The sequence below is a fragment of the Xanthomonas sp. DAR33341 genome, assembly GCF_003992815.1.
In the GTDB taxonomy this organism is placed as follows: domain Bacteria; phylum Pseudomonadota; class Gammaproteobacteria; order Xanthomonadales; family Xanthomonadaceae; genus Xanthomonas; species Xanthomonas cissicola.
Map to the genome: position 1 here is coordinate 57,672 of NZ_QEYV01000029.1, position 57,671 is coordinate 115,342.

The following is a 57,671-nucleotide window of genomic DNA, read 5'->3' on the forward strand; positions in this document are numbered from 1 at the left end:
CCACATGCGTGCGCGTCACGTACGCCTTGCGGCCTTCCCAGTCCAGCCGCTCCACCTGGTACGGCGTGCTCTGCACCATGTGGATGGCGCCTTCGTACAAGGTGAGCGCAGCGGCCGAATAATCCACCTCGGCGATGATCTGCTGCTTGCCGTCGCTCTTGTCCACCACCACGAAATTGCCGTCGGCCACCGAGCGCAGGCTCACCGCATTGGCCGGGTAGCTGTCGGCGATCCATTCCCAGCGGTCGCCTTCCTGGTGGATCACCTCGCTTTCGGCCAGCGCTTCCAGGAACACCAGCGGGTCGATCGGGCCGAATGGCTCGTCGGCGATGAACGGCAGCTCGAAGGCCGCGCAACGGATGTGATCGAACAGGATCAGCGGTTGGTCCGGCGCGGTACGCGCATGTTCGGGCGAGGCATCGGCGAAGAAATCCGGGTGCCGCACCACGTATTGGTCCAGCGGTTGCGAGCTGGCCACCAGCACGCCCAGTGCCGGTTGCTGGCGGCGCCCTGCGCGGCCGAAGCGCTGCCAGGTGGCGGCCACGCTGCCGGGGTAGCCGTTGAGGATCACAACGTCCAGTGCGCCGATATCCACGCCCAGCTCCAGCGCGGAGGTGGAAATGATGCCGTCGATATTGCCCGCACGCATCGCACGCTCTACCTCGCGACGCTCGGTGGGCAGATAGCCGCCGCGGTAGGCGCGAATGCGTGCCGGCTTGCGCGGGTCGTGGTCGAAGATGTCCTTCAGATACTTGGTCAGCACTTCCACCATCAGGCGCGTCTGCGCGAACACCAGCGTCTTCAGGCCGCTCTTGATGGCGATACGCGCGATGCGGTTGCTCTGCGAACGCGCCGAGGCACGCAGGCCCAGATCCGCATTGACCACCGGCGGGTTCCACAACAGCACATGCTTGTCGCCGGTGGGCGCGCCCGATTCGGTGATGCCATGCACCTGCTCTTCGATCAAGGCCTGCGCGTGCGCATGCGGGTTGCCGATGGTGGCCGAGCACAGGATGAATTGCGGGGTGGCGCCATAGAACGCGCAGATGCGCTTGAGCCGGCGCAGCACGTTGGTGACGTGGCTGCCGAACACGCCGCGGTAGGTGTGGATCTCGTCGATCACCACATAGCGCAGGTTTTCGAAGAACTGCGCCCACTTGGTGTGATGCGGCAGGATCGCCTGGTGCAGCATGTCCGGGTTGCTCACCACGATGTCGCCATGCAGCCGAATCGCCTGGCGCGCATCGCCGGGCGTGTCGCCATCGAAGGTGAAGGCTTTCACGCCCAGCTCGCCGGCGCGGTTCAACTCCAGCAGCTCGGCCACCTGGTCCTGCGCCAGCGCCTTGGTCGGGAACAGGTACAAGGCCTTGGCGCCGCTGGTCATCGCCGCGCTCACCACCGGCAGCGTGTAGCACAGCGATTTACCCGAGGCGGTGGGCGTCACGATCGCCACATGCTCGCCGCGCTGGGTCGCCGCCCAGGCATCGGCCTGGTGGCTGTAGAGCTGGCTGATGCCGCGCGCCTGCAGCGCATCGGCCAGCGCGCCGGGCACATCGCCGGGGATCGGCGCATAGCGGCCTGTGCGCCCGGGAATGGTGAAGCTGCCGGTGATGCGGTCGTGGTAACGCCGTTCCAGGCGCTCGGTGAGCAAGGCGCCATCGCGGCTGGGCCGGCCGTCGGTGGTGGCCAGCGCGCGTTCGGCGGTTTCGGTGCGGGGAGCGAGGGCAAACGGCGGCATACGGCAAGGGCTCCCAAAGAGGGAGATCAAACGAAAAGGATGTCTCAGGGTATGAGACCGGGGCGCCCGCGCCCAGCCTGCCTCACTGAGCGGATTCAGCAAGCCGGGTATCCTGTCGCCCCCACAGCGTCACGGCTGCCTTGCACGCTGGGGGATCCCCCACACCGAAGAAACGCCGTGCCCGTGCCTGCCAACGTCACTGCTCCGCATTACAAGTCCGTCTCTGCCCGCCGCGCCGATATCGCGGTACATGCCGCCGGCCTGTTGCTGGCCATCGTCGGCGGCGCCTGGATGGTGGTGCGCGCGCACGCCAACCAGACCATGCTGCTGGCCACCTGCATCTATGCGCTGGGGCTGCTGGTGATGTTCGCCTGTTCGGCGGCCTACAACTTCGCCCCGCCGCAGCGCCAACCGATGCTGCGCAAGTTCGATCACGCCGGCATCTTCGTCATGATTGCCGGTTCCTACACGCCGTTTTTCCTGGTGGCGCTGGACGGCAGCTGGCGCTGGGTGATGATCCTCAGCGTCTGGTGCGTGGCCTTGTTCGGCGTATTCGCCAAGCTGTGCCTGCCCGGCATCGCCAAGGGCTTCTGGGTGGCGATCTATCTGCTGCTGGGCTGGGCCGGCATCGTGGTGATCAACCAGATGATCGCCGGGCTGGACAGCGCGGTGCTGTGGCTCATCGTTGCCGGCGGCGCCTTTTACACGGTGGGCGTCGCGTTCTACGTGCGCAAATCCATGGTCTACAACCGCGCCATCTGGCACGCCCATGTGCTGGGCGGCGCATTGTCGCACTGGTGCGCCATCTGGCTGTGCCTGAGGCCGTTGGGCGAGGGGTGACCACGCAGTGTGGCGTCCTCGGGCCGGCCGCTTGCCTGGCCCGAAGTGATACTTTAATGTCACTAGCATGCGCACCGAACTTGTCACCACGCTCAAGCGTCAGGCGACCGAACTCCTTGCAGCTGCAGAGCGCGACAAGGAGCCAATCCTGATCACACAGCACGGTTTACCCAGTGCCTATCTGGTGGATGTTGCCAGCTATGAGCGCATGCAGCAGCGCATTGCGCTCCTCGAAGGAATCGCCCGTGGAGAAATGGCAGTCGCGGAAGGCCGTACGCTGAGCCATGAACAGGCACGGCAACGCATGGCGCGATGGCTGAAATAATCTGGTCGGTGCCGGCATTGGCTGATCTGGACGCAATTGCCGACTACATCGCAATCGATAACGCACCCGCTGCAGCGGCGCTGGTGAAACGGGTGTTCGCGCACGTTGAGCAATTGATCGAACACCCGGACAGCGGAAGCCGACCACAGGAACTCAAGCGCTCGCGCTATCGCCAGATTGTCGAACCACCTTGCCGCGTGTTCTACCGCGTGGATGGGCAGCGCATCGTGGTGGTGCACATCATGCGGTCGGAGCGCGCGCTTCGCGGGAACCGTCTTTCACGCTAAGAGCGGCCAACAAGACCGCGGCACAGCCGCCAGGCAGGCGCGGCCGGTGCTTGGTGCGGCATGCACCACGCCGACACTGCGGTTGTGAGTGCGCCGTCCACATCCAGCGGACGACTGCTCGCCACGGTCTGTTCGCCGCTCTATGGCCGGCAGGCGCTCCAAGCGCCTGCCGCATCCCATCATTCCATCATTCCACCACGCGCGGTGCCAACAGGTCGTCCAATCCCACACGGTGCAGCATCTCTGCACGCAGACGATCGAGGACCGCGAAGCCCACGTCTGCGCCATCGCCCGCCGGGTCGATATGCACCCGGAACGGCCGCTTGCCGAACGGTGCGTTCACCACCTGCACGATCGCCTGCGCCACCTCGGCCACGTCGGCGTCTTCGGGCACCAGGCGCGCAAACGCCTGCTGCACCTGTTCGCCAAAGCCCGCATACGGGCCGGCCTCGTACGCAGCGGCGCGCGCGGCATCGTCCGGCGTCCCGGCATGGGCGAAGTGGTTGGTGCCCTTGGTGAAGGCGCCGGGCACGATGATCGAGGTCTCGATGCCCCAGCGCGTCAACTCGCGTGCGTACTGCACCGCCAAGGCATCCATCGCCGCCTTGGCCGCGAAGTAAGGGCCCAGATACGGGGGGTGCCGCCTGCCGAGCTGCTGCTGGACACCCACACCAACAGGCCCTGCTGCTGTGCCCGCAATTGCGGCAATGCCGCGCGGTTGACCCGCTGCGTGCCCAGCACGTTGATGTCGTAGACGTGCGCCAGCTGTTCGGCGGTGAACGCTTCGGCCGGGCCGAACACCATGTGCCCGGCGTTGTGCACCACCACGTCCAGCCCACCGGCCTGCGCCACGATGGATGCCACCGCCGCGTCGGCCGAGGCCTGCGATTGCACGTCTAGCTCTAGCGCGTGCAAGGCTAGCTGCTGCTTGCCCGCCAAGTCGGCCATCTCCTGCGCCACGCCGGCATTGCGGCCGGCGGTATCGCGCATGGAGGCGTAGACGGTGTGGCCGGCGGCGGCCAGCGCTTGCGCGGCCAATCGGCCAAAGCCGCTGGACGCGCCAGTCACCAGAATGCGTTTGCTCATGTCATTGCTCCTCGAGGGGGAAACCAGCAGCGTGCGCACTGCCGCGCGCCGCAGCGGGTCAGACCATGCCGCCGTTGGCGCGCAGGACCTGGCCGTTGATCCAGCCGCCATCCGGGCCGACCAGGAACGCCACCGCCGCCGCGATGTCCTCCGGGCAGCCAAGACGTTCCAGCGGGTTGGCCTTGGACAAGCGTTCGATCAACTCCGGCGACTTGCCGTCCAGGAACAGCGCCGTGCCGGTCGGGCCAGGCGCCACCGCGTTGACGGTGATGGCACGCCCGCGCAATTCCTTGGACAGGATCGCCGTCAGCGTTTCCACCGCCGCCTTGGTGGCCGCATACACCCCGTAGGTTTCCAGCTTCAGGCCGACCACGCTGGTGGACAGGTTGACGATGCGGCCCCCGTCGCGCAGCCGTCGTGCGGCCTGGCGCAGCGTGTTGAAGGTGCCTTTCAGATTGATCGCGATGTGTTTGTCGAACAAGGCATCGTCGCTGTCGGCCAGCGTGGCCAGCTGCATGATGCCGGCGTTGTTGACCAGCACATCCACGCCGCCGAACGCAGTCTCGGCCGCGGCAAACAGGCGCGCGACGGCGGCCGGGTCGCTGACATCGGCCTGCACGCTGATCGCGCGGCCACCGTCCGCTTCGATGCTGCGCACCAGTCGATCGGCCTCATCCGCATGGCCGGCGTAATTGAGCACCACGGCAAAGCCATCGCCGGCCAATCGCTGCGCGATGGCAGCGCCAATACCGCGCGAGGCGCCGGTCACCAATGCAACTTTATGCTGCTGAGTCATGCAAGTTCTTCCGTCATGCCGCGGGCTGCGGCGTTGCGGAAACTATCCAATGCAATGACACGACGATCATCACACTAAACTGCACAGCACTGTTTCCAGCGCCCGAACAGTGGGCAGGGAGTGTCATGGATCGGTTCGACGCCATGCGGTTGTTCGTGCGGATCGTGGAGCGGCGCAGCTTCACTGCAGCGGCCAACGACATGGAAATTCCGCGCTCCACCGCCACCAAGGTCATCGCCGAGATGGAAGCGCGCCTGGGCGTGCGCCTGCTACAGCGCACCACGCGCGTGGTGCGGCCCACGCTCGATGGCGAGCTCTTCCATCAACGCTGCATGCGCATCCTGGACGACGTGGACGATGCCGAAGGCGGCTTCCGCGGCGTGGCGCCCAAGGGGCTGTTGCGGGTGGAAGTGCAGGGCACGCTGGCGCGGCACTTCTTGCTGCCCGGGTTGCCCGCGTTCTTTGCGCACTACCCGCAGATCCAGCTGGTGATGAGCGAGAGCGACCGCTGGGTGGACTTGGTGGAAGAAGGCATCGACTGCGTGCTGCGCTATGGCCCGCTGCGCGACAGCGAACTGGTTGCACGCCGCGTGGCCATGCTCGAACGCCTCACCTGCGCCACGCCGCAATACCTGCAACGTTTCGGCATGCCTACGCAGCTGGAAGCGCTGGACCAACACCGCATGGTTGGCTTGCGTTCGATCACCACCGGCGTGGTCACGCCGCTGGAGTTCCAGACCGCCCAGGGGCTGCGTACCTTCGCATTGCCCAGCCCGCTCAGCGTCACCGGGACCGAAAGCTATCTGGCCGGCATCCGGCTTGGTCTGGGCATCGCGCAGGTGCCGCGCTTCCATGTGGCGCACGACCTGCAGCAAGGCACGCTGGTGGAAATCCTGCGCGACACCCCGCCGCCGTCCAACCCGGTGTCGCTGCTGTATTCCCGCGCCCGCCAGCTGTCGCCACGGGTGCGCGTGTTTCTGGACTGGGCCGCTGGCGAATTTGCCAAACAGGCCGGCGTGGCGCAGCCAATCGGCTAATCGCACCGGCGGGCCTTGTATTGCAGGTGGTTGGTGGCATCCGCAACACGGCGCGCGGCGGCAATCTGCACCATCCGCGCATCGCTGTCAGCCATCATCGGCCGCCGTGCACCGCGTGCCGGAGCGCTGCAGGTATCGGCCGATGCGCTGGCGCGCTGCATCGGCGTCGCATGGGCACTGCACCTGCGTTGACGCCTCACCGCTGTGGCACGTGCACACCCACACCAAACCCTTGCATCGGCAGACACGGTTCCCCAGGCGCGCGTCGCTGCACCCACATATCGCCCATTATCCGGTCCAGCCCACGGTCCAATCCGGTTACCAACCCGGCGCCCGGGGTAAAGGTGAGTTCGCCGAAATACACCTGCCCGTGCTGGATATACCAATCCACTCGCACATAGTCGAAGTCGCTGGCCAGCAACTTGCTCAGTTCCAGCGCCTGCTCGAGAAGTTCCGGCGCACACGGCGGCGCGCGACCGTCGTCGCGGATGCGGTGAAACGCATCGTGCAAGTTGCCGACGAAGAACGTCATCGACAATTTCGGGGTGTCGAAGCGGCCGTAAATCACTTGCAGCACGTACTTGAAGGTGCCATCGGCCTGCCGAAACATATGGAACTTGTAGTCCACCGGCACTTGCTGCGCATCGCCGATGTATTTTTCCACCAGAATGCGTGGCGGAATATCGCGGTAATGGATCTCGCGCACCATGTCGGAAAAATCCGTGCGCATCCATTGGCCGCAACGCGCGATGATGCGGCGTTTCTGCTGCGCATCCGGCTCTTCGCGCACCACTTCCACCATGGCCGCGCCGTGGTTGGCCTTGATCACCGTCTGCTGCCATTGCGGCAAGCGCAGCAAATCTTGCGGATCGGTGGTGTCCAGTAATAGCGGGATCAGATGCGCCTGGCCGATCTTGGCCGCCACATACGGCCGCACCGCAAACTTGTCGGCCAACCGCTGGTATTGCAGGTAATCACCATGCACACACTTGCGGTAGAGGATCTTCTCGTTGAAGCATTTCGGCGCGTACAGATCCGGCAGGCGTCCAAACGTATGCAGGAAGTACAGCCGGTCCTGATGCCGCCAAGGCAGCGTACGCACCAGGCTGCGCGCGCCCTTGCGCAGCAGGCGCTTGAGGGTGGCCGCATCTGCCGCGGTGCGCGGTAATGCGGCCGGGCGGGCAATGCCCACGGCCAACGCTGGCAGCAACGCGGCCCATGGTTGCCCGGCGGCCCCATGCGCACCCATCGGCTGCGTCTGCAGCCCCATCCTGTTCTCGGCCATATCCAGATCCTTCTTCCGCTATAAAGTGAGATATCAATCACATTTCGTGTGATGTCTGTCACGATATACGGAAAAAATGAGACGAGGGTTGCGAAACGTCTCAAGCGACCTGATTACGCAAACATCGCATTGCTTATGGCCTAAAACAGCCGAATTTCGTGTCTTGTTGCGTCTGCTTTGACGCGTTGCAGGAGCCAGCGCGAGCGTCCGCGCCGGTTGAGTGCTTATGGACGTAAACACATGGGAAAAACCGGACTGAGTCGTATGGTGAGTGCTCGCCAATACCCGAGGATGTCAGTGCGCGCCCGCATTTAAAGCAGCACGTTGTCGCGTGCTGATGCGCCTGCGTTAGTCGACGTCGAAGCTAGTAGGCGCTGTTGTACAGATCGGCGTGCATTGCTTGCGCGGTGCGCGGTCGACAGCCTGGCTTACACACCCGGCTGCATCTCGCGCAGCTGTCTTGACCGTGTCATCGCCGACACGCAAGGTGCAGGCTCCAAGGAGCAACGCAGATGCGGCGATGTGCAACCCGGCATATCCCGCACGCCAACAGGACAGCCTCATGAAATTCGCCAGCATCGCACTGACCGCACTCACTGCAATGGCAGTCAGTAGCTGCACAAATGCGCCAACGCCAACGCCAACGCCAACGCCAACGCCTGCACATGCAGCGTCAGTCGCCGCGCCGACAGTCCACGCACGCACCACCAACGACAGCGCCGCCTCGAATAACACGCCGCAGCCATCGATTACACGCGCAGCGCCGACCCATGCCGACCCATGCCGACACCACGCCGTATCTCTGCCAGCCCGGCGCCTATGCCTGCATCGCTGGCGGCCCGCTGCTGGCCAGCTCGCAGGCAGAAGCGCACTGGCTGATTGCCCACGGCTACCCATCGCCGGCCGAGCACGCACGCTTGAGCAAGCTGGATCTGGCCCAGTTGCAGGCCGAGTCGCAGGCGGGCAATCCCGCGGCCACTGTGCTCTACGGCAGCAGGACCGCACGCAGCAGCCGCTTCGAGAGCGGTGTGGCGATCTTGCGCAAGGCCGCAGCCACCGGAAATATCTACGCATACTATGGGCTGTCCGAGGTCTACAACGGCGACACCCCGCAAAAGAACCTGGTCGAGAGCGCAGCGTATCTGCGGCTCGCCTATCTGCTCGGCGATCGCAAGGCATCGGTGGCCATCGCTCGAAGAGGCTTGAGCGACATCGAGAACATCGCCGCAGACGAGCGCGCTGCAGTGCTGTACCAGATCTTTGCCAACTCCCCGCGCCCGTCTCCACGGCCGTTTGAGTGATGTGCGATGGTGGGCGACAGGCTGCTGCACGACCCTGGACGCGCGGCCGCGTAGATTGCATGCGCTACTAGCAACGGTGATGCGGTTGCACGTCATGACTAGCGCGGCATCATGCAAGCGAGGTCATGACGCGGGAGCATCATTGGCACGCAGGCATGCAGGCACGGACGCAGCTGGGCAGACCTGCCAGTCACCACGACGCAGCAGCTGTACCCTGGAGTAAGCTGGGTGCGCTATCAGCAGATGCTCTTGCGGCAAACAACCGCGCACCAATCGCGCGCGCCGTGTCCAAGTGCGATTGCGGAAAGCCCGCATCCGGCACCGTCAGCAGCTCCGAGGTGCGCACCGGCGCACCGCAGAAATCGAAGATGCCGTGGTTGATCTGCGTTTTCATCGCACCGAAGTAGCCGTGCCGCGCATAGGTGCGCTCGTCCGCACCGCCGATGGCCAGCATGTGCACATCAAGGTGCTGCAGCTTCTTCACGATCTTGCCCTCGGCGCCTTCATCAAACGCCCAGCCCAACGTAAACACCCGGTCGATCCAACCTTTCAGCAGCGCCGGAAACGACCACCAGTAAATCGGGAACACCAGCACCAGCGCATCGGCGCGATCCAGCCGCGCGTGTTCGGCCGCTACATCTGGCGCAGGTGCCGCTCGCCGCTGAAAGAGCGCGATGTCGGACTGGTTGAAGCGCGGGTCGAAACCTTCCTGCGCCAGGTCGGCGACCTCAACCGTATGCGCCGCATCGGACGCCAACACGGCATGGCGCACCTGCGCAGCCACTGCGTGCGTGTGCGAGCGTGATTCCGGGTGCGCAACAACAATCAAGGCATGCATTACACGAGTCTCCAGTCGAATAGCGTCATCGCGTATCTGCGCCGGCGGACCGTCGTACACGCGTGCTGAGCTGATGCATAGGCCGTCGCCCATGCATCCGACTACGCAAACGTTGCGGCATAGTCCTACCATTAAAGCGAAGCGGTAGCGCAGCCCAGTGCGTCCGCGGATCACCGGCTAGTCGCCGGTGATGTCACTACCGGCTGCCTGCGCCATAGGGTCACCAGCGCAAGCAAGCCATGCAGCGGGCCAGGCGACAATACCCACGCGATGTGCAGCCCAACCCCAGCGTCTCCACCAGGCGAGTGGTGATTCCAATTACTACCACGGTGATCGCAAACCGATCGCCTTCTGCATCGACAGCGCACTGCCGATGATGGCCGTCGAGCATGCACGTGCGGCTAGCGCGGAAAATTTTGGCGAATCCGCTTCCCCCTGGCGCCCCAGACCACCATCAGCGAGCGCAATGCGTGCATCCTGCGCTGCCAGCAGTGGGAACATCGGACATGCGATATCGGCACGCAAGCTAACGCGACAACATTTGTACGCTTACTACCCTTGCACCTCTCACCAACGCCAACGCCCCGAACACGTGGGGGCGCATTGGCAATCGTCCGCTGTTCGCGCTGCATCACCGAGTGCGTTGCACGCGATGCATGGTTTACAGCCCTGTGGCTGTCAGCCTACGTTGATACACCCAACCTACTTGGTCGATTTGACAGCGTCGCGCACGTCATCGGCGACTTCGCCGGCCTTGCGCTGCACCTTTCCCACGTTCTTTTCAGCAGCGCCTTCCAGTTCGGTGCTCTTGTCGCCAGTGACACGGCCGATGGCTTCCTTGACCGAGCCCTTGACCTGCTTGGCGGCGCCGTCGATACGGTTCTTATCCATGGGATGTCTCTCGTCGTTTGGGGAACCCGGCCAGTCTGTGCGTGACGGCGTGAGCATGATGTGCGCTTGCGCCCGGATGCCCCGGTTGCGAATGCACTAGTTGTGCTAGTGCATTCGCGCCAGCCGCATGCAACCAGCAGGGCCTGGCTAAGCCGAATCTTCAAGCGCACGCAGTGGACATGGTCATCGGCTGCTTGACGCTGAATGCTGTGGTAAGCAATGGCCGTTGCCTCAGCGCAACTCACTCCACGCTTGCAGCCACCAGTCGTTGCCTCAGCGCAACTCACTCCACGCTCGCGGCCACCAGCCGCTGCCACAGTGCGGCGTTTGCCTCGCTGTCCGGCTCCAGGGTGGCCAGGATGCCGAGGGCGTGGTCTTCGTGCTCGGCGCCATGGCGGGCGAGCATGGCCAGGGCGGCGGCGAGGCGGCCGTAGCGCAATGCCAGGCCGAGCGGGGTGGCGAGCAAGCTGGTGTCGTGTTCGGGGCGCTGTTCGTCCAGCGCGGTGCCGAGCGGTGGCGGCAGTTCCCAGGCGTTGGCAATGGTTTTGGCCACGGTGGCGGTGTGGCGTTCGACCAGGGCGGCGGCCACTTCCAGGTTGTATGGCACGGCGGGACGTTCGGCATAGGTGTCGCGCAATACGCGCAGGATCACCACCGCACCCAGGCCCTGCAACAGGCCGGCGAGTTGACCGGACAAGGTGTCGCCGCCGCGTTCGCGCAGATAGGCGGCAGCGGCGGCGGCGGTGCGCAAGGCGTAATCCCACACGGCGGCGGGCAGCCGCGAATACAGCCCGCCATCCAGGCTCAGCACCGGCTGCATGACGGCCGCGGCGACGATCTGGCGCACGCCTTCGGTGCCGATATGCACCACCGCGCGCTCCAGGCTTTCCAGCGGGCCGCCTTGCGGGCGGTACAGTGCGCTGTTGGCGATGCGCAGCAGGTTGGCCGCCAATGCGGGGTCCTGCGCGATGATTGCGGCGATGCCGCGGCCGGAGGCATCGGGGTCGTTCACCGCACGCATCAGCTGCGGCAACAGGTGCGGGCGACGCGGCAGCAATTGCGGGCGCAGGTCGACATGTTCGAGCGCGGCGGCGACGGCGGCCAGCACCTCGGCCTGGGCGGGGTCGGCGGGCAGCGTGCCCTCGGCCAGCGATGGGGTGGCCATCACGGCCGCATACATGCGCCGCAACAGCGGGCGCATCGGCGGCGGTTCGATCTGCAACGTCTGCGCAGCGGGCGGCGGGACAGGTTGCTGCAGCGGCGCGGCGGGCGATGGTGCCGGTGCGATCGGCGGGTGCGCTGTGGGCGCAGTGCCGGCCGACGTCGGCGCGATGTCATCGGCCTTGGCATCGCGGCGTCGCGCCAGCAACCACCAAAGACCTCCGGCGAGCACAACGGCACCTAGCAGTCCGGCGGCGAGCAGCAACACAGTCACGAGCATCATGGAAAAATCGTCTGATCAGTGCGACGACTATCCGCGAAGCCGGTCGCGGCGGCAATGCGAGCGTTGTTGCTAGGCACTGCGACGGCTTGACGGGCAAGCCCGTACGCGCACGCAGCAAAACCAACGTCGCGTCGTCGCGGGTTCACGCAATGGGTTGCGTACAGCAGGCACCAACCAGACATCCCTCGCCGAAGCCGCCGCCGCCCGGACATGACCGTGCGCACGCGGGCCATGGCATGTCGATGATGTGCAATGGCGGGTTGGTCGCTAGCATGTAGAGACGTTCTCTGCCCAAGCGAGTGCCCATGTCCACCGTCACGCTCCACCGCGTCATACGTGCCAGCCCCGAGCGGATCTATCGCGCCTTCCTCCAGGCCGATGCGGTGGCAAAGTGGCTGCCGCCCAATGGCTTCACCTGCACCGTGGAGCATTTGCATGCGCATGTTGGCGGCACCTTCCGCATGGCGTTCACCAATTTCGCCAATGGCGAGCGGCACGCGTTCGGCGGCATCTACCGCGAGCTGCAACCCAACGTGCTGTTGCGCTACGACGATGCGTTCGACGACCCCTCGCTGCCTGGCACCATGGTCACCACGGTGCAGTTGCATACGCTGCCGTGCGGTGCCGATCTGCACGTGGTGCAGGAAGGCATTCCCGAACAGATTCCGCTGCATGCCTGCTACCTGGGTTGGCAGGATTCGTTGATGCTGTTGGCGCATCTGGTGGAAGCCAATCCGGAGCACTAGGCGCGCCGTGCCATGCGCCGGTGGCGGTGCGCTGCAGCAATGAGGGGCGTGTCTTCAGACTGACCGCTGCGCTGCACGTGGCGCTAACGCGGTGCACGCCACCATGCGTCACCAGCTGTGCAGCCTTAGAGCATCTAGGCAGCTTAAAGGGTGCAGGCATCCGCAGTTGGACCATCTTCGCTGACCGACAGGCACCGCGCATTGCGCGGTGTCTTCGTTTGCGCGACTGGGCGCCTGCCGTGCGTTGCGCGCGAGTCAGCGCAGCACAATGCCTGCATGCGCAGCGGTGGCGGCCTGCGCTACAGCGTGCCCTGCTTCCACAGCTGCACGATTTCCGCAGGTGCATGTTCTTCGGGGATGCGCAGCGGCTCGCTGGCGCCATCCCAGACGATGCTGAAATAGCGGCGATCGCCACCGCCGGCCTGCGGCGCCGGCAGCGCGTGCGCCATGCACTGATCCAGCACGCTGCGCAGCCGCACCCGCTGCGCATCGTCCAGGGCATCCATCGCCAACTGGCGCTCGCGGCGCATGGCCGGAAACGCCGCCACCCCGCCTTCGCGCGCCAGCCGCAAGGTCACGCCCGTTTCCACTGGTGGCCGTTGTGGGCTCATGCGAGCACGCCCACGTCGCGCCAGGCTTGCCGGAGGGCCACAGCTTCGCTGCTGTTGGCGCCGTAGTCGGCGCTGGCCACGCTGGCGGTCAGGTCGGCGAACGTGGCGAAGTCCGCGCTGGCGGCCAGCTCGCCACCGGTGAGCGCGCGATACCAGATGCGCCCGGTCTTCTCCCACGCCGCCCCACCGATCGCGACGGCGGCGCGATAGAACGCGTGGTTGGGAATGCCGGAGTTGTAGTGCACGCCGCCATCGTCCTCTTGCGTGTCGACATAGCCGGCCATGGTCGCCGGCTGCGGATCCTTGCCCAGGGCCGGGTCATCGTACGCGCTGCCGGGTGCCTGCATCGAGCGCAGGCCCACGCCCTGGATGCCGGGCATCAGCAAGCCGGCGCCGATGATCCAGTCGGCCTGGTCGGCGCTCTGGCCCAGCGTGTATTGCTTGATCAGCACGCCGAACACGTCCGAAATCGATTCATTCAAGGCCCCGGACTGGCCTTGATAGATCAGGTTGGCGGTGCGCTCGGTGACGCCGTGGGTGAGCTCGTGCCCGACCACATCGATGGCGATGGTGAAGCGGTTGAACACCTCGCCGTCGCCATCGCCGAACACCATCTGCTCGCCGTTCCAGAACGCGTTGTCGTAGCCGCGCTCGTAATGCACGGTGCCGATCAGCGGCATGCCCGCCGCGTCGATCGAATCGCGCCCGTACACGGTCTGGAAGAAATCGTGGGTGGCGCCCAGGTAGTCGTAGGCTTCGGTCACCGCCACGTCCTGGGTCGCGGGGGCACCTTCGTCACGCGCCAGGGTGCCAGGCAGGGTGGTGCCTTGCTGGGCATCGTAGATGCGCCGCTGCACCGCCTGGGCGCTCTGTTGCGCCTTGGCGTCTGCCGCTGGCGCATCTGCGCGTGCCAGCAAGCCCAGCGCGCGCTGCTGCCGTAGCTGCGCGGTGATCTGCCGCGACAGCAGCGCGCACTGGCGCGCGTGTGCGGGCGCGGCCTGCGCCACGTGTTCGAGCAGATACGGCGGCAGGATCCCGGCGCGGCGCGGGCTGACGAACGTGGACATAAGCGACCTCCACAATGGGCTGCGCTGGCGACTATGCGGGCGCCGGCTTTAGGAATTCGTTAGCCGGAGCCAATTGCCGCGTGCAGTGCGGATCGCGCGGGGTGTTGCGTTCATTCCAGCTGCGACAGCGCCTGCGCAATGGGAGTCTGTCCGTCGATGAAGCCCATCGTTTTGCCGATGCTGCCCGGCGTTGCCAGTGCGGCGGCGATCACCCGCGCCACGTTGGCACGCGAGACGCCGCCGTCGGCATCGCTGCCCGGGTCGCGGGTGATGCGGCCCGAGGGCGGGTCCAGCGTGAGCCGGCCAGGGCCGAGCACGGTCCAGTCCAGCGTGGTACTGCGCAGGTGCGCATCGGCAGCGGCCTTGGCCTGCGCATAGGCGAAGAACGCATCGTCTGGCCCGATACCGTGTTCCAGCCCGGCGCCGAGATAGGACACCATCACATAGCGACGCACGCGTGCCTGCTCGGCTGCGTGCATGGCGCGAATGGCCGCATCGCGATCCACCGCATAGGTGCGCGCCGCATCGCCGCCGCCCGCCCCGGCCGACCACACCACCGCATCGTGACCGGCCAGTTGCGCGGCGATGGCGTCGGTCTGCGCGCGTTCGATGTCCAATACCACCGGCGTGGCGCCATCGGCGATCACATCGTCTTCGTGTGCGGGGTTACGGAACAACGCAGTGACCTGATGCCCGCCCTGCACCAACAGCGGCGTGAGCAGGCGCGCCACCTTGCCGTGGCCGCCGATGACGAGAACTCGCGACATGGACCTCTCCAACAGCCGCGCGCCAGCATGGCGCGTAAGGCGGCCATCCTCGCCAATGCGGTGATAAGGCGGTGTCATCGGGCACCAGCGCTGCCATAACGCGATAGGGCGCATGCCTTCCGTCTCTGCGCGCCGCAGCCGGTGCTTCCTGGGTGGCGCTCCTCAGTGCCCAGGCGCGCGGCGATCGAACATGCCGGCCAGCATTCCCCGCAGCCGCCACATCTAGGACACTGATGCGCCAGAGTCTGCGAGAGTTGCTGATGCCGATGTCTTCCGAGTTACGCCCGCGCGTTGGCTGTGGCGCCTTCCTCCAGCGGGCCGACGGCCGCTTGCTGCTGGTGCTGCGCGGGCGGGCGCCCGAGCAAGGCCATTGGGGGCTGCCCGGCGGCAAGGTGGACTGGATGGAAACCGTGGAAGCCACGGTGGTGCGCGAAGTGCTCGAAGAAACCGGCCTGCAGGTGCATCCGCAGCGCGTGCTCTGCGTGGTCAGCCACTTCGAGCCGGACATGGACCCGCCGCAGCATTGGGTGGCGCCGGTGTATCTGGCCAGCATCCAGGGCCCGGAACAGGCGGTGCTGCGCGAACCGCAGGTGCTGCTGGACATGGGCTGGTTCGCACTCGATGCCTTGCCCGCGCCATTGACCCGCTCGGCCATGCAGGCGGTGCAGCAGGTACAGGCCGAGCGCGCCGCCACGCGGGCATGACTGCGTTACAGCAGCGCTGAGGCTCTCGTGCGGCGGGCATGTGCCGCGCCGCGGGCACATGGATTTTGTCGCCCCGCTCGGCTATTTTCTGCGCTGCCGGGGCGAGGGGACAGCGCGCCCGGCGGATCGAATCGCACGGCCGGGATGCCGAACGACTGCGTGGCGCCCGGCCACTCATCAGGGGACACGAATGGAATCGCTCTATCCGCAAGGCCCGGCCGTGGTGCCGGAACAGCTCACTGCGCCCAGCAGCAACTATCGTCGCAACGCCTGGCTGGCCATGTTCGGCCTGGGCGGTTTCATCGCCGTGTACCTGGGCTTGCTGGTGTGGTTCGGCTGGACTGCCTACCGGCTGGTCGCCGGCTTGCTGCAGGGTTCCGGCGGCGAGCAAGCGTTCTGGCTTTGGGTGGTGGCCGCCGGCGCGGCGTTTCTGGCGGTGTTCATGGCCAAGGCGCTGGTGTTCAACAAGCGCGCCGAACGCGACACCCGCGCGCTGGAACTTACCCCCGCCGAGCAGCGGGCGCTGTTCGCCTTCCTGTACCGGCTGGCCGACGATGCCGGGGCACCGCGCCCGCACAAGGTCTATCTGTCTGCGCAGGTCAACGCCGGGGTGTTCTACGACCTGTCGCTGATCAATCTGCTGCTGCCCTCGCGCAAGAATCTGGATATCGGGCTGGGCCTGGTCAATGTGCTCAATCTGGGCGAATTGAAGGCGGTGCTGGCCCACGAATTCGGGCATTTCGCCCAGCGCACCATGGCGGTTGGCCGTTGGGTGTATATCGCCCAGCAGATCGCCGCGCACATCGTGGGCAAGCGCGATGCACTGGATCGCGTGTTGGCCACGCTGTCGCGCATCGACCTGCGCGTGGCGTGGATCGGCTGGGGGCTGTCGTTGATCGTGTGGTCGATCCGCTCGCTGGTCGAAATCGCCTTCCGCGGCGTGGTGCTGGCGCAACGCGCACTCTCGCGCGAGATGGAGTATCAGGCCGACCTGGTGGCCGCATCGCTCACCGGCAGCGATGCGCTGGTGCATGCACTACACAAGCTGGAAGCGGCCGATGATGGCTTCCAGCGCGCGCTGCGCTTTGCCGCGCGCGAATTCGCTCAGGACCGCCCGGTCAAGGATCTGTTCGCCATCCAGTCGCGCATCATCGAACACATGCGCGTGGTGTTGAACGACCCCGGCCATGGGGCAGTGCCGGCGGTACCGACCGAGGCAGCGCCGATGCACCGGCTGTTTCATAGCGAAATCGCCCAGCCCTCGCAGATGTGGGCCACGCATCCGCCCAGTGCCGCGCGCGAAGAGAATCTCAAACCCCGCTACATCGCCTGCGCCATCGATGCGCGCCCGGTGATGGAGTTGCTGCATGACGCGCAGGCCCTGCGCGAGCGCGTGTCGCTGGGCATGTTCAACGGCGAAGCGCCCACCTGTGTGGACACTGCCGTTTCGCTGGAGCAGTTGGAACGCGAATTCGCCGCCCTGTCGTTGTCGCGGCGCTACCAAGGGCTGTACCTCGGGCGTTCGTGTACGCGCACGGCGCGCACCCTGGACGAGCTGTATGCCACACCGCTGCCGTCGGGCGATCTGCTGCAGGCATTGGACGGCCTGTACCTGCCCGACGATGGCCAGGCGATCGAACAGCTGCGCGAGCGCGAGCGCCAACGCGCCACCTTGCAAGGCTTGTTGGATGGCGGGCTGCGCGCCGCTGGCGGGGTGGTGACCTGGAAGGGCACCACGTTGTCGCGCACGCAGCTGCCGGCGGTGATCGCCGACCTGGACGACGAGCTGCGGGTGCTGCGTGCGCGCGTCAGCGGCCACGATCAGCGTTGCCGCAGCGTGCATCTGGCGGCTGCCAACCGCATCGGCGGCGGCTGGCCGGCGCTGCTGCGCGGCTACCTGGCGGTGCTGCATTACACCGACCACACCATCGCCGATCTGGAAGACGCCAACCTGCTGTACCTGCAGACCTTCCACGCCGTGATTGCCGATGGCCGCGTCTCGGCCAAGGAATTGCGCCAGCTGGTGGCGGCCTGCAATCAGGTGCAACGCGCGCTGCGTCAGGTGTACGCGCAGGCCGGGCAGGTGCAGTTGAACGCGCCGTTGGCGCACGCCCTGGGCAAGCCGCAGTGGTCGCAGTGCCTGCCGGAATTCGGTCTGGTCGAGGCCGACGACAACAACATCAACGCCTGGATGAAGGCGGCCGGTAGCTGGGTGCAGGTCACCCTGGACGCATTGGGCACGCTGCGCGATGCCAGCCTGGAAGAGTTGCTGCGTGCAGAAAACGCCGTGGCCGAGCGCCTGCGCAACGGCGACACCTTGCCAACCGACGACACGCCCCCGGCAGCGCCAGCCGATTACCCAATCCGCCTGCCGGGCGAGGTGCGCCAGCGCGATCTGCGGCAGAACCTGTGGCAGCGCTTTCTGGCCGCCGATGGCGTGTTTCCGTCGGTGGCGCGGGTGGCGGTGGCCGCATCGATCGTGGCTGGCGTGTTGTGGGCCGGCGGTGCGGTGGGCATGGCCGAAGTGGTCGCCTACAACGGTTTGCAGCAGACCGTGACGGTGGCCATCGACGGGCAGGCCGCCACCATCCCCGCCAACGGCCGGCATGTGTTTCGTCTGTCGGAGCGCTCGACCCACCATGTCGAAACTCGCACGGCCAACGGCGCGGCGATCGAACGTTTCGATGCGCCCAGTGGCGGCCACGGCGGCCAGTTCGCCTACAACGTGGCCGGTGCCGCGCTGCTGCTGAACTGGCGCGCCAGCTACGGCTCGGCCAGCGAAGACACCACGCGCAGCCTGAGCACTACACGCTGGGAACGCACCCAGGCGCAGGACATCTTCAGCGAGCCGCCGCAGAAGGTCAGCGGCAAGGGCGGCCAGTACCGCGACGTGCTGACGGCCGTGTCCGGGCGTTCGCCTCACGAGCTGTTGGGCGAGCTGGGCCCGGAGCGCGATCTGGCGCTGGCCACCGCGCACGCACGCTGGGACGATGCGGGCTCGGCGTATCTGGAGCAGTGGATGGAACAATTGCGCCGCGCCGCGCCACACACCGTGCCTGCGCTTCTGGCCGAGCGCCTGCAGCGCAACCCGCAAGATGTGGCGGCGCTGCGCATGCAGCAGGACATCGCCACGCCCGAGCAACGGGCGCAGGTGTGCGGCCAGCAGACCGCCGCTGCGCAGGCGCATCCGGATGCGCCTGCGTTGCAGTACGCGGCGATCCGCTGCCGCAGCGATACGCCCGAGCGCGACCAGGCGTTTGTCGCCGCACAGGCGCGCTGGCCGAACGACCCTTGGCTACAGCGCGCTGCAGCGGCCGTGCAGGTCGGTCAGCTGCATCTGCCGCAAGCCCAGGCGCTGTACGAACAGGCAGCGCGCGCGCCGGCACTGGCCGATGACGTGCTGCCGCTGCTGGCCCGTGTACAGCGCCACCGCGGCCTGGCGACGGACCTGCCGGGCATGGCGCAGCGGTCGCCATCGCTGGCATCGATCGTGGCACTGGAGGGCGGCGAGCGCACCCAGGGCACGCCTTACCACAGCTATTACGCCCTGGCCCACGGGCAACTGGACACGGCAGTGACAGAGGCGGCCGCCGATGCCGACGTGCAGGCGCGCATCGTCCGGCTCGCGGCCGCGTCCCGTGGCGCCAGCGCCGCATTGCTGCAGCAGGCACGCGTGCTACCCGAGCGCGCCGGGCTCGACGCCATCACTGCACCAAGCGCCTGGGCACTGGCCGCGCGCGAGGGCTGGCAAACGGATGCGTTGCGCGCGGCAACCCTGCAAGGCACCGGCGAAGATGGCGCCTACATCGCGCGGTTCTTCGACGCGGTACAGGCCGGCAGCAGCCAACAGCAGGCCGAAGCGGCATTGGGCGGCGTGAGCCTGGTCGGCCGCGGCCTGGCGTACACCATGGCGGCGGTACTGCTGGGCCAGCGCTGCCCGGATGCATGGCGGCGTGGCGCGCAGCAGTTGTTGTTTGCCAGCGAGCGCCCCTATCTGGGCTGATGCAGTGCCCGGTGTACGGCGATGCACTGGCTCAGGCGAGGGCGTGACGTCCCTCGCTCGGACACTGCCGGACGTAGCGCACGGGATGACGCCGCGTTGCCGACAGGACGCCAAGCAAAAAAACAACACCTGCGCTCGCCGTCGCGCGGGTGCGGACCGGCTGCGGCATGCCTTCCATTTCCGACACGCTTCCGGAAAGCCAGCAGGCGCTACGCGTCATCGCGCGTTTTTTCAGCGAGCATCTGGAGCTGCCGTCGCCGCAGTTTCGACGCGCAGCACTAACGCGCTGCTGACACCGGCTAGGCGCAATCCTTACATCTTCTCACCTAGGTTGAGGCCGACTGGCGCTGCACTTGCAGCGTCGACATCGACCAGGAGAAACCGGATGAGTCTGCAAATTCCTCAGGGCGCCTTGGTAGTGGTGGCCGACGGCGGCGAAGCCCGCTGGTTCACCAATACCGGCAACGAAGCCAAGGTCGTGCTGCGCCAGCACGCGCGCACCGACGTGCAGAACGTCGATGACGACGGCCCGGCCGGCAAGGCGCCGCAAGATCTCACCGAAACAGACCTGGACGAAATGACATTCGCCAAGCAACTCTCGCACGCCTTGAACGATGGCGCCTTGAAGCACGAATACACGCATCTGGTGCTGGTGGCCGACCCCACCACGCTGGGCCGCGTGCGCCCGCTGCTGCACAAGGAAACCCAGCAGCGCCTGGTGGGCGACCTGGCCAAGGATCTAACCAACCTGCCGCTGGAAGATATCCAGCGCGCCTTGTCGTAATCAAGCGGAGCATCCAGACGATGGGGTTCGTTCGCGAGTACGCCGCCCAGGCACCGGAACGCAGCGCGGTGGAGGCACAGGCCGGTTTGCAGGTCCTGGAATTCGGTACCGACTGGTGCGGCCATTGCATTGCCGCGCAGCCGCTGTTGCAAAAGCTGTTGGGCGGATACGACGCGATCGATTACCGCAAGATCGAAGATGGAAAAGGGCGGCCGCTAGGCCGCTCCTTTCGCGTCAAATTATGGCCCACCATCATCCTGCTGCGCGATGGGCAGGAATTGGCGCGTGCAGTCAGACCGCAAACGCGTGAGGATCTGCAAGACCTGTTATCGGTGCTGGATGCAGCCTGATTGCGCAACATCGTATCGCCCCGAGATGCGCTTGCACTGCGCTGAGAATGGCTCACGACAGTTGGGCCTGACGCAGGCGCAGCAGTTTTCCTATTCGCTGTAACAAGCGAGCATCCGATACGTCGTGCTGCTTCAGGTGCTACGCAGTGCAGAGCGTGCGCGACACCGTCGCAGCGGATGCGTAGAGTGAACGGGCACGTGCGCATCGCGCACCAGTACAGACGAATCGGCCAGAAACAAGGCGTTTTCCGCGCCTGGCGCCGTCGCGCCTGCATCAATCGACCGGCTGTAGTACCATAGCGCGCTGATCAAGCCCTTGGGCAATGCCCATCCCTTGGTCGTCTGTCCCGCAGCGCCGTTGAATCCACGCGGCCGTCCGGGAATGCCTCCGGTGTCATCCAGTGCAATGCGCTTGCGTGATGTGCCGTGTCCTGTGCGTTGCCAGGGCGAGCGGGTAGCGACGGCCTGCGCCCGGCGAGATATCCCGGGGGCAATTTACGGAGACCATAGATGCACGATGCCCGCGCGATGCGTTCGCACTTTGGCTGGTTCAAACGCCGCCGCCAGCTGCAACTGGATGAGGTCACCGTGGTGGACCGCAGCATGCTGCGCAGGGCCGTCGGCGCTGCGGCGCTCGGCAATGCGATGGAGTGGTTCGACTTCGGCGTGTACGGCTATCTGGCGGTGACGCTGGGCCAGGTGTTCTTCCCGGCAAGCGACCCCACCGCACAATTGATCGCGACCTTCGCCACCTTCACCGTGGCCTTTCTGGTGCGGCCGATCGGCGGCATGGTCTTCGGACCGCTCGGCGACCGCTACGGGCGCCAGAAAGTCCTGGCCGCCACGATGATCCTGATGGCGCTGGGCACCTTCAGTATCGGACTAATTCCGGCCTACGAGCGCATTGGCCTGTGGGCGCCTGCACTGCTGTTGCTGGCGCGCGTGCTGCAGGGATTTTCCACCGGCGGCGAATACGGTGGCGCGGCCACCTTCATTGCCGAATACGCCACCGACCGCAATCGCGGCCTGATGGGCAGCTGGCTGGAGTTCGGCACGCTGGGTGGCTACATCGCCGGCGCCGCCACCGTGACCGCCTTGCACATGAGCGTGACTCCGGCGCAGATGCTCGATTGGGGCTGGCGCGTGCCGTTCCTGATCGCCGGGCCGTTGGGGCTGCTGGGCCTGTACATGCGCATGAAGCTGGAGGAGACCCCGGCATTTCGCGCCCATACCGAACAATCCGAACAGCGCGAGCGGCAGACCGCCGCGCAGGGCCTGACCACGCTGCTGCGCCTGCATTGGCCGCAACTGCTCAAGTGCGTGGGCCTGGTACTGGTGTTCAACGTCACCGACTACATGCTGCTGACCTACATGCCCAGCTACCTCAGCGTCACGATGGGTTACGCCGAGAGCAAGGGCTTGTTGCTGATCATCCTGGTGATGTTGGTGATGATGCCGCTCAACATCGTCGGCGGCATGTTCAGCGACAAACTGGGCCGGCGGCCGATGATCATCGGTGCCTGCATCGCACTGTTTGCGTTGGCGATCCCGTGCCTGTTGCTGGTCGGCAGCGGCAACGATGGGCTGATCTTCGCCGGACTGATGCTGCTTGGCCTGGCCCTGGTGTGCTTCACCAGCTCGATGCCGTCCACCTTGCCGGCGCTGTTCTACACGCCGGTGCGCTACAGCGCGTTGTCGATTGCCTTCAACGTTTCGGTGTCGTTGTTTGGCGGCACCACGCCGTTGGTCACTGCCTGGCTGGTGGAGCGCACCGGCGACCCGCTGGTGCCGGCCTACTACCTGATGGGCGCAGCGGCGATCGGCTTGTTGACCATGCTGTTCGTGCGCGAAACCGCAGGATTGCCGCTACGCGGCTCGCCGCCGGCGGTGGCCAGCGATGCCGAAGCGCGCGCCCTGCTGCAGGCCGACAGCCCGGTGACGGTGGATGCGCAGTTGCCGGTTACCACCGCAGCCTCGATGGGCCAACCGCGCACGGCGTGAGTTGTCAGCTTTTCCGCACGACATGCGTCTGCGCCACAGGCGCATATCGTGCTGTTGCAGCAACCGGTGACATAACGCAAGACGCGATGCCGGCGACGGCGCTGCGCATCGCTGCCAACTTGAAGGCGGGGCGAAGGCCGAAATGGGCGAAGATGACGCGATGAGGGCTAACACACCGTCGCCAGCGACCGTTGGCAATCTGCGCAGCAGCTTTGTTGGCTGTTCTTGTTCGACACGCACAGGATGGATTGAAACTTCGCCAAGTTTCAGGTCGGCACGCTGTTGCACGTGATCGAGGTAGCGCGTTGACCGATGCTGCGGCTCGCCGCTGCCGCCTTTAGCGCGGGGTGTGCGGGTTCTGCGCTGGCAACTCGGGCATGTGCATATCGGCCGACGGCGCGCCTTCGCCGGTTTCCACATAGCGTTTGAGGCTGCTGCCGAGAAAGAAACGCCAGCCCCGCGCGCAGGCCTCCTTGCACGGCGAATCGCGGTAGCCGGACTGCACGAAATCCACCTGCGTGCCCTGGCTGATGGAGCGCAGTTCAAAGCGCATCACCGTGCCTTTCCAGGCATCGGTGTCGAGCATGTTGGAGTCGTGGCAGCGCCAGCACACCAGTTGGTGATCGGCGCCTTCATCGATACTCAGTTCCACGCGCCAGCCCTGCCGGCTCCAGTCCAGGCGCACCAGATCGTCGGCCAGGCTCACTTCGCGGGTCCACCAACGCGCAAGCTGCCTGGGCTCGGACAACGCAGCGGAGACCACTTCCGGCGCGGCGGCAATGACGATGCTGTGGCGGATCTCGCAATTCATCTGGTGAGCATTCGCTGCTTGGACGCCGATGATTTCCGCATTTTAACAGCCAATTGCGCTGCGGGCCCAACAGGGTCCAGTTCGCTTGTGCGGCACTCACATCGCGCTGGGTACCATCGGCTAGGTCCCAACCATGATGAGCAGGCATGACAACGCTTCCGATACCGGTGATGGACGCTGCCGCGCAGCGCGATCTGGCCACGGCCCACGCATTGCTGGAAAACCCCGGCGTGGCAGCGCAACTGGCCAATGCGCTGGGCGCGCCGATCGAGAGCCTGATCACCAAACGGCTTCCCAAGGTGGTGACCCGCAGCATCGACGGCGTGACCCGTCGCGCGCTGCAGGTGGCGATGAAATCGGCGTTGCTGAGCCTGCGCGGCAAGACCGATGCGCAGCAACCGGCATCCACGACGCGGCATGCGTTGGCGGTGGCGGTTTCCGGCGGCGCAGGCGGGTTCTTCGGCCTGCCGGGCTTGATGGTGGAGCTGCCGGTGACCACGACGGTGATGCTGCGCTCCATCGCCGATATCGCCCGTGCCGAAGGCGAATCGCTGCACGACCCGGAAACCGCGCTGGCGTGCCTGGAAGTGCTGGCGCATGGCGGCCGCAGTGCCAGCGACGACGGCGCCGAATCCGGCTACTTCGCAGTGCGTGCGGCGATGGCGCAGCAATTGAGCGCCGCGGCCAGCTACGTGGCCGCGCACGGCTTCGCCAGCAAGGGTGCACCGGCGCTGGTCTCGCTGGTCTCGCGCATCGCGGCGAAGTTTTCGGTCAACGTGGGCGAAAAACTCGCCGTACAGGCGGTGCCGCTGGTCGGCGCGGTCAGCGGCGCCACGCTCAATACCGTGTTCATGCGCCACTTCCAGGCGATGGCGCGCGGACATTTCATCGTGCGTCGGCTGGAGCGTCGCTTCGGCGAAGAAGCGGTGCGGCGTGCGTATGAGGCCTTGCCGCCGCGGTGATGCGTACCGCTGCATGCGAAGGTCAGGATAGCTGCGAGGTCATTGTGCAGTGGGTGCGCAGCCATGGATGACGCTCGCAACGCAATGCGGGCGAAGGGCAGCGGCATCCTGTCCACCGAACGGTTGCCGCCGAGCGATTCCTGCGCGCGACAATCGCCACAACCACGACAGATGCCGATGATGTCCAAACCGTTTTCGCCAGCGTCCGCGCGCAACCGCGACCCGATTCTCGAGGTACTGCGCACGCATTTTGCCGACCGGCAGCAGGTGCTGGAAATCGGTGCGGGCACCGGACAACACGCAGTGCATTTCGCTGCGGCGATGCCGTGGTTGCAGTGGCAGGCCAGCGATCATCTCGAGCATCTTGCCGGCATGCGGCAATGGCTGGACGAGGCGGCACTGCCGAACACGCCGCCACCGATTGCACTACAGGCCGTGTCCACGCCCACGCCCGGGCTCGCACCGCCGCCCAGCCTGCCGGTGCTGGGTGGCGGCCAGCACGGCTTCGATGCGATCTACAGCGCCAATACCTTGCACATCATGGGCTGGCCGCAGGTGCAGGCCTTGTTCGCCGGATTGCCGGCGGTGATGGCGCCCGGTGCGGTGCTGGCGATCTACGGGCCGTTCAACCGCAATGGGCAATTCACCAGCGACAGCAATCGCGCCTTCGACGCCATGCTGCGCGAGCGCGACCCTGCCTCGGGTATTCGCGATGCCGAAGCGGTGGATGCCTTGGCGGCATCGGTGGGGTTGCAGTTGATCGACGATGTCGCGTTGCCGGCCAACAACCATTGCCGGGTATGGCGGCGCGTGACGGTGGTGAGTTGAATCGCCGGCACTGCTGAGCGTAGTGGATGGGCATGTTGTTGGGTCGGCGCAACGTCTCACCGTGTAGCCTGCGCATCTGCCTGCGGAGGCCAACGCGCGTGCGTAATACGATGCGCAAATGACGCACCCGCAAGCCGTCTGCTTTGAATCGCATCGCGAGATTCGAGACCACGCGTGTCTCCGTGCAGTAGGCTATTGCGCCCTTGGCAACGTCAATCTGCAACGCTGCCTTTCATACGTTCAAGCGCTTGTTACGGCACCCGTTGCGAAGCTCGCCTTCGCTCAAACCACCACAGCGCTGCGGCCACGCTGAGCCAGGCCAGCAGCCACGGCCAGCGCGCGCCGGGTCGTGTGGCAGGTGTGGCGATGGGGGCGAAGGGAGTGCCGCCTGTCAGCGCACTGGTCGCTGCGCGCAGTTGCTGGGCGTACATGGCTTGCGCGTCGTTGGGCGCGCGCACATAGAGCCAGCGTTGCGTGCTGCTGCTCTCCAGGCGATGCCAGCCGGGGGTTGCCGGCCAGTAGCCGGCACAACGCGGCCCATTGCCATTGCGCTCCGGCAGTAATGGGTGGCGCGCCCGGTCAGGGTCGGTCGCCAAGGCGTCGGCGCGCAGGTCGCACAGCGTGATGCGTTGTTGCGACCAGCCTTCCTGCACCGGGGTGGGTAGCGCACCGCCCGGGCGGGCGACCGCGGCAGATAACTGCGCCCAGAGCGCGGCGTGCAGATCGCTGCGGCCGGCCAGCACCAGCGCGAAGCTGTCTTCGACCAGGCCGATGCCGATGCGGCCGCGGCCTTGGGCGCGCCACCAGCCCAGGGCGCTGCCATCGTCGGCGCGGGCGGCGATCAGGGCGTCGGTGGCTTGCGGTTGCAGGTCGCGACGTTGCAGCGGCGCCAGCGTCGGGGCGTCGCCGGGGCTGCCGGCAGGGTCGGCAGGTGCGGCCGGCGGCGAGAGTCGCTGCGGTGCGGGCACCGGGCGGCTGGTGCTGCCGCCGCTGACGCCGAGGCCGAGCTCGGCCAGGGCGGTGCGTGTGCCGGCGTCCAGCGGCCCGTCGGTGCGCACCAATACACCCAGGCCGCGCTGGATCGCGGCGCGCATGGTCTGGCGCTGCGCAGTGCCCAGTGCGACCAGGCGGCGCGGGTCGACGATCAGCAGGTCCAGCCGGTCCAGGCTGGCCGCATCCAGCGCGGCGCCTTCGCCGAGCTGCACCCCGGGGCCGACCGCGATCTGGCTACGCACGTCCAGCCCGGCATCGCTGGCCCAGCGGCGCAGGTACTTCAGTTCCGGCTGCGGCGCGCCGGCCAGGAGCAGCACGCGCATAGGCGGCACGGCAGCGATCAGCACCGGCACCTCCACGCGGCTACGTTCGACACCATTGGCATCGCGTGCACGCACGGCGAACAGCACCTGGCCCGGCGCGCGCGCCAGGCCGCGCAGGCGCACGCGGCCGGCGCGGTCGGCCACGGCGCTGTCCACCACCTGCCCGGCCGGATCGAGCAGTTCCACGCGCGCGTCGGGTAGGCCTTGCACCTGCGCGGCCACCGCAATGGTGTCGCCCGGGGTCACTGGCGGCGGTGGCGACACCGCGACCACGCCGCGTGGGGCGGGATCGAGCTTCAGCCGCAGCGGGATGTTCAGGCCCTCACGGTCGCGGGCGGGCAGGCCGCTGCCATGCACGACCAGCGCCGTGGTGCCGGGTGCGCGCCGCAGTGCGGTGGCCAGGTCCGGCACACGCATCACGCCCGGTAATGCAGGTGCCTCGGGCAAGGCGACCCAGCGCGCCAGGTCGCCAGTGGAAACCTGCCCGGCGGCGGTGCCGGCGGTGGCGACATGCAGTTCCCCATCGGTACCGGCGCGTGGCGGGGGCAGCAGCACCGGATAGAGCAATGCAGCGAGCAACGGTTGGGCGGCGAGCAGCAGCCAGAGCCGGGTGCGTAAATACGGTTGCCGTTGGTGCGCCCGCACCAGGCGTATGCAGCCGATGACGGCGATCAGCAGCAATGCCGCGCCGAGCAACCAGGGCAAGGAGAGCGTCATGGTTGGTGCTCCCGGCGCAATGCGTCCAGAGAGCGTCCGTCGTGCAGCGTTGGCGATGCGGTCCTTGCGCACGACAGCGGACCGCTTGCTGCCAGGTCTACAGACACCGTCGGTCCGAACGACCGCTGCACCGGAAGAAGGCGGATCGGGGTGGGACTCACGGCTGCATCTCCTGCCGCAGCGCATCCAGGTAGCGCTGGCCGCGCGGGTCGGGCGCGGCGCGGCGGTGTGGTGCTGCCGGCGGGGCGAGCAGGGTGCGCCAGACCTGGGCGCGCAGCTGGGCGCGGCAACGGGCGCAATCGGGTTCGGCGCGCAGGGTTTCCACGGCGGCGGCCAGGCCCAGCGGGTCGTGCAGGCGGTCTTGCTGGGTCTGCAGCCACTGCGCGTAACGGGCCAGGGTGGCGTCGGACACGGGGGCTGCCTCGCCCAACGCATCCCAGAGCTGCAGCGCGGACGGGTCCGGGTCCGGGCGGGTGTCCAGCCCGGCGGCGCGGTCGCCCAGGCCGGTGCGATCGCCGCTCAGGCGGCGGCTGGGGTCGATCGGCGGCAATTGCGTGCCCACGCGCGCCAGGTAGATGCGTTCGGCCTGCTGCACCTGCTTGATGAAGCCCAGCGCCTTGTTGGCGTACGGCAGCGCGCGCTCGGGGTGGCCCTGGCGCAGCTCGCCTTCGGATTGCCACATCTGGTCCAGCGCGGCGCGCAGCAGGGCGCGGGTCTGCGGGTCGAGCAGGGTGGCGGCTTCGGCGTGGTCGTGGGTATGGCCGAATTCGGCCAGTACGTTTTCCGCCTGGCCGAAGCTGCTGCGCTCGGGCCGGCCGTTGCTGCCGCCGTGATCGTGGTCGTCGTCCAGTGCGGCAGCGCCGGGTGTGGCGGCGTGGGCGTCATGAGCGTGATCGTCGTGGTCATGCCCGGCGTGCGTGTCCGAAGCAGCGCCGGGTGCGCTTGGCGCATCGGCTGTGGGCATGTCGGCGGTGGGCAACTCGTCGGCCGGGGCGTCGCTGGTGGGCGGCGCGTCGGCAGTCGGCGGCCCTTGCGGCGCGCCCTCGCTTTCTTCGCCCAGGAACTGGCCGTAGCGCAGCCGCAGCAGGCGCTGGTCCACGCCGATGGCGTCCGAGCGCTTGAGGAAGGTGGCCGCGTCCAGGCGCGGTTTCTCCTTCAGCAGCGCCTCGGCGTCGATGATGATCTGGCGCTGGCTGCGGAAGTAGGCCGGCAAGGTCTGCTTGACGCTGGCTTCCAGGCCGGCGGCCATGGTTTGTTCGGGCGGCGGCCAGCGCAGGATCACGCTGGCGCTGCGGCCTTCCTGCGGGCCGGGCTGGCGGGTGTCGTGGACGATGAGCTGGGCAATCAGGTCGTCGCCCGCGGCCATGCCCAGCGCGTGCGGCTCCAGGGTGATGGCGAAGCCGCGTTGCCTGGCCGGGCCACTGCCGGTCAGCGTGCGGCGCTGGGTGCTGAAGGTGATGTTTTCGCCGCTGCCCTGGGCCAGAGTGAGGCGCAGCTCGGCGTTGGTGGCCACCGCGTAGTCGTCGCTGGCCTCGAAGCGCAGCGTCCAGGTGCGGGCGGCCGGGGACCACAGCACCAGGCTCTGCTCGGGCGCAAGCACGCGCACCTGCGGTGGGCGGTCGGGCAGCACGTCCAGTCGATGCAGCTGGCGGTCGGCCGGCGCGCCGTCGATGAGGATGCGGTACAGGCTGGCGCGCTCGGCGACCCAGTGGCCTTGCCAGATATCGCCACGGCCTTGCCGGGCCAGCGCGACGGTGCTGCCGTCGGTGAGCCGCACGGCCACGCTGCGCGGCGCGGGGCCGACCTGCAGTTGCCAGTCCAGCCGGGTGCCGGCCGGCACTTTCGCATCCAGGCCGGGCAGGCGCGCGGCGGGCAGACCGGTGTAGGCCGGCGGGCTGCTGCGCAGCTGCGCCTGCCGCAGCGTGGGCGCGCCGCTGCTGGCACGCGCGGCGGCCACGCGGTCGGTTGGCGGGGTGCGGTGGGTGGCCGGTTGTGGCCACAGCAGCAGCGCGCCACAGGCGAGCACGCCCAGCACGCTCCAGGGCCAGGCGCGGCGCCACGGCCAGGCCGGGCGCAGGTCGCGCGGGCTGCTGCGCAGGCGCTGCTCCAGCCGTTGCCGTTGCAGGGTCTGCAGCGGGCCGAGCCGGGTGGCCGGGGCGAACAGCAAATCGCTGCTGTCTTCCAGATCTGCATCGCGATCCAGCCGGTGGATCAGCCAGCTCTGGTCGAGCCGCCGCGCGGCCAGCAGCGCCACGCCGCCCAATGCCAGCAGGCCCAGCAGCAGCGCCACCACGGCTGCCTGCGCACCGGCGCGCCACGCCAGCGCCGCCGGCACCGCCGCCAGCGGCAGTCCGAACAGCAGCACGCCTGCGGCCTGTCGCCGCCGTGCCGCCTGCCACGCCCGCTGCAGTGCCGGCGTGCTCATGCGGGAGTGGACCGGCGCGGCGCGGTGGCCAGCCAGCGTTCGAGCGCGAACAGCAGCAGCACCAGGCCGATCAGCCACGGCGCCAGCGGCCACGGCGCCGTCGTCAGGCGGCTGGCGGCACCGCGATGCGGTTGCTGGGTCTGTGCCAGCGCGCGCTGCGGTGTGGGCAGCGGCTGCAGGGCGTCGTGCAGGCGGGTGGGGAAATCGGCATCCAGCAGCGCCGGCAGTTGCTGCGGCTGCAGCGGTGCGGCCCAGCGCAACACGCGTCCGCGGCCGAGCGCTGCGGCGTCGAGCAATGGCTCGCCCGACGTAGCCTGTTGCACGGGCTGCAGTGTCGCGGCGAGGTTGGGCGGGACGGGTGTCTGCGCTTCCAGCACCAGCCTCCCACCGGCTGCGACCCAGGCCATCACCGGCGCCGGTGGGGCACTGCGCGAGAGCCATGCCACCACGGTGCCGGGCTGCCAGCGCGAAGGCTGCGCATCGGCCGGCGTGCTCACGGGCAAGCTGCCCGGCAGCGCCCAGGCGGCGTGTACGGCGCGCAGATAGCGCAGGGCCGGCGCGGCGCTGTCGTCGGCAATCGCCTGCAGGCGCAGCGGCGCGGCAGCGGCGGGCGCCGCAAGCGGCGACTGGCCGGGCACGATTTGCCACCGCACCTGATGCGACAGCTGCAGCCGTTGCGCATCCAGCGGGCCCCACTGGGCCGGCACGATCACGCTGAGCGCCGCATCTGGCGGCAGGCTGGCATCGAGCTCGCGCAACAGGCTGGAGACCGGTTGCGTCGCGCCCGCGGGCCTAGCGAGTGTCTTGTGGGTATCGGCATTGGTATCAGCATCGACCGGCGGGAAGCCCGGCGCCAGCCATACCCATTGCGCGTCCGCGGCGTGGCGCAGCTGGCGTGCGGCGGCCACATCCACCCCCGGGCTGAGCGCAATGCGTGGGCGTGCATCGTCATGGCCGCGCACGGCCGGCTCGGCCAGCAGCAGCGCCACGGCAGCGAGCAGCAGCAAGCGCACCAGCAGCAGCGGCCATTCGTCCAAGCGCACGTGGTGGCGTGGGCGCGGCAGCGCACGCAACCAGCGCAACGCGGCGAAGTCGGTCGGCCGGTGTTCGCTGCGCCGGGCCAGATGGATCAGCAGCGGCAGCAGCAACGCGGCCAACGCCGCCAGGCCGGCGGGGAAAAGCAACAGCAAGTTCATCGCGGCACCCGCCTGGCGACATGCTCGCGGCCGACCTGCCAGCTCATCGCTGCGCGCCTTGCCCGAACAACTGGCGCAACGCCGCGTCGGGTGCAGCGTCCAGATACTGCAGTGCATGTGCGATGCCGGCGGCCCGCCAGCGCGCCTGTTGCGCGCGCTGTGCAGCACCGAAGCGTTGCAGATAATCGGCGCGCATGGCCGCGCCATCGCCCAGCAATTCTTCGCCGGTTTCCGGATCGCGAAACCGATGCCCGCCGCTGAAACCGAAATCGCGTTCGTCGCAGGTCAGCACCTGCAGTTGCATGACCTGGCGGCGTGCGGCAGCGAGTTTTTCCAATGCAATATTCAGGTCTTCGTCGAAGCCATCGCCGATCGACAGCACCAGCGCATGCGTGGCGATGCGTTCCCACAGCGGGCGTACGGCGGCCATGCCCGGCCAACGCCCCCCAGCGCGCAATCCATGCAGGGCCAGCCATAGCCGGTCGCGTTGACGCGGCCCGGCGCCGGCCGGCACTGCCACCAGCCCGCCGCCGTGTACCGCGAACAGGCCGACCTGATCGCCCTGCTGCAGCGCGATCTCTGCCGCGCAGGCCGCCAGCGTCGCCATGGTGTGCAGACGCGTGCCGCCGGGGCGCGCGTGATCGGCCTGGCCGGCGGAGGCAGTGGCATCGAGCAACAACCACAGCGTCAGCGGGCTTTCGCGCTCGGCTTCGCGCACGAAGAAGCGGTCCGAGCGCGCGTAGAGCTTCCAGTCGATCTGGCGCAGCGCATCGCCCGGTTCATAGGCGCGGTATTGCGCGAATTCCAGCCCGGCGCCGCGGCTGCGGCTGGCGTGTTGGCCGATGCCGTGCGCACCCTGTGCGTGACGCGCACGCAGCTGCAGACCACGCAGGCGGCTGCGTACGTCGCTGGGAATCAATGCCGGCACGTCCACGCTCACGCCGCGCTAGGCCTCACGCCGGGAATGGCACGGCACGCAGCAATGCGGCGACCACGTCGTCGGCTGTGCGTTGTTCGGCCTCGGCCGCGAACGAGAGCAACAGGCGGTGGCGCATCACCGGTGCCGCAAGCGCCACCACGTCTTCGCGGGTGGCCGCAAAGCGGCCATGCAGCAGTGCGCGCGCCTTGGACGCCAGCACCAGCGACTGCCCGGCGCGCGGGCCGGCGCCCCATTTGATCCACTGGCGCACTTCGTCGCTGGCTTGCGGGCCGGGACGGCTGGCACGCACCAGCCGGTTGATCCAGGTCAGCAACTCCGCGCCCACATGCACCTGCCGCACATGCTGTTGCAGCGCCTGCACGCTAGCGGCATCCATCACCTTGGGCACCTGCGCGCTTGCGCTGCCGGTGGTCTGGGTAAGGATGTCGCGCTCTTCCTGCTCACTGGGGTAATCCACCCGCACATGCAGCAGGAAGCGGTCCAGCTGCGCTTCGGGCAATGGGTACGTGCCGGCCTGTTCGATCGGGTTTTGCGTGGCCAGCACGAAGAACGGCGCCGGCAGCGCATAGGTGGTGCCGGCATAACTCACCGTGCGTTCGCTCATCGCTTCCAGCAATGCGGCCTGGGTCTTGGGCGGGGTGCGATTGAGTTCGTCGGCCAGCAGCAGATTGGTAAAGATCGGCCCTTGCTGGAAGCGAAAATGCCGATGCCCGGTGCCGTGGTCTTCTTCCAGCAACTCGGTGCCCAGGATGTCGCTGGGCATCAGGTCGGGGGTGAACTGCACGCGGCGGAACTGCAGGTCCAATGCCTGCCCCAGCGAGCGCACCAGCAGCGTCTTGCCCAGGCCCGGCGCGCCTTCCAGCAGGCAATGGCCGCCGGCGAGCAGGCCGATCAGCAATTGCTCCACCACCGCGTCCTGGCCCACCACCGCCTGGGCCAGGGCGGCGCGCAGCGTGCCCAGCTGGGAGAGCTGCGCGGCGAGGATGTCGTTGTTGGGGGAGGTCATGGGCAAGTCTCGCTATAGGGTTGCTGGTGTAGGAGCGCGCTTGCGCGCGACGCTTCACCGGTACATCTTCATCGCGCGCAAGCGCGCTGCAAGGTGTCGATCAAAAGGCATCGCGATCGACATGCGGCGATCAATTGGTCAGCGCATACATCACGATGTTCACGCCGAACTTGGTGTTGTCTTCGGCCAGAAAGCGCTTGTTGCGCCAGTCGTAATCCCACTCACAACCGTAATCCTTGTTGCTGTAGAGCACCCCGAGGCGGCCATCGATGCTGATGCCTTTGAGATAGTCGTGCACCAGGTCGTCGCCCCAGCCATTGAGCTCGAAACCGGTTGCCGGCGGGCCATCGGGAAAGGTGAAGAATGCGCGATAGAGCCGATGGTTCTTGGGAAGTTTCTGCAACGCCGTCTTGCCGAAGATCGAGGTCATCTGCGCTTCGAACGAGGTGGCGAACAGGCCATCGATATCGTGATTGCAGTCGTCCACGAATACGAAGCCGCCGTTACGCACATAGCGCTCGAAATTGCGCCGCTCGGCCGGATTGAACTCCACCAGCTTGTGCCCGGACAGATAGCAGAACGGTGCCTGCAACATGCGCGGGTCGGCCAGATCCAGCACGTGTTCCTGCGGATCCACGCGCAGCTGGGTGTAGTCGATCAACGAGGTGATCAGGTTGGACGGCATGCGCGCATCCACATCCCAATCGCCGGAGTCGTAGCGCAACCGGGTGAACCAGAAATCGTAATTGCCGGCCGCCCGCGCGCGCTGCGGCAGCGCCAACGCAGCGACGCCACCAAGCAACAGGCCAAGGAAATGGCGGCGCGGCGCGGACGGCGCCGAGGCGCGTGGACCGGAAACGGGAGGTGCAGGAAAAACATCAGGCTGCGGAGAGCTTGCTGCGCTCTCCGAATCCCGACTCCCGACTCCCCAATCCCGGTCTTCAGTCACACCGCATCCGACAACGAGGTAAACGTGAAGTCCCGCAGCCGCATCGGCGGAATCATCATCACGAAGTTGGATTCGTCGCCGGCCACGCGCACCGGCTTGCCCAATTCGTCGATGTTGTTGAGCATGATCACCGGCGATTCGTTGAAGCGGAAATTCTTCACCGGGTACTTGATCTGGCCGTTCTCGATGTAGAAGGTGCCATCGCGGGTGAGCCCGGTCAGCAGCACGGTCTGCGGGTCGACCATGCGGATGTACCAGGTGCGCGTGACCAGAATGCCTTTCTCGGTGCCACGCACCAGCTCGGCGATGTTCTTGTCGCCGCCGGCCATCAACAGATTGCCCGGCTCGCCGACCGCACGCTTGCCGTTTTTCTGCGCCCAGAAGCGCGAGTACTGCAGGTTGGCGATCTTGCCGTTTTCCACGATGGCCATCTTTTCGCGCGGCAGGCCTTCTTCGTCCCACGGCATCACTGCCGCACGCGGGTCCCACGGGTCGGCGGTGATGTTCACGCGCGGGTCGTAGACCTGTTCGCCGAGCTTGTTGCCGCCACCTTTCTTGGACAGGAAGCTGCGGCCTTCGTCGGCGCGGCGCGCGTCGAAGAAATTCATCATGAAGGAGATCAGGCCTGCGGCCGCCGCCGGCTCCAGGATCACCGTGTACTTGCCCGGCTCCAGCGCCTTGGCTTCGGCCGAATCGCTGGCCTTGCGCATCGCGATGCGGATGTCCTGCTCGGCCTTGAAGTCGGCGGCATCCTTCAGATTGCGGCCCACCCAGCCCGAGCCGCGGCCATCTTCGGTGCGCACGGTGCAGGTGTAGTCGAAGCGCGCACCGCGCTGATAGCCAAAGTTGCCCTTGCTGTTGGCAAATGCGGTAAAGCTCTGGCCGTCTTCGAGGAAGCCGGCCGCGATCAGGCCCTTGCCCTTGCACGGGGCGATCGAATCGGCGGCCACCTGCGCGCGGAACGCCGGATCGATCGCTGCCGTGGATTCGCTGAAGGTGGGGCTGGGCCTGTAGGTCTGCTTGTCGACCGCCGGCATGAATTCCGGGTTTTCCGGTGCCAGCTTGGCCAGGTCTTCGGCACGGCGCACCACGCGCTCCAGCGAGGCGTCGTCGAACTCGTTGATGGTGGCCACGCCCACCCGCTTGCCGAACGCCACCTGCACCTGCAGGTCGGTGTTGTCGACGATGCCGCTGGTGGACACGTTGTTGAGCGCAAAACGGATATTGCCGTCGATCGAGCCGGTGAGGGTGGCGGTGCACTCGTCGGCCTTGGACAGCTTGATGACCTTGTCCAGGATGGCCTTGGCCTGCGCTTCGGTAAGGATGCTCATGTGGGTTTCTCCTGTCAGCCGAGCGAGCGGGCGGTGCTGATGACGTTGATGCCATCGAAGCGGGCGGTGGACGAACCGTGCGAGACCGCCGAGACCTGGCTCGGCTGGCCCTTGCCGTCGAAGAACGAACCGCCCAGGCGGTAGTCGCGCTGGTCGGCCACGGCGCTGCAGGCGTTCCAGAATTCCGGCGTGCGGATCTGGTAGGCCACGTCTTCGAGCATGCGGGTGATGGCGCCGTTCTTGATTTCGTAGAACAGCTGGCCACCGAACTGCGCGTTGTAACGCTGCTGGTCGATGGAGAACGAGCCATCGCCGATGATGTAGATGCCGTTTTCCACGTTCTTGATCAGATCGCTCACGCTCAGCGGCGTCTTGCCGGCGGCCAGCGACACATTGGCCATGCGCTGGAACTGCACGCTCGACCACGAGTCGGCATAGCAGCAGCCATCGGAGGCGGTCTTGCCCAGGATATGCGCCTGATCGCGGATGGCCTGGTAGTCCACCAGCTTGCCGTCGCGGATCAGGTCCCACTGCTTGGTCTTGACGCCTTCATCGTCGTAGCCCACCGCGCCGAGGCTGCCTGCTTGCGTCTTGTCGGCGAGGATATGCACCTTGTCGCTGCCGTACTGGAAACCGGCCTTGAGCTTGTCCAGCGTGGCGAAGCTGGTGCCGGCGTAATTGGCTTCGTAGCCGAGTACGCGGTCCAGCTCCAGCGGGTGACCGATCGACTCGTGGATGGTGAGCCAGGTGTGCGAGGGATCCAGCACCAGGTCGTACTTGCCAGGCTTGACCGACGGCGCCTTGAGCTTTTCCTGCGCCTGTTTGGCCGCCGCAATCGCATCTTCCTTCATGTCGTACGACAAGCCGTAATTGACCACGCCGTTGGGCGAGACGAACTTGCCGGAGGCGGCGCCATCGAGATATTCATAGCCCAGCCCCATCGGCGCGGACAACCCGTCGCGGGTGCGGAACTTGCCGCTGGCCTTGTCGATGGCGGTGACGCTCATCGGGGCCCAGATGCGGTGCACGTCCTGGTCGATGTAGGAGCCGTCGGTGCTGGCGAAATATTTCTGCTCGTTGACCACGAACAGCATCGAGTTGACGAAGTTGGCGCCGGCCGCCGTGGCGGCGGCATTGACGCCCAGCAGCAGGTCCACCTTGTCCTTGATCGGCACGTCCATGGCGTTTTTCTTGATCGGCGTCTTCCAGCTCACCTCGCCCACGCCCGGCGTCGGCGCCAGTTGCACCGGCGTGCCCTGCACCTTGGCATTGGCCTTGGCGATCGCCGCGGCCTGCGCGGCGGCCTTGGCCACGCCCTGCTCGGTGAGCTCGTTGGTGGCGGCAAAGCCCCACGCGCCGCCCACGATGACGCGGATGCCGGCACCGATGGACTCGGTGTTGACCACGTTCTGCACCTTGTCTTCGCGGGTGATCACGAACTGGCGCAGATAGCGGCCGATGCGCACATCGCAATAGCTCGCTCCGGCCTGACGCGCCGCGTTCAAGCCGGCATCGGCCAGACGCTTCTTGCGGCCCACATCGAAGGGCGTGAGCAACTGCTCGGCGGCAATGGCCTTGCCGAAGTAAGCCGGCACGATCAGCCCGCCCATGGTCAGCCCGGTGAGGGCCAGGAAATCACGTCGCTGCACGGGCAACTCCCCAATAGTCCCGCGCGGCGCGCAGGTGGTGTGGTGACACGCACATGGCTCTGCGCGCGGTATCGGCCGATTCTTGCCGGGCGATGAACGCTGCGTCAAATGACTTTCGGCAGGGGTGCATGTGCAAACGTTGGCCCGTATGAAGCCGGTGGCACTCCCGGCTTGCGTTGATGCGTGGCGAGCGCGGCTGGCAGTGCGATGACTATTGCCGCGCGTTGGAGACGCAGACTGATTTCTTTCTCAACGAAGGCCGAGCAACAAAAGAGCTTTACCAGACCACCGACCAACTGTCTGGCGCGGTGAGGGCAACGTAGCTTGGACTGACCAGGTTTGGCGCATGCCAAGCGAGTGCAACAGATGAAATCGTAGCGTTTTGATGTGACTAGAAACATCAATCGCAGCGCAACTGATCCACCGACAATCACCCCAACGAACGCGCGGTATTGATCACATTGATGCCATCGAAGCGCGCGGTAGACGCGCCATGCGACACCGCCGAGACCTGGCTCGGTTGTCCCTTGCCATCGAAGAATGAGCCACCCAGGCGGAAATCGCGTTGATCGCACACCGCGCTGCAGGCATTCCAGAATTCCGGCGTGCGGATCTGGTACGCGCCATCTTCCACCAAGCGCGTGACCTGACCGTTTTCGATCTCGTAGAACAACTGCCCGCCGAACTGCGCGTTATAGCGCTGCTGATCGATCGAATACGAACCGCGCCCATGGATGTACAAGCCGCGCTCCACGTTCTTGATCATCTCGGCAACCGCCAACGGCGTCTTGCCCGGCGCCAACGACACATTGGGCATGCGTTGGAATTGCACGTTCGACCACGAATCGGCGTAGCTACAGCCATCGGACGCGGTCTTGCCGAGCAGGTGCGCCTGATCGCGCGTGCACTGGTAGTCGACCAGGATGCCGTCCTTCACCAACTCCCACTGCTTGGTCTTGACGCCTTCATCGTCGTACCCCACTGCACCCAGGCTGCCAGTCTGCGTTTTGTCGGCGAGGAAGGTCACCGCATCGCTGCCCCAGCGGTAACCGGCATCGCGCTTGTCCAGTGTGGCGAAACTGGTGCCGGCGTAGTTGGCCTCGTAACCGAGCACACGATCGAGCTCCAGCGGGTGCCCGACCGACTCATGGATGGTGAGGAACAGATTGCTCGGGTCGATCACCAGATCGTACTTGCCCGCCTTTACCGACGGTGCGGCGAGTTTGGCGCGCGCCTGTCTGGCCGCGGCGATCGCATCTTCGCGCGCGTCGTAACTGTGCCCGTAACCGATCAGCCCGCCCGGCAACTGGTGCTTCTGCTTGGCATCGCCATCCAGATATTCGTAGCCCATGCCCATCGGCGAGGACAACCCGTCGCGGGTGCGGAACTTGCCGCTGGCCTTGTCCACTGCGGTGACGGTGAACGGCAGCCACAGCCGATGCACGTCCTGATCGATATACGAACCATCGCTGCTGGCGAAATATTTTTGCTCGTTGATCGCAAACATGCGCGAGGCCACGAAGGTGGCGCCGGCGTTGAGCGCAGCGGCGTTGACGTCCATCAGCAGCGCCACCTTGTCCTGCAGCGGCACTCCCATGGCGTTTTTCCTGATCGGTGTCTTCCAGCTGACCTGCCCGGCCGGCGTCACAGGCGCCAATTGCACCGGCGTGCCGCCCAAGCGCGCATTCGCCTTGGCAATGGCCACCGCCTGCCGCGCGGCGGTGGCCACGCCATCGCTGGTCAGCGTGTTGGTGGCCGCGAACCCCCAGGCGCCATCGGCCAGCACGCGCACGCCCACCCCGCTGGATTCGGCATTGACCACGTTCTCCACCTGCGCCTCGCGCGTGATCACGAACTGGCGCAGATAGCGCCCCACGCGCACGTCGCAATAGCTGGCACCGGCGGCCTTGGCCGTGGTCAGTGCGCTATCGGCCAGGCGTCGGTTGCGCGCGGCATCGGCCGGGGCGAGCAGTTGCTCGGCAGCGATCAGCCGTGTGTGCGGCAGCAGCAACCCGGCGGCACCGATGCCGGACAAGGTGAGAAAGGTACGACGATCCACGTGCGGTCTCTCCAATCGATGCGTGCAGCGCGAGAGGCGCACACCAGTATCCGAGCGTTACCGCGGACACCGATTTGGTCAAGTGCTACCGGTCTTCGATCCAAGCAATTGCCTGCAATACAACTCGAACTAGCCTTGCAATAAGCGAACGCGAGCAAGCGGGACCCGCGTGCATGGCGGTCGCCCGCGACGATGCAGCGTTGCCCCGGCTGCGGATACAGCGGCGCTTTAGCGGGGCGTGCGCCGTCCATCGTGCGCAGGGAACATCCGATGACATCCCCGGATCACTGCGCTGCACATGGGCGCATGCGCATCATCGAACAGTGCCGCAAGCATGTTGACGCCGGCACTTGAGCGCAGTCTCAGCGCATCGCGCTGCGCCGAAGCTTTCGGTCCAGCAGATAGCCGAGTACGCCGCCCAATGTGATTGGCAGCAACGCGTAAACCGGAATGAAGATCAGCGCCAATGCCGACTGTGCATCGGCGCGTAAATCGAGGGTCGCATGTGCCCAGGCGAGCACTCCAAAGCCGATCAGGCACGGCACCAACAACGCAATCGGCCGGCGGTACAAGAAGCTGATGCCAAGCAGCGCACTCCAGGCGATCGCATTGAACCCACCCAACAACAGCCAACCGCCCAGGCCGACATCGGTGTATTGCCGTACCCACTCCAGTCCAAATGGCAAGCGTGCTGCGTACGGCAGCACCACGCCGGCGATCACAAGCAAGAGGCGAGCGCTAGCGAAGGTCATACACCGCTTTCCCTCTCTGTCGAAAAGAACACGCAACATCAAACACAGTATGAATGCACTGCCGGTGTCGTTGGTCGAATTGATCTGTCTGCGATGCCGTCGCTTGCGGGCCGGCTCGCAGTGGCCAGCGCTCAGGCCTGCCTGCATGGAGATGATCCATCAGCGGGGGTCATAAACCAAGACACCCGCGCGGGGCGGGTGTCTTGTTGGGATCCAGTTTGCGTGCCTTGCGAGCGGTACCCGCAGCCTTAGGCCTTGTCGGCATCCAGGTGATACCGCGTTGCTTCGGCCACTTCGTTCTTCGAGCCCAGGAACACCGGCACGCGCTGGTGCAGCTGTGTCGGCTGGATGTCGAGAATGCGTTCGCGCCCGGTGGTTGCCGCGCCGCCGGCCTGTTCCACCAGCATGCTCATCGGGTTGGCTTCGTACATCAGGCGCAGCTTGCCCGGCTTGCTCGGGTCTTTTTTGTCCCACGGGTAGATGAAGATGCCGCCGCGGGTGAGGATGCGATGCACGTCGGCGACCATGCTGGCGATCCAGCGCATGTTGAAGTCCTTGCCGCGCGCGCCGTCCTTGCCGGCCAGCAGGTCGCCCACGTAGGCCTGCATCGCCGGTTCCCAGTGGCGTTGGTTGGACATGTTGATGGCGTATTCGGCGGTGTCTTCGGGCACGCGCATGTTGGCCTGGGTCAGCAGGAAGCTGCCTTCTTCGCGCTCCAGGGTGAAGGCGTGGGTGCCGTGGCCCAGCGTGAGCACCAGCATGGTGCTGGGGCCGTAGATGCAGTAGCCGGCGGCGACCTGTTGGGTGCCCGGCTGCAGGAAGTGCTCGTCGCCCGGCTTTTCGGTGCCCTTGGGCGCGCGCAATACCGAGAAGATCGTGCCCACCGAGACATTGACGTCGATATTGGAGCTGCCGTCCAAGGGATCGAACAACAGCAGGAAATCGCCGCTGGGGTATTGGTCGGGCACCGGCTGGCTGTGGTCCATTTCTTCGGACGCGCACGCGGCCAGATGGCCGCCCCAGGCGTTGGCCTCGAGCAGGATGTCGTTGCTGAGTACATCGAGTTTCTTCTGTGCTTCGCCCTGCACGTTGCCGGTGCCGGCATCGCCGAGCACGCCGCCCAGAGCGCCCTTGCTCACGGCGATGGAGATGCGCTTGCAGGCGCGCGAGACGATGGTGATCAGCTGGCGCAATTCCGCATCGATACGGCCGGCGTGTTGCTCTTCGATCAGGAAGCGGGTCAGCGAGGGACGCGACATGGGAACGGGCAGCCTGTGTAGGAAGTGGGCCGCCATTGTCGCCATTGCAGCGTTAGATTTCGATCACTTGATGCGCGGTTTGCATCGCCGGTGATCGAATATGTGCGGATGGCGCATGCGATAAAGCAGGCGCTATCCCGCGCTACCGGCATCCAGCACGCCGTACGTCGGCGGGGGCAAGGCAACAGCAAGCAAAAAACCGGGAGGCCTGCGCGCTCCCGGCTTGATCGCGTCAGCCGATGTAGCCGATGAAGCTCCGCTGCACTACACCCGGCTGACAGTGGCCACGGCCTGGGCCACGTAGTCCAGGTTACGCTGGCTCAGTGCTGCCACGCAGATGCGGCCGGTGCCGACCGCGTAGATCGCGAACTCGTCGCGCAGGCGGTCCACCTGGGTCTTGGTCAGGCCCGAGTACGAGAACATGCCGGCCTGGCGCTGGATGAAGTCGAACTCCGGTGCACCCAGCGTGGCGAGTTTTTCCACCAGCCCGGCGCGCAGGGAATGGATGCGCTCGCGCATGTCGGTCAGTTCCTGCTCCCACAGATCGCGCAGCTCCGGGCTGGTCAGCACGCCGGCCACCAGGGCGGCGCCGTGCGTGGACGGGCTGGAGTAGATCGTGCGGATGATGCGCTTGACCTGCGACTGCACCGCCTTGGCTTCGGCGGCGGTGGCCGAGACCACCGACAGCGCGCCCACGCGCTCGCCATACAGCGAGAACGACTTGGAATAGGAACTGGCGACCACGTAGCTGTCGATGCCTTCGGCAGCCAGCAGGCGCACCGCATAGGCATCGGCCTCGATGCCCTTGTCGAAGCCCTGGTAGGCGATGTCGACGAACGGGAACAGGTTGCGTTCCTTCAACAGGCCGGCCACCTGCTTCCACTGTTCGCGGCTCAGGTCGGCGCCGGTGGGGTTGTGGCAGCAGGCGTGCAGCAGCACCACGGTGCCCGGTTCGAGCTTGGCCAGGTCGGCGAGCATGCCGTCGAAGTTCAGGCCATGGGTGGCGGCATCGAAGTAGGTGTAATCGACAACCTCGAAGCCGGCCGCGCCGAACACCGCGCGATGGTTTTCCCAGCTGGGGTTGCTGATGGCGATGGTGGCGGTGGGCAGCAGCTTCTTGAGCAGGTCCGCGCCCACGCGCAATGCGCCGCTGCCGCCGACGGTTTGCGAGGTCGCCACGCGGCCGGAGGTCACCAGCGCAGAGTCGGCGCCAAACAGCAGCTCCTGGGTAGCCTTGTCGTACGCGGCCAGGCCGTCGATGGGCAGGTAACCCCGCGGTTTGGCGTCCTGCGCGAGCTGCTGCTCGATCTTGTGCACGGCGCGCAACAGCGGGATGCGCCCGTTTTCGTCGTAATAGATGCCCACGCCCAGGTTGACCTTGTTGGGGCGGCTGTCGGCGTTGTAGGCCTCGGTCAGGCCCAGGATGGGGTCGCCTGGAACCTGTTCCACGTTTGCAAAGAAGGACACGGCATGACTCGCTGAAGGACGAAAGAGTGGGGTACTTCCGGATCGTTGACCGCTGCTGGGCCAAACCACTTCATCGTAGCAGCCCATGGCCGGCGTAGCATGCTTCGTTCCGTACGCAACAATGCACTGACAGTACGGATAAGGGACACTAGGTGCATGTCCAGACTCACCTTGTTGGCCGCCGCCTGCGGCCTGTTCGCCACGGGCGCCACATCGCCTGTCCTGGCCGCCGATCCGGCGCCGCCCGCCGCCACATCGATCCAGCGCCTGCCCGCCGTGCAGGTGGACGCCGCGCGCGTGCGCGGGGTGGACGACTTCGACCTGCCCGCCTCGTTCACCGTGGTGGCGGCCGATGACGACAACCGCCGCGGCGCGCAGGTGTCCGAGCTGCTGGACGGCATCCCCGGCCTGGTGGCGCGCGACCGCCAGAACTACGCGCAGGACACCCAGCTGTCGATCCGCGGCTTCGGCGCGCGCTCCACCTTCGGCGTGCGCGGCGTGCGGCTGTTGGTGGACGGCATTCCGGCCAGCATGCCCGACGGCCAGGGCCAGCTGTCGCACTTCAACGTGCTGGGCGCGCAACGGGTGGAAGTGCTGCGCGGGCCGTTTTCGGCGTTGTACGGCAACTCCTCCGGCGGCGTGCTGCAGCTGTGGAGCGCCGATGGCCAGCCGGACGACCCGTGGCGGCTGCGCGCCACCTACGGCAGCAACGCGACGGTCAACGTCGGCGCGCAAGTGCTCGGCCAGCAGGGCGCGGTGCATTACAACGTGGCCGCCAATCATTTCGACACCGATGGCTTCCGCGCCCATAGCCGCGCCAAGCGTGACTCGGTCAACGCCAAGCTCGGCTTCGATCTGGCCGAGGGCCGCCGGCTGGACCTGGTGCTCAACTATCTGGACGCACCCGACGCGCAGGACCCGCTCGGCCTGACCCGCGCGCAGTTCAATGCCGACCCGGCACAGGCCACGTCGGTGGCGACCCAGTTCGATACCCGCAAGTCGGTGCGCCAGTCGCAGGCCGGGGCCATCTTCACCCAGCGATTGGACGACCAGACGTTGCGCTTGATGGCCTACGGCGGCCAGCGCAGCGTGGAGCAGTTCCTGGCGATCCCGGTGGCGGTGCAGCGCAACCCGCTGCATTCGGGCGGGGTGATCGATCTGGACAGCAATTACGAAGGGGCCGATGCGCGCTGGGCCTGGCAGGGCGAGGCGCTGGGCCGGCCGCTGCAGCTGACCGTCGGCACCAATGTCGACCGCCAGCGCCAGCACCGCACCGGTTACGAGAACTTCGTCGGCGACACCCTGGGCGTCAAGGGCGCATTGCGCCGTGACCAGCGCGATGAGGTCGAGAACGTGGACCAGTTCGCGCAGCTGTGGTGGCAGTGGAGCGACCGCTGGTCGGCACTGCTGGGCGTGCGCCATAGCGACGTGCGCTTCGCGTCGGACGACCACTACATCGTGGGCCGCAATCCCGACGACAGCGGCCGGCGCGATTATTCGGCGACCACGCCGGTCGCCGGCATCGTGTTCCGTGCCGACGAGGATCTGCGTTTCTACGCTTCGGTGGGACGCGGCTTCGAAACGCCCACCTTCAACGAACTGGGCTACCGCAGCGATGGCGGCGCCGGCCTGGCGCTGGACCTGGGCGCGGCCACCAGCCGCAATTACGAAGTGGGCAGCAAGTGGCGCGCGCAAAGCGGCGCGGCGCTGGAATTTGCGGTCTTCCGCGCCGACACCGACGACGAGCTGGCGGTGGCCAGCAACACCAATGGGCGCAGCACCTATCGCAACATCGGCGCGACGCTGCGCCAGGGCGCAGAGCTCAGCTGGCAGCAGCCGATCGGTGCCACCCAGCAGCTGCAGCTGGCCTATACCTTCGTCGATGCCACCGTGCGCGATGGTTACCTCACCTGTGCCAGCAGCGGCTGCGCCACGCCCACCGCAGCGGTGGCCAGCGGATCGCGCCTGCCTGGCGTGCCGCGTCAGCAACTGTTTGCGCGCTGGCAATGGCAGCCGGCGCAATGGCAGTTGGCTGCCGAATCGGTAGCCTCCGGCGCCACCGTGGTCAACGACCTGGCCACCGAACGTGCACCCGGCTACGCGCTGGTGAACCTGGAAGCCTCCCGGCGCTGGAGCACCCCGCAGGGCGCATTGCGCACCTTCGCGCGCATCGACAATGTGCTGGACCGGCAGTACGTGGGCTCGGTCATCGTCAACGATGGCAACGGCCGCTACTACGAGCCCGGCCCGGACCGCACCTACACGGTGGGGCTGCAGTGGGATTTTGGCGGCTGAGCCGTCAATGGGCGGTGCGCGTTCAACAACACGTCCCGCCCGTAGGAGCGCCCCCGGGCGCGACAAAGCCGTCCCGCCAATGCGCGCGTCGTCACGGCGATGCGCATCCGCCAAACGGTCGGCCTGCAGCGTGATTTCGGCGGCTAATCCGGCCGCAGGCGGCGCGCATCCGACAACATGCACACCGCCCGTAGGAGCGCACCTGGGCGCGACAAGGCCATCCCGCCAACGCACGGTCTGCCATCGACATGCCACACCCGTGCCCACCACATCAGGCCCACCATGATCGTCATCGATCACGCCCCCGCAGACTGGTTTCTGCTGCGCGCGGACAACCGCTACTGGCTGGACATCAACTGCACGATCTCGGCCACCGGCTTCTCGCTCCTGCTGGCGTTGAACGCAACCGAGCAGGCCGACGTGCTGGCAGACGGGCACGCCGCCTGCGCACGGCTGGCCGCACAGGTGCAATGGCGGCCGCATGATTTTACCGCGCGTGATGTCGGCGCCAGTCACGGTGCGCAGGTCACCGCAGCGGTGCGGGCGTGGCGCGCGGCAGGCACCAGCAACGCTCGCGCATGAATTCATCGCGTCGGGCAAACCGCTTGCGCTGTTCGCCGCGCGCGGCTGCAATGCACCGCGTTGATGCAGCGGTGACTGCCGGCGATGCGATGCACTAAGCTTGCAAGCGCATTCCCCGCACAAGGATGTTTCCGTTGAACACGCGCTACGCCCCGATCGATTTCAGCGACAAGCTCGCCCTGCTGTCGCAGCACTGGTCCCCGCGTGTCGTCGCGGAAATGAACGACTACCAGTTCAAGCTGGTCAAGCTGCAAGGTGCGTTCGTGTGGCATCGGCATGCGGACACGGACGAGGTGTTCATCGTGCTGGACGGCAACATGACCATCGAATTTCGCGACGGCGTGGTGGCGCTGTCGGCCGGGCAGATGCACGTGGTGCCCAAGGGGGTCGAACACCGCCCGGCGGCGGAGCACGAATGCAGCGTGCTGCTGGTCGAGCCGCGCGGTGTGGTCAATACCGGCGATGCGGGTGGCGCATACACCGCAGACAACGACGTCTGGATTTGAGTGTTGTGCAACGGATACTGGTGCACGGCGGCCGATCCGGCGCTTGGTTGCGGAGCCCTTGCCCCGTGCGCGCAATGATGCGCTGCAGCGCAACGTCCACCACTGCGCGGGGAAAGACGGCTGCGCTGCAATGACGCAGCGCAACAGCGCATGACATGACATTGCGCTAGCGCTCGCGCGGGTATACACGTGCGCATCGGACCACCTCCGCAGGAGACCATGATGAACGCGCTTGCCTCTGCAAAACCGCTCAACACCGACCCGCACTCCATCTTCAAACCGCGCTATGACAACTTCATCGGCGGCCAGTGGGTAGCGCCGCACAGCGGCCAGTACTTCGACAACGCCACGCCGATCAACGGCAAGGTGTTCACCTCGATCGCGCGCTCCACTGCCCCGGATATCGAGGCGGCGCTGGATGCCGCGCACGCGGCCAAGGATGCGTGGGGGAAGACCTCCACCACCGAGCGTTCCAATGCATTGCTCAAGATCGCCGACCGCATCGAACAGAATCTCGAACTGCTCGCGTACGCCGAGACCTGGGACAACGGCAAGCCGGTGCGCGAAACGCTCAATGCCGACGTGCCGTTATGCGTGGACCACTTCCGCTATTTCGCCGGTGCCATCCGCGCGCAGGAAGGCGGCATTTCCGAGATCGACAGCGACACCATTGCCTACCATTTCCACGAGCCCTTGGGCGTGGTGGGGCAGATCATCCCGTGGAATTTCCCGCTGCTGATGGCGTGCTGGAAACTCGCACCGGCGCTTGCCGCCGGTAACTGCGTGGTGATGAAGCCGGCAGAGCAGACGCCTGCCTCGATCCTGGTGTTGATGGAACTCATCGGCGACCTGCTGCCGCCTGGCGTGTTGAACGTGGTCAACGGCTTCGGCCTGGAGGCCGGCAAGCCGCTGGCCAGCAACCCGCGCATCGCCAAGATTGCATTCACCGGCGAAACCACCACCGGCCGGCTGATCATGCAGTACGCCAGCCAGAACCTGATTCCGGTGACGCTGGAGCTGGGTGGCAAATCGCCCAACATCTTCTTCGCCGATGTGATGGCCGAAGACGACGATTTTCTCGACAAGGCGGTGGAAGGCTTCGTGCTGTTCGCTTTCAACCAGGGCGAAGTGTGTACCTGCCCGTCGCGCGCGCTGATCCAGGAGTCCATCTACGACGCCTTCATGGAAAAGGCGCTCTCGCGCGTGGCCGCGATCAAGCAGGGCAATCCGCTCGACCCCAACACCATGGTCGGTGCGCAAGCGTCCAGCGAACAGTTGGAAAAAATCCTCTCCTATATCGACATCGGCAAGCAGGAAGGCGCCGAAGTGTTGATCGGCGGCGAGCGCAATACACTCGATGGCGACCTGGCCGAAGGTTTTTACGTCAAGCCCACGGTGTTCAAGGGCCATAACAAGATGCGCGTGTTCCAGGAGGAGATCTTCGGCCCGGTGGTCTCGGTCACTACCTTCAAGGACGAAGCCGATGCGCTGGCGATCGCCAACGACACGCTGTACGGCCTGGGTGCCGGTGTCTGGAGTCGCGACGCTTCGCGCCTGTATCGGATGGGCCGTGCGATCCAGGCTGGCCGCGTGTGGACCAATTGCTATCACGCCTATCCTGCGCATGCTGCATTCGGCGGGTACAAGCAGTCGGGTATCGGCCGCGAGAATCACAAGATGATGCTCGACCACTATCAGCAGACCAAGAACCTGTTGGTGAGCTATTCGCCGAAGGCGCTGGGGTTTTTCTAAAGACACCTGCGCAGCTGATCGTATCGATGGATGCGCACACGAAGGCCAGTCGGCCTCGTTCCGTTGCACCATCGATGCGAAGGCATGCACACGGTCTGTGCGTGCATGCACGCCCGCACACAGCGGCAGGGGTATGGTGCTCGACAAGGCGGCCGCAGTGGCCGCGGGAGTTAGCCGATGCAAGACAGCACCACGCGCGTTGAGCTGCCGGCGCAGGTCACGGCCACGCTGGCGGCATTGCAGCTGATCGACAAGCTGCGTGCTCAGCACGGTGATGTGTTGTTCCATCAATCCGGCGGCTGTTGCGATGGTTCCTCGCCGATGTGTTTTGCGGTTGGCGAGTTCATCGTCGGCGACCGCGACGTATTACTGGGCGAGATTGGCGGCGCGCCGTTCTACATCAGCGCGCCGCAATTCGAATACTGGAAGCACACCCAGCTCATCATCGATGTGGTGCCGGGGCGCGGCGGCATGTTTTCGCTGGAAAACGGCGAAGGTGTGCGCTTCCTGGTGCGGTCGCGGCTGTTCGACGATGATGAGTTCGCACGGTTGCAGCAGGCCGGCCGGGCGTGAGCGACGCGGTGCGAGGTTTGCCGCAGTGGACACGACATGGACTGGTGCCTGTTGGCTTGCCTTACGACACCACGCTTCAGTCAAATGACTGTCAGGAACGCCAGTCAGTCATCGGTTCCCGTGGATGGCGCGCTTCCCGGCTTCTTGGCCGGCGTCTGGTCATCGGCTGGAATCAGGCGCCCCGGTGCATCGCCAGCGCCGCGATCTTCATGGTGTTCGGCATCGCGCTTGCCGTGCTGTTCGCCCGGCTGGCTGGGTTGGTCGCGTAACGGGTCGCGGGGCATGGTGGACTCCTGACAGCTAGATGGGCAGGCAGTTCACCGCGCCCGCGGTGAAGGGCGCGCAAATCGCGCAGCGCAAGCGAATTTCTCACGCATGGCTCACGGCAGCGGCGTTACTGATGTCAGCCCCCAATGCCGCACCGTGGAGCCGCCCATGCGCCCCCAGGATCGCCGTCCCGACCGTCGCCTGTTCAGTGCCCATGTCGAGCCCGCTCCGCCCAGGCGCGCGCATCGCAGTGCACGCATGCCGGACACCGCTGGCGTGGCGCAGGACTTCCACTGCTACAGCCTGGCCGACTACCAGCGCCGCCGTCGGCGTGGTGGGCCCACCTGGCGCGATTTATCGCCGGCCTATGCGTTTGCGCGGATCACCCACGCCGCCGATTGGCCGCGTGGGGCCGATATCGATTGCGAGCAGGCCCTGGCTGCGCAGTGGGACAGCATGCGTGGAGCCTCGCGACTGGACTGGCCGCATGTGCGCGACATTGTCGAGGATGCCTGGCTGGCCCTGGACCACATTCCCGAAGCCGCAATTCATGGAGCAGCGCACTGATGGCACGACCGATCTGGACCGGAACCCTTTCCTTCGGCTTGCTCAACGTGCCCGTGTCGTTGATGTCGGGCGAACGCAAGGTGGACCTGCATTTCCGGATGCTGGATTCGCGCGACAAAAAACCGATCCGCTTCGAACGCGTCAATGCCGACACCGGCGACGAGGTGCCGTGGAAGGAGATCGTCAAGGCATTCGAATACGACAAGGGCAGCTACGTCATCGTCGAAGAACAGGATATTCGCTCTGCGGCGCCGGAAAGCCATGAAACGGTAGAGGTGGAAACCTTCGTCGATGCAGCCGACATCGATCCACGCTATTTCGAAAAGCCCTACATCCTGGTGCCGGGCAAGAAGGCCGAAAAGGGATACGTGCTCTTGCGCGAAACCTTGCGCGACACCGGCAAGGTGGGCATTGCCAAGGTGGTGATCCGCACCCGCGAGTATCTGGCGGCGGTGATGCCGCAGGGCGATGCATTGATCTTGTTGCTGCTGCGTTATCAGCAGGAGGTGGTGGACCCGCAGGATTTCAAGCTGCCGGCCGGTGCGGTGGGCGAGTACCGCATCACGCCCAAGGAACAGGAGATGGCCAAGCAGCTGATCGAGTCGATGTCCGGCACCTGGCAGCCGGAGGATTACCACGACGAATTCCGCGGCAAGCTGGAAAAGATCTTGCGCAGGCGCATCCAGGAAAAGGGCGGCACCACCACCGTGGACGTCGAGCCCCCTCAGCACGAAGACGCCACCACCAACGTGGTGGACTTCATGTCGTTGTTGCAGAAGAGCCTGCAGGCCAATACGCGTACGCCAGCCAAGAAATCCAGCACGGCCGACACGGCAAGCGCACCCGCGAAGAAAACGGCAACCAAAAAAGCGGCGAAGAAGGCCGTCAAGAAGGCAGCAGGCAAGACGACCAAGAAGACTGCGGCCAAGACGGCCGCGCCCAGGCGCAAGGCGGGGTAGGCAGGTTCGCAGAACCGACTGCAAGCGTGGCATCCCCGCCTATCGGCGCGCGCTTCGCCGCGACCGGTGGTGCACTTTCGGTCCGCTGCCTGGCTAACCGCTCACAGCAGTCGATTACGCGTTACGGTTTAGCGGCTTCAAGGCGAGATCGCATCGGCACGCTCGCGCGTCACCCGGCTCAACGCGTCGGCGCTGATCTCGGCGATGGAATGCGTGCCGGTCAGCGTCATCGCCACGCGCATTTCCTTTTCGATCAGGGTCAGCAGGTTTTCCACGCCGGCCTGCCCGGCGGCCGCCAACGCGTAGACGAACGCGCGCCCCAGCAATACCGCATCGGCACCGAGCGCGAGCATGCGCACCACGTCCAGCCCGCTGCGGATGCCCGAATCGGCCAGAATCTTCAGCTCGCCCTTCACCGCATCGGCAATGGCCGGTAGTGCGCGTGCGCTGGACAGCACGCCGTCGAGCTGACGGCCGCCGTGGTTGGAGACCACGATGCCGTCGGCACCGAAGCGCACCGCATCGCGTGCGTCCTCCGGGTCCAGGATGCCCTTGATCACCATCGGCCCGGTCCAGAATTCGCGGATCCATTCCAGGTCTTTCCAGGCGATTGACGGGTCGAAGTTGGCGCCCAGCCAGCCGATGTAATCCTGCAGGCCGGTGGGGCTGCCGCGGTAGGCGGAGATGTTGCCCAGATCGTGCGGTTTGCCGAGCAGGCCCACGTCCCACGCCCAGCGCGGGTGCGTCACCGCCTGCAGCATGCGCCGCAGCGAGGCGTTGGGCCCGCTCATGCCCGAGTGCGCATCGCGGTAGCGCGCGCCGGGCGTGGGCATGTCCACGGTGAACACCAGCGTGGTCACGCCCGCCGCCTTGGCGCGCTCCAGCGCATTGCGCATGAAGCCACGGTCCTTGAGCACATAGAGCTGGAACCACATCGGCCGTTCGATGGCCGGCGCCACTTCTTCGATCGGGCACACCGACACCGTGGACAGGGTGAACGGAATACCGCGCGCGGCCGCCGCACGCGCGGCCTGCACTTCGCCGCGGCGTGCATACATGCCGGTGAGGCCGACCGGCGCCAAGGCCACCGGCATCGCCAGGGTTTCGCCGAACAGCTCGGTGCTCAGGCGCAGATCCGACATATTGCGCAGCACCCGCTGGCGCAGCGCCACATCGGCCAGGTCCGAGACATTGCGCCGCAAGGTGTGCTCGGCATACGCGCCGCCATCGATGTACTGGAACAGGAAGGGCGGCAGGCGTGCTTCGGCGGCGGCGCGGTAGTCGGAGGCGGCGGAAATGATCATCGAAGACGGGACGGCAGCGGCAGGGGAGCCGCCGAGTGTAAGACCATCGGTGGCAGGTGGACCGCTGCAGCGGCAGGCCGCACGCGCTGCACGCGGCGTTTCGTCGGGCGCATGGGCGGTTTGGTCGCATCGCGCTGGCATCGGCACGGATCGGTTGCAAGACTGCGTTTGCTGCCGCAGCGGCGCTGGCGCTGGCGCTTGCCGGCGCCGCCCACGTGGGGCATCTGCAGCAACCACATCACGGACGGAGGGCGCCATGCGTGCAGGCACAGCAGCGGGATGGACGGTAAAGATCGGGCTGGCGATCGGTGTGCTTTGCAGTGGTCAGGCGTGGGCGGGCGGGCGGGGTCGGCCGCCCGCGCCGGACGCCATCACACGCACACTCCAGCAACACATGGACGCCGCCGGCATCGTCGGCCTGGGCGCGGCGATCATCCGCGACCGCAAGGTGGTCTGGACCGGCGGCGTCGGTTTTGCCGACCGTGCGCGCGGCACGCCATTCACGCCCGACACCGTCATGAACATCGGCTCGATCAGCAAGACCGTGACCGGCGTGGCGCTGATGCAGGCGGTGCAGGACGGCAAGCTGGCGCTGGATGCGGACATCAACACCTATCTGCCGTTCGCCGTGCGCAACCCGCAGTTTCCGCAGGTGCCGATCACCCTGCGGCAACTAGCCACGCATACTTCCAGCCTGACCGACCGCTGGGAGGTCTATCGCAATACCTATCGCTGGCAAGGCCTGCCGGTCGCGCCGCTGGGCGACTTCTTGCGCGGCTATCTGGCGCCCGGCGGGCGCGACTACCAGGCGCAGAACTACCTGCCGGTCAAACCCGGCACGCATCGCGAATACTCCAACATCGGTGCCGGCCTGGCGGGCTACATCGTCGCGCGCGCGGTGGGCCAGTCGCTGGAGCGCTACACGCACACGCGCATCTTCGCGCCACTGGGCATGCAGCACACTGCCTGGCATGCGGCCGATCTGCCGGCCGCCGCGCAGGCCACGCTGTATGTGAGCCAGTTCGGTGTGAGCGTGCCGATCCCGCCGTACGAACTCACCACCTACCCCGACGGCGGCGTGCGCACCAGCGTCAACGACCTCTCCAGGCTGTTCATCGCCCTGCTCGATGGCGGGCAGTACCAGGGCGTGCGTATTCTGGATACCACCACCACCGCGCAGATGCTGCGTTTCCAGTACACCGCCGCCAACACGCCCGACAATGTCGCCTTGAACGAGAAGAACTCCGGCATCTTCTGGTCCACCAAGTACAACGTCACCCGCATCGGCCACGGCGGCTCGGACCCGGGCGTGCACACCGAGATGCTGTCGGACCTGGCGCACGACAATGCGGTAGTGCTGATCAGCAACACCTCCTTGGACAGCAGCGATGCCAGGGTCAATGCGCAGCTCTTCGACGATCTGTGGGCGTATGCCGTGGAGCTCAGGCAGCAAGCGGCCTCCGCTGCCGGCCGTCGCCGCCCCGCACCGGATTGAGCGCAGCCAGCAGAACGGAAGCGGACCGGGCATGACCTGCGGCCCCGGGGTGGTGTGCCGGTGTGCGCACGCGCTGCAGCCGCGACAGGGGCCGCAGGTCATCGATCCCACCTGCCAGAAGTCACCTTCTGCCTGCGCACCATTGCCGAGCGCCTGCATGGCGGTCAGCATCGCCGCATGAACTCTTCCTTCTGCCACCTGTTGCACCCCCTGCGTCTGGCCGCTGCGTTCACCATTGCCGCGGTCGCGCTGTCGTTCATGCCCGATGCGTCTGCCCACGGCGCCTGGCGCTGGGGCGCACTGGCCGGCTTCACCGCATTGTTCGTGTTGCACACCGTGTTGCCGCAAACGCATGCATTGCGCACGGTGGCCACCCTGCTGCAGGCGGTGTTGGCATTGCTGCTGGTCTGGATAGAGCCGCGTGCCGGCACCGCGCCGGTCCTGCTGGTGATGCTGGTGGCGCAGGCGGGCATGACCTGGCCGCCGTTGCGCGTGCTGCTGCTGGCGCTGGCGTTGAACGCTGGCATGTACGCGGTGCTGGTGCACGCAGGCTTCGATCGCGCCTTGTTGATCGTCAGCATCTATGCCGGCTTCCAGGCCTTTGCCGCACTCACCGCGCATTACGCCCGCAGTGCCGAGCGGGCGCGCGACGCCTTGGCCTACGTCAACGCCGATCTGCTGGCCACCCGCGCGTTGCTGGCCGACAGTGCGCGCGATGCCGAGCGTTTGCGGCTGGCGCGCGAGTTGCACGATGTGGCCGGGCACAAGCTCACCGCCATGCGCATCAATCTGCGCCTGCTCAGCGCCGACCCGGCCCTGGCGCAGCGCGACGAGGTGGCGGTGGTGGAACAGTTGTCGGCCGAACTGCTGTCGGACATCCGCAACGTGGTGCAATCGCTGCGCGACGACCAGGGCCTGGACCTGCAGACCGCCTTGCGTGCACTGGCCGCGCCATTCCCGCGCCCGACGCTGCGCCTGCATATCGATGCCGACGTGCGTGTCACCGATGCGCGCGTGGCCGAGTTGCTGCTGCGGCTGGTGCAGGAAGCGCTGACCAACGCCGTTCGGCATGCCGACGCCGATGAAGTGGCCGTGCACCTGCATTGCGAAGGCGCACAGCTGCACGTGGACATCTGCGACGATGGCCGCCGCGCCGAGCGCATCCGCGAAGGCAACGGCATTACCGGCATGCGCGAACGCCTGGCCGCACTGCACGGCCAGCTGGACCTTGGCCGCACACCCACGGGCGGCATGCATCTGATCGCGAGACTACCGGTATGAGTTCACGTCGTATTGCCCTGGCCGACGACCAGATCCTGGTGCGCGCCGGCCTGCGCGCGTTGCTGCAGCAGCAGGGCGTGGAGGTGGTGTGCGAGGCCGACGACGGCCAGGGCCTGCTGGATGCGCTCGCCATCCACACGGTGGACGTGGCGCTCAGCGACATCCGGATGCCCGGCCTGGACGGCATCCAGGCACTGGAGCACCTGCGCGCCCGCGGCGACCGCACCCCGGTGCTGCTGCTCACCACCTTCGACGACAGCGACCTGCTGCTACGCGCCAGCGAGGCCGGCGCGCAGGGCTTCCTGCTCAAGGACGCCGCCCCGGAAGACCTGCGCGAGGCGATCGAGCGCGTCGCCGCAGGCGACACCCTGCTGCAGCCGGTCAGCACCGACCCGGTGCGCGCCCGCTACCAGTTCCGCGACCAGCAGGCCCCGCGCGAGACCTTCAGCGAGCGCGAGGTGGCGATCCTGCGCCTGCTGGCCGGCGGCTATTCCAACAAGGAAATCGCCCGCACCCTGTTCCTGGCCGAAGGCACGGTGAAGAACTACGTCTCCACCATCCTGGAAAAGCTGGGCACCCGCGACCGCACGCGGGCGGTCTTGAAGGCGATCACGTTGCGGGTGATTTGAGGGCGGGGGAATCGGGAATCGGAAGAGCGGGCGGTTGGGCAGTTTGGACCGGATCAGAAAGCCCTAGAGCAAGGGGAACCTAAAGCCCCTCTCCCCCTGGGAGAGGGGTTGGGGTGAGGGTACGGGTAACGCTACTTGGTGCCGATGAGACCCCTCCACGGAGTCTTGGCCCGAGCGTCGAACTGCAGCCCTTCCTAGGTGACTGTTCCATAACGATTTGTGGGCAACCGTCAGCTTCGGCCAGCAACCGTAAGGTTGCCGTCAGGTCAGGCGCGGACCCACGCACCAAGGTGATCCGGCGGCCAGCGAGGCCGCCCGGGGACGCGCCGCGCTCCGGTCTGCTGCGGAGTCCGTCATGCGCCTGGTCCGGTCGTGGTTCGTGTTGATCGTCGTGCTCTCCACCAGCGCCTGGGGCGCGCCGACCCAGGCCGAATTGCCGATCAGCTGGTCCCGCGCTGCGTTGCCGATCCCAGCGGTCCCCGAACGCGACATGTGGGCCGTCGTGGGATACGCGTCGGCAGCGCAGGCGACGGCTGCCCATGCCTGCGATCGGCTGATCAGGCGCTTCGATGGGGACGGTTGGCGCCAAGACCTGGCGAGTCGGCCACGCAAGGTCGGCCAGACCGCTGGCCCTGACCACGCGGGCACGGACACCGGCATGGCCGGTACGTGGTCGACCCGTGGCCAGATCAAGCCGGCCTTCAGCAACGGAACCGAGCGCGACGAGCGGCTGCGCAGGTCGGCCGACATATAGCCGCGCCCGCGTGGTTGCCTGGGATGCGCCATTGCCGCGGCGACGGCCAGAGGCGGGGGCTGCGCTAGCGGTGCAGCGCCCGATCGATGCCAGGTGGAGACAGCAGCACGCCGCAATCCTGCTGGATCGGCCGACGCACGCCAGGCGCGCAGCGACACGGTCGATGCGAAAAGACGTATAAACATCCAAGGTCGCCTCGATCCTCCACGTGGAAGCGCAGTGCTGAGGAACATGACTGGATGAGCCTGTATCGGGTTGTCTGCGCCGTCTTGATGGCGACGTGCTCGCTCCTGACCGCCACCGGCTGTGCGAAGCAACCAACGTTATCGTCGCGCTTGATCGTGAGCGTCGATGCGCCGATGCTGGAAAAAGGCGGCGCGGTCATCGTGTTGGCGCGTCCGATCCCCGACCGCCAGTGGTGCCACCTTGAAAGCGCCACGTCGAGCGACGCCGGGGACGAGAAACAATTTCAGGTCACCGTCGCCTCGCCGGCATCGATCATCGAGCTGCATTACCCTGAGACGGGCACCTATAGTTTCAAACTTCGGCCGGCAGCACGCGCCAAACCACCATTTCTCCAATCGCGTCGGGTGCTGATCGGACAGGCCGACCTGACGGATCCGCAGACAAAACACCAAGTGCATTGGCCTTCGATGAGTGTTGTCCATGTCAGCGGCAACACCTACCCGGAAGGATGGGCGCGCATTCTGGCGTCCACATTCGATGTGCCTTTCGCAAGCGATGCGCCAGACACCTAGGTGATCTCCCATTTTCCTGCCGGTCGCCTGATCGCCCTGACGCCCAAGGCGATCGATCCCTATGTCCGTGACACCAACTGAGTGCCTGCATGAAGGCGCGTCGCGCGTGCAGGAGGTCCGCTGCAGAGCGGCTCCCACCCTTCGTCACACGCGCCGGCGCCGGGCCTGTCGCCGTTTGCGACCGAGCCGCCCGTCGATCGCGCGGAGGCTCCCGTCCGGAGGCGCACCAACGGACGGAAGTGGACGCGACGATCAGTGACGCCCGAATTCGGTTGGTGAAATTTCCGGGTCGTTGCCGACCTGGGGGTCGCAGCTGAAATGGTTGCCGGTGTGTGTGTCTTTCACCACTACGCTGAAAAAGATCAGTGTCCGATCTTTATTGGCATTGACCACCTGCACACCACGACCGTCGGGGTCGATATGTTGCGGGCCGATCTGCCCCGTCGAATCGGAATTCAGCAGGCTGATGATCTTGAAGCGGTGGGGCACCGATTTGCAGAACGCGTAGCGCAGGGTCACGTCCTGCTCGCCCTTGCCGACGATCAGCAGGTCCGGGGAGAAGCTGTAGAAGTAGGCGCCCCTGCCGGTATTGCCGCCGAACTCAACGTGCGCCACGGTCAGTGTGATGGGGATGATCTTGGAGTCCGTCATGACGTTGGTGATTCCTTGAAGAGCGGGGCGTAGAGGGAAACGAACCCCGGGTGGCGGTAGCCCGCCTGATACAGCCAACCGAGTTGTTGCGAAACGGCAGCGCGCCGACCCAGATGGATCTGTGCGCGAATCCAGGGGTCGAGCAAGGTCTTGTCGCGACTGCCGCCGATGTCGGCGCCCATCACCGCCACCGTGCGCTGCCAGGCGGCGCGTGCGCCGGCATGGTCGCCGGTTGCGTCCAGCTGTTCGCCATACCAGACCAATGCAGTCGCCAGCGCCGACACGCCGATCAGGTCGGCCGGTTTGGCCTGATGCAAGGCATCCAGCCGCGCCACGATCGCCGCCAGACTGGCCGTCTGGCGGCCGCCATGCAGTCCCTGCACCCGATTCAAGCGCAGCGCGATGATGGCGTCCAGCCATTCCCATTCCGGCAGCGGCTGGTGCGCCAGCACGCCTGCCAGCGTCTGCCGCGCCTGGGTCAGCTGGCGCGTGGCCGCAGCGGCGTGCCCGTCCAGCGCGGCCACCCAGCCGGCCTGCGCATAGGCATGCGCCAGATCGCGGCGCCAGGTGCGGTTGTCCGGCTGCTGCGCGACCAGCGGTTCCAGCATCCCCACGCTGGCTTGCGCGTCGGCTTGCGCCTGCGCCAGGTGACCGCGTGCCAGCGCCAGATTGGAGGTGCGCACCAACGAGGTGGCCATGCGCCGTCGCCAGGCGTTGGCATCGGGATCGT

General features: G+C 66.5%; 49 protein-coding genes, 1 other RNA gene and 3 pseudogenes (2 of these 53 cut by a window edge). 26 read left to right on the forward strand and 27 right to left on the reverse strand.

Features of this window, described 5'->3' with window-relative positions; all coding sequences use genetic code 11:
* Positions 1-1,738 carry the 5' portion of a DEAD/DEAH box helicase gene (locus tag EO156_RS13995; protein WP_016849694.1) on the reverse strand. 758 nt of this gene lie to the left of the window's left edge, so only the first 1,738 of its 2,496 coding nucleotides appear in the window; the start codon lies at positions 1,736-1,738; its stop codon lies beyond the left edge, outside the window.
* Positions 1,739-1,915: 177 nt separating this feature from the next.
* On the opposite strand from EO156_RS13995, the gene EO156_RS14000 reads away from it, so the two are divergent.
* The 4 genes from EO156_RS14000 (at position 1,916) to EO156_RS14015 (ending at position 3,327) form a co-directional block, all read left to right on the forward strand.
* The gene (locus EO156_RS14000; protein WP_005912558.1) at positions 1,916-2,578 is read left to right on the forward strand and encodes a hemolysin III family protein; all 663 of its coding nucleotides are present in this window, start codon (positions 1,916-1,918) and stop codon (positions 2,576-2,578) included.
* A 67-nt stretch (positions 2,579-2,645) separates the two neighbouring features.
* Positions 2,646-2,903, forward strand: a complete 258-nt coding sequence (locus EO156_RS14005) for a type II toxin-antitoxin system Phd/YefM family antitoxin (protein WP_016849693.1) — start codon at positions 2,646-2,648, stop codon at positions 2,901-2,903.
* Positions 2,891-3,190, forward strand: a complete 300-nt coding sequence (locus EO156_RS14010) for a type II toxin-antitoxin system RelE/ParE family toxin (RefSeq protein WP_005928957.1) — start codon at positions 2,891-2,893, stop codon at positions 3,188-3,190. The genes EO156_RS14005 and EO156_RS14010 overlap by 13 nt, the downstream gene beginning before the upstream one ends.
* A gap of 60 nt (positions 3,191-3,250) precedes the next feature.
* Positions 3,251-3,327: non-coding RNA, sX9 sRNA (locus EO156_RS14015), on the forward strand.
* A 50-nt stretch (positions 3,328-3,377) separates the two neighbouring features.
* On the opposite strand, the pseudogene EO156_RS14020 reads toward EO156_RS14015, so the two are convergent.
* Positions 3,378-4,276: pseudogene (locus EO156_RS14020) on the reverse strand (SDR family NAD(P)-dependent oxidoreductase).
* Between the two features lie 58 nt (positions 4,277-4,334).
* Positions 4,335-5,072 carry an SDR family oxidoreductase gene (locus tag EO156_RS14025; RefSeq protein ID WP_016849691.1) on the reverse strand — a complete coding sequence of 246 codons (738 nt, stop codon included), beginning with the start codon at positions 5,070-5,072 and terminating at the stop codon, positions 4,335-4,337.
* A gap of 125 nt (positions 5,073-5,197) precedes the next feature.
* On the opposite strand from EO156_RS14025, the gene EO156_RS14030 reads away from it, so the two are divergent.
* Positions 5,198-6,109, forward strand: coding sequence for a LysR family transcriptional regulator (locus tag EO156_RS14030; RefSeq protein ID WP_016849690.1), 912 nt, complete (start codon positions 5,198-5,200; stop codon positions 6,107-6,109).
* A 196-nt stretch (positions 6,110-6,305) separates the two neighbouring features.
* On the opposite strand, the gene EO156_RS14035 is transcribed toward EO156_RS14030, so the two are convergent.
* Complete coding sequence (locus tag EO156_RS14035) at positions 6,306-7,379, reverse strand: ATP-grasp fold amidoligase family protein (protein WP_026006953.1); 1,074 nt, start codon at positions 7,377-7,379, stop codon at positions 6,306-6,308.
* A 598-nt stretch (positions 7,380-7,977) separates the two neighbouring features.
* Here EO156_RS14035 and EO156_RS14045 point away from each other — a divergent pair.
* Positions 7,978-8,695 (forward strand): annotated as a pseudogene (locus EO156_RS14045) (hypothetical protein).
* A gap of 190 nt (positions 8,696-8,885) precedes the next feature.
* On the opposite strand, the gene EO156_RS14050 reads toward EO156_RS14045, so the two are convergent.
* The 3 genes from EO156_RS14050 to EO156_RS14065 form a co-directional block, all read right to left on the reverse strand.
* Entirely contained in the window at positions 8,886-9,533 is a 648-nt protein-coding gene (locus EO156_RS14050; RefSeq protein ID WP_016849685.1) for an NAD(P)H-dependent oxidoreductase, read from the reverse strand.
* 702 nt (positions 9,534-10,235) lie between these two features.
* On the reverse strand, positions 10,236-10,424 hold the full coding sequence (locus tag EO156_RS14060) for a CsbD family protein (protein ID WP_011050089.1): 189 nt from the start codon (positions 10,422-10,424) through the stop codon (positions 10,236-10,238).
* A gap of 283 nt (positions 10,425-10,707) precedes the next feature.
* Positions 10,708-11,868, reverse strand: coding sequence for an HDOD domain-containing protein (locus EO156_RS14065; protein ID WP_029827798.1), 1,161 nt, complete (start codon positions 11,866-11,868; stop codon positions 10,708-10,710).
* A gap of 305 nt (positions 11,869-12,173) precedes the next feature.
* Here EO156_RS14065 and EO156_RS14070 point away from each other — a divergent pair, with 305 nt between their 5' ends.
* Entirely contained in the window at positions 12,174-12,614 is a 441-nt protein-coding gene (locus tag EO156_RS14070; RefSeq protein ID WP_026007133.1) for an SRPBCC family protein, read from the forward strand.
* A gap of 299 nt (positions 12,615-12,913) precedes the next feature.
* Here the strand turns inward: EO156_RS14070 and EO156_RS14075 are convergent, their stop codons facing one another.
* From EO156_RS14075 to EO156_RS14085, 3 genes are all read right to left on the reverse strand, one after another.
* Entirely contained in the window at positions 12,914-13,225 is a 312-nt protein-coding gene (locus EO156_RS14075; RefSeq protein WP_005917446.1) for a protealysin inhibitor emfourin, read from the reverse strand.
* Positions 13,222-14,292, reverse strand: a complete 1,071-nt coding sequence (locus tag EO156_RS14080; RefSeq protein ID WP_029827799.1) for a M4 family metallopeptidase — start codon at positions 14,290-14,292, stop codon at positions 13,222-13,224. The genes EO156_RS14075 and EO156_RS14080 overlap by 4 nt, the downstream gene beginning before the upstream one ends.
* Before the next feature lie 110 nt (positions 14,293-14,402).
* The gene (locus EO156_RS14085) at positions 14,403-15,059 is read right to left on the reverse strand and encodes an SDR family oxidoreductase (protein ID WP_026007069.1); all 657 of its coding nucleotides are present in this window, start codon (positions 15,057-15,059) and stop codon (positions 14,403-14,405) included.
* Positions 15,060-15,292: 233 nt separating this feature from the next.
* Between EO156_RS14085 and EO156_RS14090 the strand changes: the two genes are divergently transcribed.
* The 5 genes from EO156_RS14090 (at position 15,293) to proP (ending at position 22,901) form a co-directional block, all read left to right on the forward strand.
* Entirely contained in the window at positions 15,293-15,763 is a 471-nt protein-coding gene (locus EO156_RS14090; protein WP_015471538.1) for an NUDIX domain-containing protein, read from the forward strand.
* Positions 15,764-16,043: 280 nt separating this feature from the next.
* Positions 16,044-19,766 carry a M48 family metallopeptidase gene (locus EO156_RS14095; RefSeq protein WP_029827800.1) on the forward strand — a complete coding sequence of 1,241 codons (3,723 nt, stop codon included), beginning with the start codon at positions 16,044-16,046 and terminating at the stop codon, positions 19,764-19,766.
* Positions 19,767-20,151: 385 nt separating this feature from the next.
* The gene (locus tag EO156_RS14100; RefSeq protein ID WP_003487911.1) at positions 20,152-20,550 is read left to right on the forward strand and encodes a host attachment family protein; all 399 of its coding nucleotides are present in this window, start codon (positions 20,152-20,154) and stop codon (positions 20,548-20,550) included.
* 20 nt (positions 20,551-20,570) lie between these two features.
* Positions 20,571-20,900: a thioredoxin family protein gene (locus EO156_RS14105; protein ID WP_005930133.1), complete on the forward strand. Its 330-nt coding sequence runs from the start codon at positions 20,571-20,573 to the stop codon at positions 20,898-20,900.
* A 510-nt stretch (positions 20,901-21,410) separates the two neighbouring features.
* The gene (gene proP, locus EO156_RS14115) at positions 21,411-22,901 is read left to right on the forward strand and encodes a glycine betaine/L-proline transporter ProP (protein WP_016848950.1); all 1,491 of its coding nucleotides are present in this window, start codon (positions 21,411-21,413) and stop codon (positions 22,899-22,901) included.
* A 337-nt stretch (positions 22,902-23,238) separates the two neighbouring features.
* Here proP and EO156_RS14120 read toward each other — a convergent pair whose 3' ends face one another.
* Entirely contained in the window at positions 23,239-23,712 is a 474-nt protein-coding gene (locus tag EO156_RS14120; protein WP_005917427.1) for an SRPBCC domain-containing protein, read from the reverse strand.
* Positions 23,713-23,882: 170 nt separating this feature from the next.
* Here EO156_RS14120 and EO156_RS14125 point away from each other — a divergent pair, with 170 nt between their 5' ends.
* A complete protein-coding gene (locus tag EO156_RS14125; protein ID WP_016848951.1) occupies positions 23,883-24,674 on the forward strand; it encodes an EcsC family protein in 792 nt (263 codons plus the stop codon).
* Positions 24,675-24,845: 171 nt separating this feature from the next.
* Positions 24,846-25,502 carry a DUF938 domain-containing protein gene (locus EO156_RS14130; protein WP_029827801.1) on the forward strand — a complete coding sequence of 219 codons (657 nt, stop codon included), beginning with the start codon at positions 24,846-24,848 and terminating at the stop codon, positions 25,500-25,502.
* Positions 25,503-25,753: 251 nt separating this feature from the next.
* On the opposite strand, the gene EO156_RS14135 is transcribed toward EO156_RS14130, so the two are convergent.
* The 12 genes from EO156_RS14135 to EO156_RS14190 all read right to left on the reverse strand — a co-directional run bounded on the left by EO156_RS14135 (position 25,754) and on the right by EO156_RS14190 (position 42,568).
* Positions 25,754-27,535 (reverse strand): membrane protein, encoded by a 1,782-nt coding sequence (locus EO156_RS14135; protein WP_029827802.1) that lies wholly within the window; start codon positions 27,533-27,535, stop codon positions 25,754-25,756.
* Between the two features lie 157 nt (positions 27,536-27,692).
* On the reverse strand, positions 27,693-29,960 hold the full coding sequence (locus EO156_RS14140) for a hypothetical protein (RefSeq protein WP_029827803.1): 2,268 nt from the start codon (positions 29,958-29,960) through the stop codon (positions 27,693-27,695).
* The gene (locus tag EO156_RS14145; RefSeq protein WP_029827804.1) at positions 29,957-31,156 is read right to left on the reverse strand and encodes a BatA domain-containing protein; all 1,200 of its coding nucleotides are present in this window, start codon (positions 31,154-31,156) and stop codon (positions 29,957-29,959) included. The genes EO156_RS14140 and EO156_RS14145 overlap by 4 nt, the downstream gene beginning before the upstream one ends.
* Positions 31,157-31,199: 43 nt before the next feature.
* Complete coding sequence (locus EO156_RS14150; RefSeq protein ID WP_005916003.1) at positions 31,200-32,096, reverse strand: DUF58 domain-containing protein; 897 nt, start codon at positions 32,094-32,096, stop codon at positions 31,200-31,202.
* A gap of 13 nt (positions 32,097-32,109) precedes the next feature.
* Complete coding sequence (locus tag EO156_RS14155; RefSeq protein ID WP_003487936.1) at positions 32,110-33,102, reverse strand: MoxR family ATPase; 993 nt, start codon at positions 33,100-33,102, stop codon at positions 32,110-32,112.
* Between the two features lie 130 nt (positions 33,103-33,232).
* Positions 33,233-34,051 carry a DUF4159 domain-containing protein gene (locus EO156_RS14160; RefSeq protein ID WP_016849083.1) on the reverse strand — a complete coding sequence of 273 codons (819 nt, stop codon included), beginning with the start codon at positions 34,049-34,051 and terminating at the stop codon, positions 33,233-33,235.
* Positions 34,048-35,382: a TldD/PmbA family protein gene (locus tag EO156_RS14165; RefSeq protein WP_003487940.1), complete on the reverse strand. Its 1,335-nt coding sequence runs from the start codon at positions 35,380-35,382 to the stop codon at positions 34,048-34,050. The genes EO156_RS14160 and EO156_RS14165 overlap by 4 nt, the downstream gene beginning before the upstream one ends.
* Positions 35,383-35,396: 14 nt before the next feature.
* The gene (locus EO156_RS14170) at positions 35,397-37,031 is read right to left on the reverse strand and encodes a TldD/PmbA family protein (RefSeq protein WP_003487942.1); all 1,635 of its coding nucleotides are present in this window, start codon (positions 37,029-37,031) and stop codon (positions 35,397-35,399) included.
* 430 nt (positions 37,032-37,461) lie between these two features.
* Positions 37,462-39,090 (reverse strand): TldD/PmbA family protein, encoded by a 1,629-nt coding sequence (locus EO156_RS14175; RefSeq protein ID WP_003487944.1) that lies wholly within the window; start codon positions 39,088-39,090, stop codon positions 37,462-37,464.
* A gap of 362 nt (positions 39,091-39,452) precedes the next feature.
* A complete protein-coding gene (locus EO156_RS14180) occupies positions 39,453-39,842 on the reverse strand; it encodes a hypothetical protein (protein ID WP_026006843.1) in 390 nt (129 codons plus the stop codon).
* Positions 39,843-40,090: 248 nt separating this feature from the next.
* Positions 40,091-41,101 (reverse strand): class 1 fructose-bisphosphatase, encoded by a 1,011-nt coding sequence (locus EO156_RS14185; protein WP_003487947.1) that lies wholly within the window; start codon positions 41,099-41,101, stop codon positions 40,091-40,093.
* A gap of 264 nt (positions 41,102-41,365) precedes the next feature.
* Positions 41,366-42,568, reverse strand: coding sequence for an amino acid aminotransferase (locus tag EO156_RS14190; RefSeq protein ID WP_016849085.1), 1,203 nt, complete (start codon positions 42,566-42,568; stop codon positions 41,366-41,368).
* Positions 42,569-42,724: 156 nt separating this feature from the next.
* Here EO156_RS14190 and EO156_RS14195 point away from each other — a divergent pair, with 156 nt between their 5' ends.
* The 5 genes from EO156_RS14195 to EO156_RS14215 all read left to right on the forward strand — a co-directional run bounded on the left by EO156_RS14195 (position 42,725) and on the right by EO156_RS14215 (position 48,276).
* A complete protein-coding gene (locus EO156_RS14195) occupies positions 42,725-44,863 on the forward strand; it encodes a TonB-dependent receptor (protein WP_029827806.1) in 2,139 nt (712 codons plus the stop codon).
* A 282-nt stretch (positions 44,864-45,145) separates the two neighbouring features.
* Positions 45,146-45,445, forward strand: coding sequence for a hypothetical protein (locus EO156_RS14200; RefSeq protein ID WP_016848870.1), 300 nt, complete (start codon positions 45,146-45,148; stop codon positions 45,443-45,445).
* Positions 45,446-45,570: 125 nt separating this feature from the next.
* Positions 45,571-45,951, forward strand: coding sequence for a cupin domain-containing protein (locus EO156_RS14205; RefSeq protein WP_003487955.1), 381 nt, complete (start codon positions 45,571-45,573; stop codon positions 45,949-45,951).
* A gap of 222 nt (positions 45,952-46,173) precedes the next feature.
* The gene (adh, locus tag EO156_RS14210) at positions 46,174-47,703 is read left to right on the forward strand and encodes an aldehyde dehydrogenase (RefSeq protein ID WP_016848869.1); all 1,530 of its coding nucleotides are present in this window, start codon (positions 46,174-46,176) and stop codon (positions 47,701-47,703) included.
* Positions 47,704-47,880: 177 nt separating this feature from the next.
* Positions 47,881-48,276: a DUF779 domain-containing protein gene (locus tag EO156_RS14215; protein WP_016848868.1), complete on the forward strand. Its 396-nt coding sequence runs from the start codon at positions 47,881-47,883 to the stop codon at positions 48,274-48,276.
* A 104-nt stretch (positions 48,277-48,380) separates the two neighbouring features.
* On the opposite strand, the gene EO156_RS14220 is transcribed toward EO156_RS14215, so the two are convergent.
* Entirely contained in the window at positions 48,381-48,560 is a 180-nt protein-coding gene (locus EO156_RS14220; protein WP_016848867.1) for a hypothetical protein, read from the reverse strand.
* Positions 48,561-48,711: 151 nt separating this feature from the next.
* Here EO156_RS14220 and EO156_RS14225 point away from each other — a divergent pair, with 151 nt between their 5' ends.
* Entirely contained in the window at positions 48,712-49,110 is a 399-nt protein-coding gene (locus EO156_RS14225) for a hypothetical protein (protein ID WP_005915959.1), read from the forward strand.
* Positions 49,110-50,069, forward strand: a complete 960-nt coding sequence (locus EO156_RS14230; RefSeq protein WP_003489964.1) for a Ku protein — start codon at positions 49,110-49,112, stop codon at positions 50,067-50,069. Before EO156_RS14225 ends, EO156_RS14230 begins: the two co-directional genes overlap by 1 nt.
* 137 nt (positions 50,070-50,206) lie before the next feature.
* Here the strand turns inward: EO156_RS14230 and lldD are convergent, their stop codons facing one another.
* On the reverse strand, positions 50,207-51,373 hold the full coding sequence (gene lldD, locus EO156_RS14235) for an FMN-dependent L-lactate dehydrogenase LldD (RefSeq protein WP_003489968.1): 1,167 nt from the start codon (positions 51,371-51,373) through the stop codon (positions 50,207-50,209).
* Positions 51,374-51,629: 256 nt separating this feature from the next.
* Here lldD and EO156_RS14245 point away from each other — a divergent pair, with 256 nt between their 5' ends.
* From EO156_RS14245 to EO156_RS14265, 5 genes and pseudogenes are all read left to right on the forward strand, one after another.
* On the forward strand, positions 51,630-52,868 hold the full coding sequence (locus tag EO156_RS14245) for a serine hydrolase domain-containing protein (RefSeq protein ID WP_126936752.1): 1,239 nt from the start codon (positions 51,630-51,632) through the stop codon (positions 52,866-52,868).
* Between the two features lie 177 nt (positions 52,869-53,045).
* Complete coding sequence (locus EO156_RS14250) at positions 53,046-54,149, forward strand: sensor histidine kinase (RefSeq protein ID WP_230578011.1); 1,104 nt, start codon at positions 53,046-53,048, stop codon at positions 54,147-54,149.
* The gene (locus EO156_RS14255) at positions 54,146-54,778 is read left to right on the forward strand and encodes a response regulator transcription factor (RefSeq protein ID WP_016848863.1); all 633 of its coding nucleotides are present in this window, start codon (positions 54,146-54,148) and stop codon (positions 54,776-54,778) included. The genes EO156_RS14250 and EO156_RS14255 overlap by 4 nt, the downstream gene beginning before the upstream one ends.
* A gap of 355 nt (positions 54,779-55,133) precedes the next feature.
* Positions 55,134-55,532 carry a hypothetical protein gene (locus tag EO156_RS14260; protein WP_015462721.1) on the forward strand — a complete coding sequence of 133 codons (399 nt, stop codon included), beginning with the start codon at positions 55,134-55,136 and terminating at the stop codon, positions 55,530-55,532.
* Between the two features lie 290 nt (positions 55,533-55,822).
* Positions 55,823-56,371: pseudogene (locus tag EO156_RS14265) on the forward strand (hypothetical protein).
* Between the two features lie 171 nt (positions 56,372-56,542).
* Here EO156_RS14265 and EO156_RS14270 read toward each other — a convergent pair.
* Positions 56,543-56,941 carry a hypothetical protein gene (locus EO156_RS14270; protein ID WP_016848861.1) on the reverse strand — a complete coding sequence of 133 codons (399 nt, stop codon included), beginning with the start codon at positions 56,939-56,941 and terminating at the stop codon, positions 56,543-56,545.
* Positions 56,938-57,671 carry the final stretch of a winged helix-turn-helix domain-containing protein gene (locus EO156_RS14275; protein ID WP_029827807.1) on the reverse strand. It continues 2,614 nt past the right edge of the window, so the window shows 734 of its 3,348 coding nt (coding positions 2,615-3,348); its start codon lies off the right edge, out of view; its stop codon occupies positions 56,938-56,940. The genes EO156_RS14270 and EO156_RS14275 overlap by 4 nt, the downstream gene beginning before the upstream one ends.

Coding starts and splice junctions, on each gene's coding strand:
- EO156_RS14005 (WP_016849693.1), top strand. CDS start 2,646: ATGCGCACCGAACTTGTCACCACGCTCAAGCGTCAGGCGACCGAACTC.
- EO156_RS14010 (WP_005928957.1), top strand. CDS start 2,891: ATGGCTGAAATAATCTGGTCGGTGCCGGCATTGGCTGATCTGGACGCA.
- EO156_RS14025 (WP_016849691.1), bottom strand. CDS start 5,072: ATGACTCAGCAGCATAAAGTTGCATTGGTGACCGGCGCCTCGCGCGGT.
- EO156_RS14030 (WP_016849690.1), top strand. CDS start 5,198: ATGGATCGGTTCGACGCCATGCGGTTGTTCGTGCGGATCGTGGAGCGG.
- EO156_RS14035 (WP_026006953.1), bottom strand. CDS start 7,379: ATGGGGCTGCAGACGCAGCCGATGGGTGCGCATGGGGCCGCCGGGCAA.
- EO156_RS14050 (WP_016849685.1), bottom strand. CDS start 9,533: ATGCATGCCTTGATTGTTGTTGCGCACCCGGAATCACGCTCGCACACG.
- EO156_RS14060 (WP_011050089.1), bottom strand. CDS start 10,424: ATGGATAAGAACCGTATCGACGGCGCCGCCAAGCAGGTCAAGGGCTCG.
- EO156_RS14065 (WP_029827798.1), bottom strand. CDS start 11,868: ATGATGCTCGTGACTGTGTTGCTGCTCGCCGCCGGACTGCTAGGTGCC.
- EO156_RS14070 (WP_026007133.1), top strand. CDS start 12,174: ATGTCCACCGTCACGCTCCACCGCGTCATACGTGCCAGCCCCGAGCGG.
- EO156_RS14075 (WP_005917446.1), bottom strand. CDS start 13,225: ATGAGCCCACAACGGCCACCAGTGGAAACGGGCGTGACCTTGCGGCTG.
- EO156_RS14080 (WP_029827799.1), bottom strand. CDS start 14,292: ATGTCCACGTTCGTCAGCCCGCGCCGCGCCGGGATCCTGCCGCCGTAT.
- EO156_RS14085 (WP_026007069.1), bottom strand. CDS start 15,059: ATGTCGCGAGTTCTCGTCATCGGCGGCCACGGCAAGGTGGCGCGCCTG.
- EO156_RS14090 (WP_015471538.1), top strand. CDS start 15,293: ATGCGCCAGAGTCTGCGAGAGTTGCTGATGCCGATGTCTTCCGAGTTA.
- EO156_RS14095 (WP_029827800.1), top strand. CDS start 16,044: ATGTTCGGCCTGGGCGGTTTCATCGCCGTGTACCTGGGCTTGCTGGTG.
- EO156_RS14100 (WP_003487911.1), top strand. CDS start 20,152: ATGAGTCTGCAAATTCCTCAGGGCGCCTTGGTAGTGGTGGCCGACGGC.
- EO156_RS14105 (WP_005930133.1), top strand. CDS start 20,571: ATGGGGTTCGTTCGCGAGTACGCCGCCCAGGCACCGGAACGCAGCGCG.
- proP (WP_016848950.1), top strand. CDS start 21,411: ATGCACGATGCCCGCGCGATGCGTTCGCACTTTGGCTGGTTCAAACGC.
- EO156_RS14120 (WP_005917427.1), bottom strand. CDS start 23,712: ATGAATTGCGAGATCCGCCACAGCATCGTCATTGCCGCCGCGCCGGAA.
- EO156_RS14125 (WP_016848951.1), top strand. CDS start 23,883: ATGGACGCTGCCGCGCAGCGCGATCTGGCCACGGCCCACGCATTGCTG.
- EO156_RS14130 (WP_029827801.1), top strand. CDS start 24,846: ATGCCGATGATGTCCAAACCGTTTTCGCCAGCGTCCGCGCGCAACCGC.
- EO156_RS14135 (WP_029827802.1), bottom strand. CDS start 27,535: ATGACGCTCTCCTTGCCCTGGTTGCTCGGCGCGGCATTGCTGCTGATC.
- EO156_RS14140 (WP_029827803.1), bottom strand. CDS start 29,960: ATGAGCACGCCGGCACTGCAGCGGGCGTGGCAGGCGGCACGGCGGCGA.
- EO156_RS14145 (WP_029827804.1), bottom strand. CDS start 31,156: ATGAACTTGCTGTTGCTTTTCCCCGCCGGCCTGGCGGCGTTGGCCGCG.
- EO156_RS14155 (WP_003487936.1), bottom strand. CDS start 33,102: ATGACCTCCCCCAACAACGACATCCTCGCCGCGCAGCTCTCCCAGCTG.
- EO156_RS14165 (WP_003487940.1), bottom strand. CDS start 35,382: ATGAGCATCCTTACCGAAGCGCAGGCCAAGGCCATCCTGGACAAGGTC.
- EO156_RS14180 (WP_026006843.1), bottom strand. CDS start 39,842: ATGACCTTCGCTAGCGCTCGCCTCTTGCTTGTGATCGCCGGCGTGGTG.
- EO156_RS14185 (WP_003487947.1), bottom strand. CDS start 41,101: ATGTCGCGTCCCTCGCTGACCCGCTTCCTGATCGAAGAGCAACACGCC.
- EO156_RS14195 (WP_029827806.1), top strand. CDS start 42,725: ATGTCCAGACTCACCTTGTTGGCCGCCGCCTGCGGCCTGTTCGCCACG.
- EO156_RS14200 (WP_016848870.1), top strand. CDS start 45,146: ATGATCGTCATCGATCACGCCCCCGCAGACTGGTTTCTGCTGCGCGCG.
- EO156_RS14205 (WP_003487955.1), top strand. CDS start 45,571: ATGTTTCCGTTGAACACGCGCTACGCCCCGATCGATTTCAGCGACAAG.
- adh (WP_016848869.1), top strand. CDS start 46,174: ATGAACGCGCTTGCCTCTGCAAAACCGCTCAACACCGACCCGCACTCC.
- EO156_RS14215 (WP_016848868.1), top strand. CDS start 47,881: ATGCAAGACAGCACCACGCGCGTTGAGCTGCCGGCGCAGGTCACGGCC.
- EO156_RS14220 (WP_016848867.1), bottom strand. CDS start 48,560: ATGCCCCGCGACCCGTTACGCGACCAACCCAGCCAGCCGGGCGAACAG.
- EO156_RS14225 (WP_005915959.1), top strand. CDS start 48,712: ATGCGCCCCCAGGATCGCCGTCCCGACCGTCGCCTGTTCAGTGCCCAT.
- EO156_RS14230 (WP_003489964.1), top strand. CDS start 49,110: ATGGCACGACCGATCTGGACCGGAACCCTTTCCTTCGGCTTGCTCAAC.
- lldD (WP_003489968.1), bottom strand. CDS start 51,373: ATGATCATTTCCGCCGCCTCCGACTACCGCGCCGCCGCCGAAGCACGC.
- EO156_RS14245 (WP_126936752.1), top strand. CDS start 51,630: ATGCGTGCAGGCACAGCAGCGGGATGGACGGTAAAGATCGGGCTGGCG.
- EO156_RS14250 (WP_230578011.1), top strand. CDS start 53,046: ATGAACTCTTCCTTCTGCCACCTGTTGCACCCCCTGCGTCTGGCCGCT.
- EO156_RS14255 (WP_016848863.1), top strand. CDS start 54,146: ATGAGTTCACGTCGTATTGCCCTGGCCGACGACCAGATCCTGGTGCGC.
- EO156_RS14260 (WP_015462721.1), top strand. CDS start 55,134: ATGCGCCTGGTCCGGTCGTGGTTCGTGTTGATCGTCGTGCTCTCCACC.
- EO156_RS14270 (WP_016848861.1), bottom strand. CDS start 56,941: ATGACGGACTCCAAGATCATCCCCATCACACTGACCGTGGCGCACGTT.